48 protein-coding genes are annotated in these 57,671 nt (G+C 72.5%); 18 read left to right on the plus strand and 30 right to left on the minus strand.

Annotation, left to right across the window (positions count from 1 at the left end; translation table 11 throughout):
• The first annotated feature begins 129 nt into the window (after positions 1–129).
• On the plus strand, positions 130–375 hold the full coding sequence (locus ABD297_RS03780) for an integrase core domain-containing protein (RefSeq protein ID WP_344253121.1): 246 nt from the start codon (positions 130–132) through the stop codon (positions 373–375).
• Between the two features lie 20 nt (positions 376–395).
• On the opposite strand, the gene ABD297_RS03785 is transcribed toward ABD297_RS03780, so the two are convergent.
• The 3 genes from ABD297_RS03785 to ABD297_RS03795 all read right to left on the minus strand — a co-directional run bounded on the left by ABD297_RS03785 (position 396) and on the right by ABD297_RS03795 (position 3,533).
• Entirely contained in the window at positions 396–716 is a 321-nt protein-coding gene (locus ABD297_RS03785; RefSeq protein WP_344253123.1) for a hypothetical protein, read from the minus strand.
• A 222-nt stretch (positions 717–938) separates the two neighbouring features.
• Positions 939–2,333 (minus strand): glutamate mutase L, encoded by a 1,395-nt coding sequence (locus ABD297_RS03790; RefSeq protein WP_344253126.1) that lies wholly within the window; start codon positions 2,331–2,333, stop codon positions 939–941.
• Between the two features lie 21 nt (positions 2,334–2,354).
• Positions 2,355–3,533, minus strand: coding sequence for a cystathionine gamma-synthase (locus ABD297_RS03795; protein WP_344253128.1), 1,179 nt, complete (start codon positions 3,531–3,533; stop codon positions 2,355–2,357).
• Between the two features lie 79 nt (positions 3,534–3,612).
• Here ABD297_RS03795 and ABD297_RS03800 point away from each other — a divergent pair, with 79 nt between their 5' ends.
• A complete protein-coding gene (locus ABD297_RS03800; RefSeq protein WP_344253130.1) occupies positions 3,613–4,326 on the plus strand; it encodes an SGNH/GDSL hydrolase family protein in 714 nt (237 codons plus the stop codon).
• Positions 4,327–4,366: 40 nt separating this feature from the next.
• On the opposite strand, the gene ABD297_RS03805 is transcribed toward ABD297_RS03800, so the two are convergent.
• The 9 genes from ABD297_RS03805 to ABD297_RS03845 form a co-directional block, all read right to left on the minus strand.
• The gene (locus tag ABD297_RS03805; protein ID WP_344253132.1) at positions 4,367–5,158 is read right to left on the minus strand and encodes an amino acid ABC transporter ATP-binding protein; all 792 of its coding nucleotides are present in this window, start codon (positions 5,156–5,158) and stop codon (positions 4,367–4,369) included.
• The gene (locus tag ABD297_RS03810) at positions 5,155–5,823 is read right to left on the minus strand and encodes an amino acid ABC transporter permease (protein ID WP_344253134.1); all 669 of its coding nucleotides are present in this window, start codon (positions 5,821–5,823) and stop codon (positions 5,155–5,157) included. The genes ABD297_RS03805 and ABD297_RS03810 overlap by 4 nt, the downstream gene beginning before the upstream one ends.
• Positions 5,820–6,635 carry an amino acid ABC transporter substrate-binding protein gene (locus ABD297_RS03815; RefSeq protein ID WP_344253135.1) on the minus strand — a complete coding sequence of 272 codons (816 nt, stop codon included), beginning with the start codon at positions 6,633–6,635 and terminating at the stop codon, positions 5,820–5,822. Before ABD297_RS03815 ends, ABD297_RS03810 begins: the two co-directional genes overlap by 4 nt.
• Positions 6,636–6,834: 199 nt before the next feature.
• Positions 6,835–7,332: a DUF4825 domain-containing protein gene (locus ABD297_RS03820; protein WP_344253137.1), complete on the minus strand. Its 498-nt coding sequence runs from the start codon at positions 7,330–7,332 to the stop codon at positions 6,835–6,837.
• Between the two features lie 120 nt (positions 7,333–7,452).
• Positions 7,453–8,073, minus strand: a complete 621-nt coding sequence (locus ABD297_RS03825) for a response regulator (protein WP_344253139.1) — start codon at positions 8,071–8,073, stop codon at positions 7,453–7,455.
• Positions 8,070–9,623 carry a sensor histidine kinase gene (locus ABD297_RS03830; RefSeq protein WP_344253141.1) on the minus strand — a complete coding sequence of 518 codons (1,554 nt, stop codon included), beginning with the start codon at positions 9,621–9,623 and terminating at the stop codon, positions 8,070–8,072. The genes ABD297_RS03825 and ABD297_RS03830 overlap by 4 nt, the downstream gene beginning before the upstream one ends.
• A gap of 68 nt (positions 9,624–9,691) precedes the next feature.
• The gene (locus ABD297_RS03835) at positions 9,692–10,177 is read right to left on the minus strand and encodes a hypothetical protein (protein WP_344253143.1); all 486 of its coding nucleotides are present in this window, start codon (positions 10,175–10,177) and stop codon (positions 9,692–9,694) included.
• Between the two features lie 166 nt (positions 10,178–10,343).
• Positions 10,344–11,345 (minus strand): GNAT family N-acetyltransferase, encoded by a 1,002-nt coding sequence (locus tag ABD297_RS03840; RefSeq protein WP_344253145.1) that lies wholly within the window; start codon positions 11,343–11,345, stop codon positions 10,344–10,346.
• Between the two features lie 2 nt (positions 11,346–11,347).
• Positions 11,348–12,370: a GNAT family N-acetyltransferase gene (locus ABD297_RS03845; RefSeq protein ID WP_344253147.1), complete on the minus strand. Its 1,023-nt coding sequence runs from the start codon at positions 12,368–12,370 to the stop codon at positions 11,348–11,350.
• 152 nt (positions 12,371–12,522) lie between these two features.
• Between ABD297_RS03845 and msrA the strand changes: the two genes are divergently transcribed.
• Positions 12,523–13,227, plus strand: coding sequence for a peptide-methionine (S)-S-oxide reductase MsrA (msrA, locus tag ABD297_RS03850; RefSeq protein WP_344253149.1), 705 nt, complete (start codon positions 12,523–12,525; stop codon positions 13,225–13,227).
• A gap of 172 nt (positions 13,228–13,399) precedes the next feature.
• Positions 13,400–13,804: a hypothetical protein gene (locus tag ABD297_RS03855; RefSeq protein ID WP_344253151.1), complete on the plus strand. Its 405-nt coding sequence runs from the start codon at positions 13,400–13,402 to the stop codon at positions 13,802–13,804.
• An 89-nt stretch (positions 13,805–13,893) separates the two neighbouring features.
• On the opposite strand, the gene ABD297_RS03860 is transcribed toward ABD297_RS03855, so the two are convergent.
• Positions 13,894–24,453 (minus strand): calcium-binding protein, encoded by a 10,560-nt coding sequence (locus tag ABD297_RS03860; RefSeq protein WP_344253153.1) that lies wholly within the window; start codon positions 24,451–24,453, stop codon positions 13,894–13,896.
• 245 nt (positions 24,454–24,698) lie between these two features.
• On the opposite strand from ABD297_RS03860, the gene ABD297_RS03865 reads away from it, so the two are divergent.
• Positions 24,699–25,163: an SRPBCC family protein gene (locus ABD297_RS03865; RefSeq protein ID WP_344253155.1), complete on the plus strand. Its 465-nt coding sequence runs from the start codon at positions 24,699–24,701 to the stop codon at positions 25,161–25,163.
• Complete coding sequence (locus ABD297_RS03870; protein WP_344253157.1) at positions 25,160–25,618, plus strand: GNAT family N-acetyltransferase; 459 nt, start codon at positions 25,160–25,162, stop codon at positions 25,616–25,618. The genes ABD297_RS03865 and ABD297_RS03870 overlap by 4 nt, the downstream gene beginning before the upstream one ends.
• Before the next feature lie 48 nt (positions 25,619–25,666).
• Here ABD297_RS03870 and ABD297_RS03875 read toward each other — a convergent pair whose 3' ends face one another.
• The 3 genes from ABD297_RS03875 to ABD297_RS03885 form a co-directional block, all read right to left on the minus strand.
• Positions 25,667–27,631: a M13 family metallopeptidase gene (locus ABD297_RS03875; RefSeq protein ID WP_344253159.1), complete on the minus strand. Its 1,965-nt coding sequence runs from the start codon at positions 27,629–27,631 to the stop codon at positions 25,667–25,669.
• A 102-nt stretch (positions 27,632–27,733) separates the two neighbouring features.
• Positions 27,734–28,306: a hypothetical protein gene (locus tag ABD297_RS03880; RefSeq protein ID WP_344253162.1), complete on the minus strand. Its 573-nt coding sequence runs from the start codon at positions 28,304–28,306 to the stop codon at positions 27,734–27,736.
• The gene (locus ABD297_RS03885; RefSeq protein ID WP_344253164.1) at positions 28,303–29,688 is read right to left on the minus strand and encodes a PspC domain-containing protein; all 1,386 of its coding nucleotides are present in this window, start codon (positions 29,686–29,688) and stop codon (positions 28,303–28,305) included. The genes ABD297_RS03880 and ABD297_RS03885 overlap by 4 nt, the downstream gene beginning before the upstream one ends.
• 125 nt (positions 29,689–29,813) lie before the next feature.
• Between ABD297_RS03885 and ABD297_RS03890 the strand changes: the two genes are divergently transcribed.
• Both ABD297_RS03890 and ABD297_RS03895 read left to right on the plus strand, forming a co-directional pair.
• Entirely contained in the window at positions 29,814–31,253 is a 1,440-nt protein-coding gene (locus ABD297_RS03890; protein WP_344253166.1) for an ATP-binding protein, read from the plus strand.
• Positions 31,250–31,954, plus strand: coding sequence for a LuxR C-terminal-related transcriptional regulator (locus ABD297_RS03895; RefSeq protein WP_344253168.1), 705 nt, complete (start codon positions 31,250–31,252; stop codon positions 31,952–31,954). The genes ABD297_RS03890 and ABD297_RS03895 overlap by 4 nt, the downstream gene beginning before the upstream one ends.
• 120 nt (positions 31,955–32,074) lie before the next feature.
• Here ABD297_RS03895 and ABD297_RS03900 read toward each other — a convergent pair whose 3' ends face one another.
• Complete coding sequence (locus ABD297_RS03900) at positions 32,075–32,905, minus strand: alpha/beta fold hydrolase (protein ID WP_344253170.1); 831 nt, start codon at positions 32,903–32,905, stop codon at positions 32,075–32,077.
• 220 nt (positions 32,906–33,125) lie between these two features.
• On the opposite strand from ABD297_RS03900, the gene ABD297_RS03905 reads away from it, so the two are divergent.
• The 5 genes from ABD297_RS03905 to nirD are packed head-to-tail and all read left to right on the plus strand — an operon-like array spanning position 33,126 to position 41,369.
• Positions 33,126–34,610, plus strand: coding sequence for a nitrate/nitrite transporter (locus ABD297_RS03905; RefSeq protein ID WP_344253172.1), 1,485 nt, complete (start codon positions 33,126–33,128; stop codon positions 34,608–34,610).
• The gene (locus ABD297_RS03910; RefSeq protein ID WP_344253173.1) at positions 34,607–36,766 is read left to right on the plus strand and encodes a molybdopterin oxidoreductase family protein; all 2,160 of its coding nucleotides are present in this window, start codon (positions 34,607–34,609) and stop codon (positions 36,764–36,766) included. Before ABD297_RS03905 ends, ABD297_RS03910 begins: the two co-directional genes overlap by 4 nt.
• The gene (locus ABD297_RS03915) at positions 36,763–38,343 is read left to right on the plus strand and encodes an FAD-dependent oxidoreductase (protein WP_344253175.1); all 1,581 of its coding nucleotides are present in this window, start codon (positions 36,763–36,765) and stop codon (positions 38,341–38,343) included. The genes ABD297_RS03910 and ABD297_RS03915 overlap by 4 nt, the downstream gene beginning before the upstream one ends.
• A complete protein-coding gene (nirB, locus tag ABD297_RS03920) occupies positions 38,343–40,901 on the plus strand; it encodes a nitrite reductase large subunit NirB (RefSeq protein ID WP_344253177.1) in 2,559 nt (852 codons plus the stop codon). Before ABD297_RS03915 ends, nirB begins: the two co-directional genes overlap by 1 nt.
• Before the next feature lie 18 nt (positions 40,902–40,919).
• Positions 40,920–41,369 carry a nitrite reductase small subunit NirD gene (nirD, locus tag ABD297_RS03925; RefSeq protein WP_344253179.1) on the plus strand — a complete coding sequence of 150 codons (450 nt, stop codon included), beginning with the start codon at positions 40,920–40,922 and terminating at the stop codon, positions 41,367–41,369.
• 254 nt (positions 41,370–41,623) lie between these two features.
• Here nirD and ABD297_RS03930 read toward each other — a convergent pair whose 3' ends face one another.
• Positions 41,624–42,502: an SDR family oxidoreductase gene (locus ABD297_RS03930; RefSeq protein ID WP_344253181.1), complete on the minus strand. Its 879-nt coding sequence runs from the start codon at positions 42,500–42,502 to the stop codon at positions 41,624–41,626.
• Between the two features lie 96 nt (positions 42,503–42,598).
• Between ABD297_RS03930 and ABD297_RS03935 the strand changes: the two genes are divergently transcribed.
• Positions 42,599–42,985, plus strand: coding sequence for a winged helix-turn-helix transcriptional regulator (locus ABD297_RS03935; RefSeq protein WP_344253182.1), 387 nt, complete (start codon positions 42,599–42,601; stop codon positions 42,983–42,985).
• Here the strand turns inward: ABD297_RS03935 and ABD297_RS03940 are convergent.
• Entirely contained in the window at positions 42,975–44,180 is a 1,206-nt protein-coding gene (locus ABD297_RS03940) for a uroporphyrinogen-III synthase (protein WP_344253184.1), read from the minus strand. The two genes, ABD297_RS03935 and ABD297_RS03940, sit on opposite strands and share 11 nt — an antisense overlap.
• On the minus strand, positions 44,177–45,241 hold the full coding sequence (gene cobA, locus ABD297_RS03945) for a uroporphyrinogen-III C-methyltransferase (protein WP_425581129.1): 1,065 nt from the start codon (positions 45,239–45,241) through the stop codon (positions 44,177–44,179). The genes ABD297_RS03940 and cobA overlap by 4 nt, the downstream gene beginning before the upstream one ends.
• A 201-nt stretch (positions 45,242–45,442) precedes the next feature.
• On the opposite strand from cobA, the gene ABD297_RS03950 reads away from it, so the two are divergent.
• Positions 45,443–46,132, plus strand: a complete 690-nt coding sequence (locus ABD297_RS03950; RefSeq protein WP_344253188.1) for a sirohydrochlorin chelatase — start codon at positions 45,443–45,445, stop codon at positions 46,130–46,132.
• A gap of 45 nt (positions 46,133–46,177) precedes the next feature.
• On the opposite strand, the gene ABD297_RS03955 is transcribed toward ABD297_RS03950, so the two are convergent.
• Entirely contained in the window at positions 46,178–46,843 is a 666-nt protein-coding gene (locus tag ABD297_RS03955) for a WXG100 family type VII secretion target (protein WP_344253190.1), read from the minus strand.
• A 125-nt stretch (positions 46,844–46,968) separates the two neighbouring features.
• Here ABD297_RS03955 and ABD297_RS03960 point away from each other — a divergent pair, with 125 nt between their 5' ends.
• Positions 46,969–47,619, plus strand: coding sequence for an IMPACT family protein (locus tag ABD297_RS03960; RefSeq protein ID WP_344253192.1), 651 nt, complete (start codon positions 46,969–46,971; stop codon positions 47,617–47,619).
• 32 nt (positions 47,620–47,651) lie between these two features.
• Positions 47,652–48,224 (plus strand): HhH-GPD-type base excision DNA repair protein, encoded by a 573-nt coding sequence (locus ABD297_RS03965; protein WP_344253194.1) that lies wholly within the window; start codon positions 47,652–47,654, stop codon positions 48,222–48,224.
• 103 nt (positions 48,225–48,327) lie between these two features.
• Here the strand turns inward: ABD297_RS03965 and ABD297_RS03970 are convergent, their stop codons facing one another.
• From ABD297_RS03970 to ABD297_RS03995, 6 genes are all read right to left on the minus strand, one after another.
• Positions 48,328–49,704: an MBL fold metallo-hydrolase gene (locus ABD297_RS03970; protein WP_344253196.1), complete on the minus strand. Its 1,377-nt coding sequence runs from the start codon at positions 49,702–49,704 to the stop codon at positions 48,328–48,330.
• An 89-nt stretch (positions 49,705–49,793) separates the two neighbouring features.
• Positions 49,794–50,405 (minus strand): rhodanese-like domain-containing protein, encoded by a 612-nt coding sequence (locus ABD297_RS03975; RefSeq protein ID WP_344253198.1) that lies wholly within the window; start codon positions 50,403–50,405, stop codon positions 49,794–49,796.
• A 58-nt stretch (positions 50,406–50,463) separates the two neighbouring features.
• Positions 50,464–51,273 carry a sulfite exporter TauE/SafE family protein gene (locus ABD297_RS03980; RefSeq protein WP_344253200.1) on the minus strand — a complete coding sequence of 270 codons (810 nt, stop codon included), beginning with the start codon at positions 51,271–51,273 and terminating at the stop codon, positions 50,464–50,466.
• A 148-nt stretch (positions 51,274–51,421) separates the two neighbouring features.
• The gene (locus ABD297_RS03985) at positions 51,422–51,589 is read right to left on the minus strand and encodes a hypothetical protein (RefSeq protein ID WP_344253202.1); all 168 of its coding nucleotides are present in this window, start codon (positions 51,587–51,589) and stop codon (positions 51,422–51,424) included.
• A gap of 109 nt (positions 51,590–51,698) precedes the next feature.
• Entirely contained in the window at positions 51,699–53,096 is a 1,398-nt protein-coding gene (locus ABD297_RS03990; protein WP_344253204.1) for a rhodanese-like domain-containing protein, read from the minus strand.
• A gap of 78 nt (positions 53,097–53,174) precedes the next feature.
• Positions 53,175–53,498 (minus strand): rhodanese-like domain-containing protein, encoded by a 324-nt coding sequence (locus tag ABD297_RS03995; RefSeq protein ID WP_344253206.1) that lies wholly within the window; start codon positions 53,496–53,498, stop codon positions 53,175–53,177.
• A gap of 221 nt (positions 53,499–53,719) precedes the next feature.
• Here ABD297_RS03995 and ABD297_RS04000 point away from each other — a divergent pair, with 221 nt between their 5' ends.
• Complete coding sequence (locus tag ABD297_RS04000) at positions 53,720–54,034, plus strand: metal-sensitive transcriptional regulator (RefSeq protein WP_344253208.1); 315 nt, start codon at positions 53,720–53,722, stop codon at positions 54,032–54,034.
• Between the two features lie 45 nt (positions 54,035–54,079).
• On the opposite strand, the gene ABD297_RS04005 is transcribed toward ABD297_RS04000, so the two are convergent.
• From ABD297_RS04005 to ABD297_RS04015, 3 genes are all read right to left on the minus strand, one after another.
• Positions 54,080–54,748, minus strand: a complete 669-nt coding sequence (locus ABD297_RS04005) for an ArsR/SmtB family transcription factor (protein ID WP_344253210.1) — start codon at positions 54,746–54,748, stop codon at positions 54,080–54,082.
• The gene (locus ABD297_RS04010; protein WP_344253212.1) at positions 54,741–56,075 is read right to left on the minus strand and encodes an MFS transporter; all 1,335 of its coding nucleotides are present in this window, start codon (positions 56,073–56,075) and stop codon (positions 54,741–54,743) included. Before ABD297_RS04010 ends, ABD297_RS04005 begins: the two co-directional genes overlap by 8 nt.
• A 113-nt stretch (positions 56,076–56,188) precedes the next feature.
• On the minus strand, positions 56,189–57,559 hold the full coding sequence (locus ABD297_RS04015; RefSeq protein WP_344253214.1) for a cystathionine beta-synthase: 1,371 nt from the start codon (positions 57,557–57,559) through the stop codon (positions 56,189–56,191).
• Between the last annotated feature and the right edge of the window lie 112 nt (positions 57,560–57,671).

Consider the following 57,671-nt stretch of genomic DNA (forward strand, 5'->3'; position numbering starts at 1 on the left):
CCGGCTGCACTCCTGGTGCGGCGACGTTCCCCCGGCCGAGTACGAGGAGCAGTACTACCGTCAGAACACCGACACGGACACCGCCGAGTCGGCACAACCCAGCCTCCACTAAACCCGGAGCGGTTCAAGGTGAGGCTGTCCGTCGGTCGGACCGGGATTTGTTACGACAACGCCCAGCAGGAGAGCTTCTGGTCCACGCTCAAGACCGAGTTCTACACCCGTCACGTGTTCGCCACCCACGCCGAGGCCATCCGTGAGGTGTCCTGCTGGATCGAGACCGTGTACAACCGTCGCCGACGCCACTCCGCGCTCGGCCAGATCAGCCCGGTAGCGTTCGAACACCGGATCACCACGGCGGCCGCAGAAGCCGCTTAACCGATGTCCACGAAACGGGGTCAACCCCACCGCCGGATGCGGTTGGCTTCCGTGCGCGTGACGATGTGGATATGCGGATCCTCCTCCAAGGCGAACGGGAGCGGGATCCCGAGGAGTCGCGCAGCGGTTGCATGGGCAAAGGCGAAGTCGCCGGACGACGCAGCCGCGAACGCGGTCGCCCGCTCCAGCAACGTTGTCGGCACGTCTTTGGTGCGCACGCCAGGCGTGGGCGTCCAGAGGTCGCCCGCCCGCAGGCGAGACGGCGTCACTCCTCGTGCGAGCGCCTCCGTCGTGCGGAAGGGACGCAAGAGCAGGTCGGGTGGTAGCACCTGGGATTGCATGCACCCGACGGTCTGCGCACGAGGGAGTTTCGGCTAGGCCCTCCCGCGGCACTGTGGGGCACGGGCCGAGCGAGCCAGGGGGTGTGGACGACGTGGAGTCACTTGCGATTCTTGGCCTGTCGACAGTCAGGCACCCGCGAACTTTGGCCCTTCGACGGGTGAGGACCCGCGAACTCTGGCCCTTCGACGGGTGAGGACCCGCGAACTTTGGCCTTTCGACGGTTAGAGGGTGATGGCGCGGGCGAGGGTTCGGGCTAGTTCGTTGCCGTTGCCGTTGTTGCGGTCGTCGTCTTGGGCGCTCGGCTCGCTGGAGTTGGGCTCAGTGGCGAGGAGGCCTGCGACGAAGAGGAGGTATGCCGTGTCGACCGTCGCGCGGGCAGACCGCGGCACCTTCCAGCCACCGGCGTGGTCGGCGAGGACCGCGCCGAGCACGTGGTCGCGACCGGCAGCGCCGGCGTGGCGTAGCACTCCCCCGGAGCCGACGAGGGACACGACATTGGCGAGCGGGCGGGCCGACTCGGTCGGCTGGGCCGGGCGGGCGTGCCGGCGGACCGCGACGAGCGCTGCCAGCCGGGCCATCTCGAGGTCGAGGGCGCCCTCGACGTCGTCGACGGGGAGCGAGCCCGGCCGCTCGTGGACGCGAGCGGCATACGCCTTCAGCGCGCCTGGGTCTGGCACCGAGGCGAGCAGGTGCTCGGACTCCGCGGCCTCGAGGACGTGCTCGGCGTTCCAGCGCATGCCCAGGTCGCCCTCGACGGTGCGGGCGTGCCAGAGCGGGGCCACGACGTCCTTGCGCAGGCCGGAGTCCTCGCCCTCCGGGGACAGGCACGAGTAGACGTCGGTCGTGGCCCCGCCGACGTCGACGACGAGCACGTCGCCGTCGGTGACGGAGGCCAGCACCTCGACACCGCGCAGCACGACGTCGGGTGTCGCCGCCTCGACCATCGCCGCGAACGCCGGGTCGCGCGAGAGTCCCTTGCCGCCGATGACGTGGCGCAGGAAGGCGTGCCGGATCGCGGCCCGCGCGGACTCGGGCGCGATGACGCCGATCTGCGGGAGGACGTTGTCGGCGAGCAGGGTCGGTCGCCCCGACTCCGCCAGCACCGCGGCCGCTTCGGCGCGTGCCTCGATGTTGCCGGCCACGACGACGGGGACGGCGTGCGCCCCGTGGCCGCCGATGGCGGCCTTCGCGAGGCGAGCAGCGTTGTGCAGCAGCACGTTGCTGTTGCCGCCGTCGGTGCCGCCGACGAGCAGGATGATGTCCGGGCGGGCAGCCCGCACGCCGGCGCCGCCCGCCGTCGTCAGCTCGCCGGCCGCGACGCGCACGACCTTGGCCCCGGCCGACAGCCCGACACGGTGCCCGGCCTGGGCCGTGACGGTGCGTTCGTAGCCGACGACCGCGAGACGCAGCCCACCGCCCGCGCTCGAGCAGGCCCGGACGACGGCGTCTTCCGGGACCGCGAGCGTCGCGCGCAGCGCCCGGTAGCCGTCGAGGATGTCGCCGTGCCCCTGCGTGCCGGTCGTCGGCGTCGACGCCGTGCCTAGCACGGCGCCGTCTTCGGCGATCAGGGCGCCCTTGGTGTAGGTCGACCCGAAGTCGACGGCGAGGATCGTCATGGGCAGCCGGAGCCAGGGACCTCAGCCGTGGATGTCGAGCGCCTCGCGCAGGTCGGCGATGAGGTCGTCGACGTCCTCGATGCCGACCGACAGCCGGATGAGGTCCGACGGCACCTCGAGCTCGGTGCCTGCGACGCTGGCATGCGTCATGCGGCCCGGGTGCTCGATGAGCGACTCGACGCCGCCGAGGGACTCGCCGAGGGTCCAGAGGCTGACGGCGGCGCACGTCTTCACCGCGGCGTCCTCGCCGCGGCGCAGGCGGAAGCTGACCATGCCGCCGAAGCGCTTCATCTGCCGGGCGGCGACGTCGTGGTTGTGGTGCCCGGGCAGGCCCGGATAGAGCACCTGCGAGACGCCGTCGTGGCCCTCGAGGAACTCGACGACCTTTTCGGCGTTGTCGCAGTGGCGCTCCATGCGGATGGCGAGCGTCTTGAGCCCACGCAGTGTCAGCCACGAGTCGAACGGCCCGGCGACACCGCCGATGCTGTTCTGGTGGAAGGCGATCCGCTCCTCCGCGTCCTCGTAGCCGGGCACCGTGATGGTCTTCGCCGTGACGACGGCGCCACCGACGACGTCGCTGTGCCCACCGGAGTACTTCGTCGTCGAGTGCGTGACGATGTCGGCGCCGAGCGCGAGGGGGCTCTGCAGGTAGGCGGTGGCGAAGGTGTTGTCGACGACGAGCACCGCACCGGCCTCGTGGGCGACACCGGCGATGGCCTCGATGTCGGCGACACCGAGCAGCGGGTTGGTCGGCGTCTCGACCCAGACCATCTTGGTCTGCCCGGGACGGATGGCGGCGCGGACGGCCTCGACGTCGCCCATGTTCGCGATGGAGTGCTCGATGCCCTGCGGCTTGGCCACCTTGTTGAAGTAGCGGTACGTGCCGCCGTAGGCGTCGTTGGGCACGACGACGTGGTCGCCGGGGACGAGCAGCGCACGGGCAACGGTGTCCTGGCCGGCGAGCCCCGAGGCGAAGGCGAAGCCGCGGCTGCCACCCTCGAGCGCCGCGATGCACTCCTCGAGCGCGTTGCGGGTCGGGTTGGCCGACCGGCTGTACTCGTAGCCGTTGCGGAACCCGCCGATGCCGTCCTGCTTGTAGGTCGACACCTGGTAGATCGGGGGCACCACCGCACCGGTGAGCTCGTCGGCCTCCTGGCCGGCGTGGATGGCGCGTGTGGAGAATCCGTGCTCGTCAGACATGGGTCCGAGCCTATGCCCTGCGACGCCGCGGCCCCCACGCCCCGGCGCCCCGCCGAGGGTCGTCTGAGATGCTGTCGTCGTGGCCCCGGAGTTCGTCTACAGCAACCGCAGCGTGCGCCCCCGCGGGCCCGTGCTCTCGGCGCTGTCGGCCACCTTCCCGGGCATCCGCGCGGTCCAGGAGCAGGTGCTTCCGTATGCCGTGTGGTGGGAGTCCCACAACCGCGTGGCCGCGAGTGGGGACGGCCCCCTGTGGGTGGCGCTCGGTGACTCGATGACGCAGGGCATCGGCGCGAGCGCCCCGGACCGCGGCTGGGTCGGACAGCTGAGCGGGCGTCTCGCCGCGCGGGGCTGGGAGCACCGCCTGGTCAACCTCGGGGTCAACGGCGCCCGTGTCGAGGACGTGCTCGACCGCCAGATGGCAGCCCTCGAGCTCCTCACGGACGGCGGCGTCCCCGCAGCGCTCGTCACGGTGGTCATCGGCTCCAACGACGTCGTGGTGCGCCGGCACCGGCGCGGCCTCGTCACGCGCTTCGGCGAGCTGCTCGACCGGCTGCCCGACGGCGCCCTCGTCTCCAACCTGCCCAACCCGCACCGCGAGGCGCGTGCCGTCGACGCGATGCTGCGCGAGCGGGCCGACGCGGGACGCCTCGTCCTCGTCGACATGAGACGGGACGGGCCGCGCTCGTGGCGCGGGCGGCTCGCCTCGGACAAGTTCCACCCGAACGACCGCGGCTACGCCGACATGGCGACCGTCGTGGAGCGCGCCGTGGACCGGGCCGACCTGCTCACCTGAGGCCGGCGGACGGCATACGCCCTCGGTGCGTCGGCGCAGTTCAGTCGAGGGGGTCGAGGATCCGGTGGAGGAACTGCTTGGCGCGCTCGGTGCGCGGGCGGGTCAGCACCTCGTCAGGGGTGCCTCGCTCGACGATGACGCCACCGTCCATGAAGAGCACCTGGTCGGCGACCTGCTGGGCGAAGCGGATCTCGTGGGTGACCACGACCATCGTCCAACCCTGTGCCGCAAGGTCTTTCATGACGAGGAGCACCTCGCCGACGAGCTCGGGGTCGAGAGCGGAGGTCGGCTCGTCGAAGAGCATCAGCTTGGGGCGGACCGCGAGCGCACGGGCGATGCCGACGCGCTGCTGCTGCCCGCCAGAGAGCTGGAACGGGAAGGCGTCGGCCTTCTCCTCGAGCCCGACGAGGCGCAGCAGCTCGCGCGCCTCACCCTCGACCGCCGCACGGTCACGTCGCTGGGCGAGCACCGGTCCGGCGGTGACGTTCCCGAGGACGGTGAGGTGCGGGAAGAGGTGGTGGGCCTGGAAGACCATGCCGCTCTGGGCACGCAGGGTCGCGACCTGGCGCTTCGTCACGGGGCGCTGGGCGAAGTCGACCTCCACGTCCCCGATCCGGACGATGCCGGAGTCGGCCACGTCGAGGGCGTTGAGGGAGCGCAGGACCGTGGTCTTGCCCGAGCCGGAGGGCCCGATGAGCACGGTGACGCTGCCGGGCGCGACGTCGAAGTCGATCGAGCGCAGCACCTCGTGGTCGCCGAAGGACTTCGCGAGGCCGGACACCGACACGAGCGGGTCGGACTGCGCGGCAGGGGTTCTCGTGGGTTCGGTCATGCTGCGACGTACCTGTTCTGTCGTTCCTCGAGCCGGGACTGCCCGAAGGACAGCGCCAGGCACACGACCCAGTAGTAGACGGCGGCGACCCCGTAGAGCGCGAAGAACTGGAAGGTCGGCGCGGCGGCCTCCTGCGCGACGCGCAGCAGCTCGGTGACCTGGATGGTCGAGGCCAGCGAGGTGTCCTTGACGAGGGAGATGAGGGTGTTGGACAGCGGCGGGATCGCCGTGCGTGCGGCCTGGGGCAGGACGACCCGCCGCAGGGTCGTGACGTAGCCCATGCCGACCGTCGAGGCCGCCTCCCACTGCCCCTTGGGGACCGACAGGATCGCCGAGCGGATGACCTCTGCGGCGTAGCCACCGACGTTGAGCGTGAAGGCGAGGACGGCCGCCGGGAAGGGGTCGAAGCGCACCCCCATCGAGGGCAGCCCGTAGAAGATGATGAAGAGCTGCAGCAGCAGGGGCGTGCCGCGGATGACCGAGATGTAGAGCCGCGCCAGCCCGGAGACCGCGCGCACCGACGACAGCCGCATGAGGGCGACGCCGAGCGCGAGCACGAGCCCCAGCACGAAGCTGATCAGGGTCAGCGGGATCGTCGACGTCACCGTGGCGCGCAGCAGCGGCCCCAGCGAGTCGAGGATCAGCGAGACGGTCTGGTCGTTCACGACGTGGCGGAGGCGGCCGGCTGCTTCGTGACGTCGCTCGAGAAGTACTTCTCCGAGATCTTGGCCAGGGTGCCGTCGGCCTCGAGGTCGGCCAGGGCCTTGTCGATGGCGGCGACGAGGTCGGAGCCCTTGCGCGTGGCGACGACCTGCTCGGACACGTCACCGGTCTTGGCGGCGATCTTGACGGACTGGTCGCCGGTGGACTTGAGGTACTCGAGCACGGCGAGGCTGTCGTTGACGGTGGCGTCGACGCGCGACTGCTTGAGCAGCGTGATGGCCTGCGTGAAGCCCTCGACCGACTCGACCTGGGCCCCGGCGTCCTTGGCGACCTTGGTCCAGTTGCTCGTCAGGCTCTGGGCCGACTTCTTGCCCTTGAGACCGGCGAGCGAGGTGATCGACGAGTCGTCGGCGCGCGTCGCGACGACACCCTCGGACCACGTGTAGGTCGAGCTGAGGCCGTAGAGGCCGGCGCGCTCGGGGTTCTTCGTCACCTGGTTGACGACGACGTCGAAGCGGTTCGCGGCGAGGCCGGCGAAGATGGAGTCCCACGGCGTCTCGACGTACTCGACCTTGACGCCGAGCTTTCCGGCGACGGCCTTGGCGACCTCGACGTCGTAGCCGGTCAGGGCGTTCGTCTTGGGGTCGTGGAACGAGAAGGGCGAGTAGGTGCCCTCGGTGCCGACCTTGAGCACGCCGGCGTCCTTGACCGCCTGCAGGTCCGACCCGCCGCTCGAGCCGGTGGTGCTGCACGCGGCGAGGACGGCGGTCAGAAGGGTGGCGAACAGGACGGTGAGGACGGACCTCGAACGCATGGTGGGGCTTCCTGGTGGATCGGACGGGGTGCGGGGACGGACGTCAACCTATAAGCCCGTCTTGGGATGGGCATAATCGGGACGACGCCCATCGCGTGCCAACCACCGCCCTGGCGCCGGCATTCCCGCCCCCGTGTGTCGCACGCCGAGGAAGACGACCGAGCCGGCCGAGCCGGCCGAGCCGGCCGAGCCGGCCCAGTCAGTCCTCGAGCGAGCGCAGGTAGCGGTCGAGGGCGGCACGGTCGGTGCCGAGCGTCTTGACGTCGTGGCCGAGGGCCTCGCTCGCCTCCTGTGCCGTCAGCGAGTAGGTCTGGCCGGCGGCGGTGACGTGCACCGCGTCGAGGTTGGTCACCGTGCCGAGCAGCAGCGTCGCCGGCGCCCGGAAGTCGGTCGTCCCGAACGGCTTGGCGGGGTCGGTGAGGGCGACCGTCACGGCATACGGCTTGCTCGTCGTCCACAGCGAGAGGGTGAAGCTGCCCGCGGGCCCGAACCCCGCGTCGCCCACGAGCGCGATGACCTTGGAGTTGTCGCCGACGTATGCCGTCCGGTGGGCCCACAGCGCCTGCGCGCGGGCGTCGACCCCGATCGTCGCCGACGGGTCCGTTCCCCCTCCTTCGGGCGGGGAGGTGGTGCAGCCGGTCAGCGCGACGGCGCCGAGCAGGAGAGCACCGAGGGTGCGGCGGACGGTGCTGGCCATGTGGACCACGGGCGGGCTCCCTTCGGGCGGCGCCGGGCCGGCGCGCTGCAGAGCACGGACGCGAGGTGCCGTCCCCCGGTTCCGCCGGACGGCCGCGTCGGCCGCGACGGCCGCGCCGGGTCAGCCGATCCCGTGGTCGCGGGCCCAGAGCGCGGCCGAGGTGCGGTCACCGACCCCGATCTGGCGGAAGACGTTGCCGAGGTGCACCTTGACGGTGCGCTCGCTGATGCCGAGGGCGCGGGCGATCTGCTTGTTCGCCTGCCCACGCGCGACGTGCGCGAGCACCTCACGCTCGCGGTCGCTCAGCGCGGGACCGGACGGACGCCGGTCGGCCGACGGCAGCAGGGCGCGTGCCACGCGGGGGTCGAGCGGGGCGTGCCCCGCAGCAGCCGCTCGCACGGCGTCGAGGACGTCACCGGGCTCGCTGTCCTTGAGCAGGTAGCCGATGGCCCCGGCGTCGACGGCGTCGCGCACCCGGTCGGCCTCCGCGAAGGACGTGAGGACGACCACCGGCGGCGTGGCACCGGCGGCCCGGAGCCGTCGGATCGCCTCGATGCCGTCCACGCCCGGCATGGACAGGTCCATGAGGACGACGTCGGGAGCGACCTCACCGACGACCGCCACGGCCTCGGCCCCGTCACCCGCCTCCCCGACGACGCGGAGGTCGCCGCTCGCGTCGATGATGGTGCGCAGACCGGCGCGCACGAGCCGGTGGTCGTCCACGACGACGACGGTCGTCATCGGTCCTCCTCGACCGGTAGTGCCAGCTGCCACTGCGTGCCGCGGCCCGGTGCCGACCGGACCCTCAGGACGGCCCCGACGTCGGTCGCGAGGTCGGCGAGCACGCGGACGCCGAAGTGTCCCTCCACCCGGGGCAGCCGGGCCGGGTCGAAGCCCACGCCGTCGTCCGTGACGCTCAGCACGACGGGGCGACGGGGGTCTCCCCGGTCCGCGCTGCCGGTGGCCCAAGGGGCGTCGGAGCAGGCGGTGTCGAGCCCGTCACCCGTGGCACCCGTGGCACCCGCGGCGCCCGCGTCACGCGCGTCGCGCGCTTCGACCGCGTCGGCGGCCGCGAGCCGGATGACGACGTGCCGGGCGTCCGCGTGGCGCACGACGTTGCGCAGGCACTCGCGGGCCACCCGGTGGGCCACCTGCTGGGCCGCCTCGCCGAGGCGCGCGGCCTGCGTCTCGTCGACGTCGACCACGACGTCGATGCCGCGTCCGGCGAGGGGGCGAGCGAGGTCGGCGACGGCCGCCGCGAGCCCGGCGTCGGCGAGCCGCTCGGGGTAGATGTCGACGAGGAGCGAGCGCAGGCTCGCGACGCTGGCACGCACGGTCGAGGCAGCCTCCGTGATGGTCGCCGCGAGACGAGGGCGCCCGTCCGACCGGGCCGACTCGGCAGCGCCGCTGACGGCGAACGAGCTCGCGACGAGGTCCTGGACCGGCCCGTCGTGCAGGTCCGCCGCGATCCGCCGCCGCTCGCGCGCCGACGCCTCGACCGACGCCCGCAGCACCGACTCGCGCTGCGCCTGGGCGGCGCCGAGCCGGTCGAGCAGCCGCCAGATGATCGGGGCCATGAGGACGAGCAGGAGCAGCAGGCTGCTCGCGAGCACCCCGGCGAGGCCGCGCCAGAGGTCGAACGCCCGTGCGCTCACCGGCTCGTAGTCGCCGTAGACCTCGAAGAGCAGCTCGGCACCCGACGGCGTCCAGACAGGGCGGTAGACCTCGAGCAGCTTGCCGCCGTAGCGCTCGAACTCGTTCTCCGAGCTGGCCAGGTCAGAGACCTCGGCGCGGGTCCGGGGCTGCGCGAGCGTCGCCCGCTGCTCGTCGCCCAGGGTGAACTGCTGCCCGACGAGCCGGGTCTCGTCGGCGTAGACGACGCGGCCGTCCGGCGCCCACAGCTTGACCCGGACGATGCCGTTGGGCAGCACCCGCTCGCGCACCACCCGGTCGAGCGCGTCGTAGGCCGCGGCGTCACCGGTGAGCAGGGCATCCTGCAGGACGGGCTGGACCACTGCGAGCGCGAGCAGGTTCGTCGTGTGGGCCGCGTCGTTGACGGCCTCGCGCTCGGCGAGCCGGCTCGCCGCGAACGACGCGCCCACGACGACGGCGACGAACACCGCGAGTGCCGCGATCCCGAGCTGCACCACCGTGCGGCGGCGGCTCGGCAGCGGTCGCACGGGTGCCGGCGTGACGCCGTCGGCGAGCGTCCACCACGGGGGGAGGTCGGGGAGGTCGTGGTGGTCACGCCCGCCGACGGCGCGCGGCGCCTCCGGTGGCTGGGGGTCCACCGGGTGCGCCGCCGTCACAGGCACCGGGACCGTGTCCGTGGTGCCTGTGCGGTCGGGGCGCCGGCTGCTCAGTGGTCGTCCCCACCCGAGTCGTCGGAGCCGTGGCCACCCGACGAGTGCGAGCCGGAGTCGTCGGAGCCGGAGTGCCGTGATGCCGAGTCGTCGCCCCCCGAGCGCGACGACCCCGACGACCCCGACGCTGAAGAGCCCGAGCCCGAGCCCGAGCCCGAGCTCGAGGAGCCCGAGCGCGACACCCCCGAGGACGTCGATCCCGTCGAGACCATCCGGCCGCCGTGGTCGTCGCCAGCCTCGGTGCGCGAGGCGCGCGGACGGTCACCACCGTGGTCGTCGCCGACCTCGGTGGTGCGGGAGGGCAGGGGCGTGGCCACCGGCGTGCCCGTGTGGGGGTCGTCGTCGCCGGCCTCGGGGACGACCTGGGCGGACGCGGGCACGCGGGCAGGGACGCTCTGGGCGAAGGAGCTGTTGCCGACGAGGCCGAGGGTGGCCGGCACGAGCGCGGCGACCGCGGCGGCGGCGATGGTGAGGCGTCTCATGTGAGTGGACCTTTCACGGTGCGGTGGGCGGGTCAGCGGGTGCTGTGGGTCCACCGTGCGGCCTCGGGGCGGGCAGGCACCATCGGGCTTTGGTCCTAGTACCTGTCCCCCATGACGTCCCGGCGCCGCCGGCGGTTCACCGCGACGCCACCCGTGACGAGACCGCTCAGAGCTCCTTGGCCCACTCCCGCGTCCACCCGGTGACGACGAAACCCAGCCGCTCGTTGATGGCGACCATGTGGGTGTTCGTGTCGGCATTCCACGTGCGGACCGTCGTCACGTCGGGTCGTTCGCGCTGCAGGGCGCGCAGGTTGGCGAGCTTGACCGCGAGACCGAGCGCGTGACCACGGTGCTCGTGCAGGACGAGCGTGTCGGCCTGGATGGCGAGGTCGGGCTGGCCGGGCCGGACCGTCAGGTCGGTGAAGGCGACGAGCCGCCCCGACGGCACGTGCCGGGCGACGGACTCGACCGACCAGATCGGGCTCGGGGTGTTCCACTGCTGCCTGACCCGCTCGGCGTCCCAGTCCTCCTCGTCGAGGTCGATGTCGCCCGACGGCGCGTCGGTGCTCATCCGTCGGGCGAGCAGGGCTCGGTCCTCCAGCCACTCCTCCGGGAGCCCGTCCACCGCCGTCTCGATGACGTATGCCGTGTCGTCGGTTCCCGGGTCGAGCGCGGTCAGCGCCGCGTCGTCGACAGGCAGCGCGAGGTCCTGGCGGAGGTCGAGGAGAGTCTGCCGGTAGCCGGTCGCCGACGCGAATCCCGTTGCGGCGTCACCCTGCTCGACCGGAGCGCCGCTGTGCTCGTGGATGCGGGTGCACCCGTCGTCACGCAGCGACTGCTCGCAGTGGGCGAGCAGCAGCGAGCCGATCCCCTGCCGCTGGTGGTCGGGGTGGACCGAGAGCCACACCCCGGCCGTGTCGACGTTCTCGCGGGTGCGGCGGATGGTCTGCGCCGCGGCGACGGGCACCTCGACGCCGTCGACCCCGGGCCGCAGGACGACGAAGGTGCGCCGCACCTCGTGACGGCGTGGCCCGACGTCGAGGATCTCCTCGATGGACGTGCGCTGGGTGCCCTCGCCCCACACGGCGCGGTTCGCCGCATGGTGCACCTCGAGCCACGCCTCACTGGCCGAGTCGCCGACGGCGAGCTCGATCTCCTTGACCTGCATGCTCATTCGCCTGCCACCGTGACCTTCTGCCACTCCCGGCTGTAGCCGTCGACGGTGTAGCCGAGCTGCCGGTTGACCGCGAGCATGTGCTCGTTGGAGGCGGCGTTCCACGTGCGCACGGCGCGGACGCCCGGCAGCTCGTCCATGACGCGCAGGGCGTTGGCCGCCTTGAGGCGCAGCCCGAGCCCGTGACCGCGGTGCTCGCTGAGCACGAGGGTGTCCTGCTGGTAGCCGAGGTCCGGCTCACCGGCCGAGACCCCGACCGTCGTGAAGCCGACGAGCCGTCCACTGGGCAGGTGCCGGGCCGCCGTCTCGACGGCGCGCCGGCCGGAGGCGCGGGCCCGTGCGAGGCCGGCCCGCAGGCGCTCGACGTCCCAGTCCTCCTCCTCGAGGTCGAGGTCGTCGGAGGGCGCGTCGGTGCTCATCCGCTGCTGCAGGAGCGAGCGGTCCTCGAGCCACGCCTCCGGCATGTCGTCCACCCACGACTCGAGGCGGTAGTCCTCGGCACCCGGTGCGGCGACGAGCGCCTCGAGGGCGGCACGGTCGGCCGGCAGCGGCTGCTCGCTGCGCAGCACGGTCTGACCCACGACGTAGCCGCGCGCCGCGGCGAACGCCTCGGAGGCGTCGGACCTGCCCTCGGCCCACTCGGTCTCGACGAGCAGGGTGCTCCGCACGTGCTCGGCCGCGATGCGCTCGGCCTCGGCGACGAGCGCGGACCCCACCCCGCGCCCGCGCACGGACGGCTCGACCGACAGCCAGAGCAGGGCGCTGCGCAGGTTGTCGCGCAGCGGCAGGTGAACCTCGAGCGCCCCGACCACCTCGCCGCCCGACCACGCCGCCCGGGCGACCCGCTTCTTGTCGGCCCCGCGGACGAAGCCCTGCACCTCCTCGAGGGTCCAGGCACTCCCCCGGTCGCCGAAGATGTCGCGCTGGACGGCCGCGTGCACCCTGATCCAGCCGCGGGCCGCCGGCTCCTGGCTCGGGTCCAGCAGGTCGAGGGGCCTGATCTCGAGGTCGTCGCTCACGGGCCAGAGTCTGTCGGCCGGGCCACCGCGGTGGCGAGCGATTTGTCCGGGACCGTCGGCACACGGCATACGCGAGCGGTCAGGCATACGGGAGCGGGCGCGGACGTTACAGGGACGTAAGACGCTCCCGGCAGCAAGGATGTGACACTGGCATGGTGTTCGGATTCGGTAGGAAGTCCCAGATGCCCAGCCGCGAGGAGGCCCTCTCGGGTCGCGCGGAACGACCCTTCGCCGTGAACCCCACCCACGTCGTGCTCGGCACGCCGATCGAGGGCCCGTGGCCCGACGGCTCCGAGGTGCTCTACGTCGCGATGGGGTGCTTCTGGGGGGTCGAGCGGATCTTCTGGAAGCAGGACGGCGTCGTCTCGACCGCGGCCGGCTACATGGGCGGCTACACGCCCAACCCGACCTACGAGGAGACGTGCACCGGCCTCACCGGGCACGCCGAGACGGTCCGCGTCGTCTACGACCCCACCCGCACGAGCCCGGAGCTGCTGCTCAAGGCGTTCTGGGAGAACCACGACCCGACGACGGCGAACCGACAGGGCAACGACATCGGCACCGCCTACCGGTCGGCCATCTACTGGACGACCGAGGGGCAGCGGCTCGCAGCCGAGGCCACGAAGGAGGCGTTCCAGAAGGTGCTCGGCGGCTTCGGCTACGGGCAGATCTCGACCGAGATCCGCTCCGCCGACGACGCCGGCCCCTTCTACCTCGCCGAGGACTACCACCAGGGCTACCTGCACAAGAACCCCGGCGGCTACTGCAACCACGGGCCCAACGGCATGACGTGCCCCGTCGGGATCGTGCGCCAGGACCAGCTGCCCGCGCAGCAGGACATCGCGCCTCCCGCCTGAGCCCCGTTTCACGACACGGACGCGTCCACCCCGACCGGGGTGGACGCGTCCCGTCCGTCCGGGCGAGGGAACCCGCTGCGGGGGCGTCACGTCGACGGTCAGGCCGCACGATCCACCACAACGACCACGACCACGGGCCCCGACCCCAACCCACGAACCAGGAGCCCCCCGCATGAGCAACGAGCTGCGACGGCTGAAGCAGGACGAAGCCGTGACCGCCGCGCACGACGAGGCGGTGGCCCGCGGCGAGAAGCGGGTGCTGCGCAAGACCACGACCGGCGAGCTGCACAGCTACCCCGCTGACGAGATCGGCTTCACCCCGGGCAGCGGTCAGGCCCAGGTGCGCACGTGGTGGGGCATGGCGGTCCTCGCTGTCGTGATGGCCCTGCTCACGGTGGGGTCCGTGGTGGGGATGTTCCTCCTCCCCATCTCCCGGGGGGAGGGTCCCCAGTGGGTCGGGCTGGTCCTCGTCGTGATGGGCGGGCTCTTCAGCTGGTATGCCGTGGGGCTGGCCCGCGACGAGTACCGCGCCAAGCAGGTGCGCCAGGAGCGCGGCTCCCCCGAGCCCGGCTCCTGAGCGACCCGAGACCCCTGGACCACGCGACACGGACGCCCCACCCGATCCCGGGTGGGGCGTCCGTGCGTCCGCGGCGTGTCAGGGCGGTGTCAGGGCGTGCAGGCCGTCTCGTCGAAGTGACCGGGCGTGCCCGGGTAGGCCTGCCCCGCGCCGTGCTCGTTCTCGCCGGGGTAGACCATGGCGAGCTCCCGGAAGGCCGAGGTGCCTGGGGTCGTCACGTCGGTGCCGGGACGACCGGCGCTCGAGGACCACGCCAGCTGCTGCAGCCAGCTCTGCATGGCCGGTGAGTGCCCACGCACGTCGTTGAACCCGCCGTACGCCGCGTTGCAGTGCGTGAACAGGTTGTAGGCGCCGTTCCAGTCGATGAGCCGGTCGCCGGCGTTGGGGCCGTTGGCCGTCACGTCGCCCTGGAGCACGTCGCGGTCCCAGCCGCCGTAGAGCCAGTCCGTGCCCTGGTGGTGGTTGTCGTTGGTCGGGTCGCTGTCGGCCAGCCCCGTCATCTCGAACCACAGGCACGGGTCGACCGTGACGACGCTCTTCCTGCTCCCCGTCGTCAGCGGCCAGTCACCGAGCGTGCACCCGCTGCCGGGCGTGTAGGTGCCCCGGGGCCGGACGTCGAGCAGGTCGGAGCCGAGCACGTCCTGCTTGGCAGGGTCGGACTCGCCCGCACCGCCGAAGACGTGGTCGACGAACCGGTCGTCGGTCCCGCGCGAGCTCGGCGTGAAGACCCCGTTGACGAGGCAGTCCGGGGTGGCGGCGTCGAGGACGGCGTCGCAGCCCTGTCCGCCCCACAGGACGTCCTCACCGTCGCCGCCGAAGACGTCGTCGCCGCCGCTGTCGCCGTTGACGACGTCGTCGCCGTAGCCGGCGTGGATGGCGTCGTCGCCCGAGCCGCCACGGATCAGGTCACGGCCGCCCTCGTCCATGCCGTTGTGCGGCATGGCGGCTGCGGTCGAGGTCCCGACCCACTGGTCACCGTCGACGTCGTGGAGCAGGTCGACCCGCCGGTCGTAGGCACCGCGCGGGAAGGCCGTGAACGTCTCCTTGGGCGGGCTGTTGAGAGTCACCGCGGCCTGGCCCGGGCTGTCGCCTGCGCTGAGGTACTGGTTCACGATGCCGCCCCGGTCGCCCACGATGGCGTCGCGACCGCTGTCGCCGGAGATCCGGTCGTCGCCGAGCTCGCCGTAGAGGTCGTCGTCGCCGTAGCCGCCGGAGATCGTGTCGTTGCCGTCCTGCCCCCAGATGCCGTCGTTGCCGTCGTCGCCCCAGATGACGTCGGCACCGAAGGCCCCGACGGGCTCGCACGTCGCCTGCGCCGTGGTGCAGAAGCGGGTGCTCGGGCCCGGGAGGGCGGGGTCGTGCGTGCGTGACGCCGTGGCGTCGGACGGCACGGCCCCGTCGGGATAGCGGTCGGTGTAGACCTTCTCGGACTGCGACCCGGCGCTGCCCTGCACGGTGCGCAGGAGCGAGCCGTTGTCACCGAGCACGACGTCGTCGCCGCCGTTGCCCTCGATGACGTCGGCGCCGTCGCGGAAGCCGGGCACGGCCGAGCCTCCGATGACGTCGTCCTGCCCGGGCGCCGAGCTCGTGCCGCGCAGCAGCGCGGTCGGGCTGGCCGAACCGGGCCAGGCCGCGGTCAGCGTCGAGACGGTCGTGCCGTGGGCCGATGCCTCGCCGAGCGGCAGGTCGCCGAAGAGCTGGTCGGCCCCGCCGTTGCCCTCGACGTGGTCGGCCCCGGCGTCACCGGTCACGGCGTCGTTGCCGTCCTGGCCGAGGAGCACGTCGACACCGTCACCGCCGGAGAGCCGGTCGAACCCGTAGAGCGTCGCCGACGGCGTCGTCAGGGGGTCGGTCCCGAGGTCCCACGGCGAGATGACGCGCGGCGTCGCGGCCGTCCCCGGAGTGCTGCCGAGCCGGACCGTGACCGGGCTCGGCGCCTGGCCGGCCACGGGGCGCAGCACCTGGCCGTTGTCCCCGAGCACGACGTCGTCGCCGGGGCCACCGAAGACGGCGTCGTCGCCGTCGGGCTGGCCGGTCGTCGTCGTGCCGGAGACGCCCGAGCCGGCCGAGGGTGTCGAGCTGCCGCCGACGAGGTCGTCGTCGCCGAGGTCGCCCTCGACCCAGTCGACGCCGGGGCCGCCCTCGACGTAGTCGTCGCCGGCGTCGCCCTCGAGCCGGTCGCTACCGCTCTGGCCGAGCACGACGTCCTGCCCGTCGCCGCCGAAGACGAGGTCGGCACCCGAGTTTGCTGCTGCCGGAAGGGCGCCCAGGTCGAGCAGCGTGATCCGGTGGTTCACGGCGAAGCCGCGCATCCGGGTGATCGGTGTCGCGTCGGCAGCGCTGACCCCTGCCGTCAGGACCGCGTTGTCGCCCGCGACGAGGTCCGCGCCGTCGTCGCCGTAGAGCACGTCGCCCGAGTCGGGTCGACCCACCCCCGGGCTCGCCTGCTCGAAGGAGCCACCGACGATCTCGTCCTCGCCGCGGTCACCGTGGATGGTGTCCGAACCGTTGTTGCCCTCGAGGTGGTCGGCGTCGTCACCGCCGTTGACGCGGTCGTCGCCGAGGCCGCCGTATGCCGTGTCGTTGCCGGACCCCCCGAAGATCTGGTCGCCGCGGCCCGCGTCGGGCGACGTGCCCGCGAGGTCGAACGGGACGGCCGGGGCGTCGGAGGTCGACGTCGGGTCGTCGACGGTGCCGTTGTCGCCGATGAGGATGTCGTCCCCGGTGTCACCGGAGAGCACGTCGCCGGCGTCGGCCGGGTCCTTGTCGGCGCGTCCGGCGGCACGGGTGCCGCCGTAGACGATGTCGTTCCCGTCGCCGCCGCTGGCCCAGTCGGCCCCGTCGTTGCCCTCGATGACGTCCGCCGCGTCCTGGCCGTAGAGGCTGTCGGCGCCGGCGTTGCCGAAGACCAGGTCGGGACCCGAGCCGCCGTAGCCACGGTCGGAGCCCGTGCCGCCCCACACCGAGTCGGCACCGTCGCCACCGAAGAGGACGTCATCGCCCTGCTGTCCGCAGACGCGGTCGTTGCCGCCACCGGCGTCGACCCGGTCGGCTCCACCGCCGGCGGAGATCGTGTCGACCCCCGCACCCCCGGTGATGAGGTCGGGACCGTCGTCGGCGCTCGGGTCGCTGCCGCCCGACGTGCCCTCGGGCACCGGGTCGGAGGCGACGGGCGAGCCCGCACGGCAGGTCTCGTCGGCGGCGGACGACACCGTCGTGGCGTCACGGAGCGTGTCACCGAAGATGGTGGAGGGCCCGTCACCGCCGACGACGTGGTCGCTGCCGAGGCCGCCGACGAGGGTCTTGGGCGAGGACCCCGTGCCGTCCGGCAGTGCGAGGTGCTCGACGGCGCGGGTGCGTCCGAAGGTGACGCCGTCGACCGTCTGGGTGGACGCGAGGCCGCCGACCTTGCTCGGCTCGGCCACGACGTAGTCGTCACCCGGGCCGCCGAAGAGCGCGTCGGAGCCGTAGCCGCCGACGAGGGCGTCCTCGCCGCCGCCGCCCAGGATCCGGGCGTGCTCGGAGCTCGCCGAGTGGCTCGTCACGACGTCCTGCTCGCGACTGCCGTAGACGATGTCGTCGCCCGATCCCGTCTCGATGATGTTGGGGATCTCCGGCTGTCCGGACGGGGTCGTGAGCGTGTCGGCAGGCCCGGCTGCGTCGACGCCGAAGGTCTGCTCGGTCGAGGCGTAGATCGTGTCCGGTCCGCTGCCGCCGGTGAGGGAGTCGCTGCCCTGCCCACCGATGAGGGTGTTGCCCTTCGAGCGGATCGTCGTTCCCGCCGCGGTGCCGGGACGGTCGGCAGCCACGCCCACCTTGTCGTCGCCGGGACCGGCGTTGACCCGGTTGCGGCCGAGGCCGACGCTGATCACGTCGCTCCCGCCGGTGGCCGGGTCCGTCGCCGTCGGGTCGACGTCGAGCTTGCTCCAGTCGACGACGTCGCCGAGGCCGACGGACGTCAGGCCCGAGCTGGCGTGGTCGACGTCGTTGAGCGTCGCCGTGACCGACCTCGTTGCCACCGGACCTCCGTCGCTCGAGAGGCTGCCGTCACCGGAGACGAGGTCGTCGCCCTGACCGGTCGTGATGGTGTCGTCCCCGGCGCCTCCGGCCACGCGCGCCACCTTGCCCGGGGCGTCCGCGGTGACGATGCGGTCGTCACCCGCGCCTCCGTCGACCCACGAGTTGCCGGTGCCCGTCTGGATCTGGTCCTTGCCGGGCGTGCCGAACACGACGGCGTCCCTGTCGAACGCGGTCAGGTCGGCCGCGCTCGTCGTCGAGGAGGGGTTGGAGTCCTTCTTCCCGTCGCCGACGAGGCTGACGATGATCGGCGTCGAGGATCCCCTGCCGTCGACGACGACTCGCTGGAGGTTCGGGTCGAGGTACTCCCGGCGCTCTCCGAGCATCTGGACGGCGAAGCCGTCGAAGTCGGGGTTGGTGCCGGCGTCGTCGCCGGGCTTCTGGGCGAAGCGCAGCGCCGTGACCTTGACGACGTCCGACTCGGTGGCGGCGGTGTTGCCCCAGGGCGCGCCGCGGGCGGCGTCGGTGCCGAAGTGTCCGGCGAAGACGACGAGGGTGTCGCCGGTCGTCCCGCCGAGACGTGGCGGTGGTGGGGTGCAGTTCGGTTTCGCCGTGAAGTCGAGCAGCGTGATGTCCGCGAGGTTGATCGAGAAGGACACGCTGAACGGTGAGAAGCCGAGCGTGACGTAGAGCCGGAGGAACAGGCTGAGCCGACCCGTCGTCGTGAAGAGGCACAACGGGTTGTTGACGGCGGTCTGGAGGAACTCGCTGACGCGGAACTTCCCGTCGTTGTTGGGGTCGTTCCAGTGGAACCCGATGGTCAGGTGCAGCCCGCCCTCGATGCCGACCGTGATGATGACGGCCGTGACGGCCGCTCCCGCAGCGATCTCGCCGTCGAGCTGGACGACCGGCACGGGACGGCCGGCGGAGTCCGTCGTCTTGAAGTAGAGGCCGTCGAGGAGCTTGACGGCGTCGACGGGCGCCCCCTTCTGGGCGGCCTCCACGGCATACCGGATCCCGGCGGTGTCGAGCCCGGCCATGAAGCGCAGGGTCACCGACGCGGAGCCCGACAGCGTCACCATGACCGGCGGCGGCGCATAGACGGGACCGAACGACTGACGCCACGTGAAGCCGAGCGTCAGCGGGCCGCTGTCGAACTCGACGAGCGAGACGTCGCTGCCCATGAGCAGGCTGAAGACCGACGACGGGTTGTCGAGGATCGGGAAGGTGAACCCGGACTTGTTGGCCGAGCCCTCGTCACCGGCGGAGCCGAAGACCTTGCCCTTGCCGCCCTTGGAGTTGAGGGCGTTCTTGACGTCGCTCTCGCTCGCGGGCGCGGACGTGTCGATGAGGGAGGTGCCGGCTCCCGGCTCGAGGCTGCTCGTCGGTGAGACGTCCGTGTCGAGCGCCCTGGGCCCGCTCACGGTGAAGCTGCCGATGGGGATGAGGCAGCTCGGGTCGACGGTTCCGTGACCGCACTCGGGAAGGTGGTTGAGGAGCGTCGTCAGCGCGGCGATCTTGTCGACGAACTCGAGCTTGGGACCTCCCGCCACGGTGTTGAACGTCTTGGCGAGCGTCATGAGGCTGACGTCGCCGCCGCCCGCCATCCGGCTGAGGTCGGACAGCACGGGGATCGGTGCGTACAGCGTGTCGAGCACCGGCTGGAGGGGACCCGTCACCGACTTGACCTTCGTCAGCACCGGACCGAGGAGGTTGGACAGGAAGCCACCCGCGTCGATGGCGACGTCCTTGAACTCGATCGTCGGGGCGCCGAGGTGCTTGAGGTCCTTGTCGGCGAACTCCCAGCCGAGGACGAAGTTCGTCTGGACGCCGGGCAGCACCGAGTCGGCGGACGCCTTGACGAGCCAGTCGGCCTTGACCTTCGCGGTGAGCGAGATCCCGAAGAGCGAGGAGACGTCGCCGTCGCCGATGTCGGCGATGGTCAGCACCGACGCGTCCGACTCCGTCGCGTCCCGCGACTTGAGGTCGACGAGGAAGGCCCCGGCGAACAGGGGCGCGGTGTTCCTCTTCGTCACGTCGATGTCGAGGAAGGCGAGCTTGGCCTTCATCGAGCTCGGCATGTCGAAGCGCGCGCCGAGCCCGAACTCGGGCGCGGCTGCGCCGTTCTGCCAGGCGTCGTGGGTGTAGATGACGAAGCCCTTGTCGGTGTTGACCCCGGCCTTGAGGTGCAGCTGCATGCCGAGGCCGTAGGTGATCGCATCGTCCGTGCCGGCCTTGAGTGCGAGACCCGGGATGCCGATGTCGAGCGGGAGCTTCTTGCCGTCCCCGAGGCAGCCCGAACCGGCCACACAGCCGTCGTCCGGCGTGATCGTGCCGGCCTTGACGGTGAACGCCAGGCTGATCCCGTTGATGCTCGTCGTCGGGCAGTCGGTGCGATCGGGCTTGGTGCTCACCGGGGTGTAGGCGGACGCCGTGGCGCTGCCGTCGTCGGTGAAGGACTGGGCGCTCCCGGAGGCCGCGTCGACGACCTTGACGAGCTCGAACGCGCCGCCGTCCTTGCTGCGCAGCACCTTGTACTTCGTCGCCCCGGCGGATGCCGTCCACGCGACCTTGATGGAGTTGCCGCCACCGAGAGTGGTCCAGGAGGTGGTCGCCTCGGGGCTCGCGGCCGAGGGGACCGTGTCGCCCGTCGTGCCGGAGCCGCTGCCCTGGCTCGCCACGATCTCGTAGCGCCACTTCGTGGCACCCGTCGTGGCCGGAGTGGCGACCAGGGTCGGGGCAGCGGTCGGTTCCAGCTTGAGCTTACACTCGTAGTCGACCTCGAGCGTCGTCTGCTGGAGGCCCGCGGCGCTGATCGCCTCGGCGAGCTTGGCGTTGACGTAGGTGCGCGCCTCGGACGGGCTGGCCGGGATGTTGCCGAGCTTCGCCTTGATCTCGGACCGCAGGCGCCCGATGGAGTCCGCGCCCTGCTGGAGGTCCTTGCCGACGAACGGCAGCTTGCCGTCGAAGGTCGCGAGGCGCATGGCCTGCTCGATCTTCTCGAGGTAGCCGTCGAGGCCGGGGCCGATCTGGGTGAAGTCGGCGAAGGCGCTGGCGAACGCCGCCGACAGGTCGGGCACGTCGAAGCGCTTCTTCGTGGCGTCGGGGGCGGGCAGGTTGCCCGAGAGGGTGGTGAGGTCGGCCGGGTCCGTGGAGTCGGGCAGACGCAGCGCGATCGACCCCAGCGAGGCCGGAGCGCTGCCCGGCACCATGGCGTAGAGCGGGACGGTGCCGCACACCATGAGCTTGGTCGTCAGCCCCTCGCCGCAGTCGACGGGGGTGTTGGAGGCGTTGAAGCCCACATCGAGACCCGACAGGAAGGTCGAGAAGCTGACCGGCGTGTCCGGGCCGGCGCTCGCGTCGGCGAGGTCGAGGCTGAGGTCGGCCTTGAGGGCCACCTGCTTGGCGGCGTCGCCGCCCGGATCCCCCGCCGAGACGGTCAGCGGACCGATGGTGCCGGCCACCCGCCCGCTGAACGTCGCGGACGCCGCGACGCTGAGCTTCGAGTCCTGCAGCACCTTGAGCGAGGCCGCATCCGCCGGGCCGGTGCCCGGGGCGAGCGGCACGACGAGGCCGACGTCGACGCCGCCCTTGACGTGCACCGACCCCTGACCGGTCGCGGCGGCCGAGACGAGCGACTGGTCGCCACCGAGGTCGAGCCGCAGGGGCGCGTTGGTCCGGTAGTCCCGCTTCCAGTCGAGGGCGAGCACGACGCTCGGCGTGCCTGCGTCGTCGAGGTAGCGGAAGTGCAGTGCCCCGGTGCCGAGACGCTGGTCGAGGAACGCGACGAGGTCCTGCATGTTCTGCGGTGGGTGGACCGACAAGATGTCGATGGCGTCGTCGAGCGGCGACCTGAAGGTGTATGCCGTGTCGTCCGTGGGCTTGGTCGCCCAGCTGTCGGTCAGCGTTACGGTGTCACCGGACACCGACGCGACGACGGCCACCTGGGTCCCGACGACGACCGTGCGCCCGACGAACGAGCTGTCGAACGTGCGCCCCACGTGCTGCAGGGTGTTCACGCCGTAGTGGACGTCGCTGCCGACGCCGGAGGAGTCACGCTGCATGAGCTGGCGCAGCGACGTCCCGGTGCCGGGGATCTCGCGGCTGTAGACGCCGTTCGTGCCGCCGGGCTGGGCGTCTGCGAGCTGGGCGGCCAGGGTCTGCAGGGTCTTGAGCACGATGGCGAAGAGCTCGGCCTGCGAACCCGGCTTGATGTCGAGGGCGAAGATGCTGCCGAGCTTGCTGAGGTCGAGGTGCGGCCCGTTCGCCCCGGAGAGCTGGGTGACGTCGTTCCACGTCGCCGAGACACCGACGTCGGTGCCGGCGGGCAGGAAGCCGTCCGCGTCGGGGATCGAGGCCTTGAGGTCCGCGGTCGCCCGGACGTTGAGGTCGACGTCGAGCAGGTCGCCCGCCTGGCTCGGCCCGGTCGGGCTCGAGGTCACGAGCTTGTCGAAGAGCTCGCGCAGCCGGATGTCGTGCTGCGCGTCGCCGGCCTGCTTGAGACCGATGGACAGCATGTGGCCCGAGCCGGGTGCGGAGCAGTCCGCCGGGGCAGCGCCGTTGCACACGGCGAGGTGGCCCTTGAGGCGCACCTGGAAGAAGCCGGCGTTCGCGGTGAAGTCCACCGCGGTGTCGATCGGGAAGTCGGCGGTGAGCAGCGGGCTCCCGGTCCGCACGAGGACCCGGTCGGCCCCCAGCGGGAGCGAGGTCACGTTCGTCTTGAAGGCCCCCGTGGTCTGGAGGAACGGGCACGCCTGGGTGTTGCCCTCGAAGCCGATGCACGCGTCCCCGGTGCGGGCGTCCTGGAGGTCGAGCACCAGGGTCAGGTCGGCGGCGAAGGACGGCTTGACGGTGGCGAACGTCTGGGCGGAGTTGGCCCGGAGGATGCCCCGTCGCGGCCCTCCTGCCACCGGCTGGTCGGTGAGCCGGTCACCGAAGGTGACGGCACCGAGCTGCGCCTCCGGGCCGACGATGACGAACGGCGTGCTGGCAGAGGGCTGCCCGCCGATCCACGGGCCGGACAGCGTCAGCGAGCTCTTCGTGTTGGACGCGATCTCGCCGGCGGACGTGCCGGCCATGACGCGCATGCCGGCCCACTGGTTCGCCTGCCAGGGCTGGGTGCCGTCGTCGAGCGCCAGGCCGGTGGCGGCATACGTCGCCGACGGACGCGACGTGCGCGCGCTGCCGGCGTCCATCGCGACTCCCGCCGCCGGCGCCGTCCGGACCATCCTCATGCGGAAGACGAGCTTGCTCGTCGTCGGGTCCCAGGCCAGGTCGTCGAGGCCGACGCCGGCCGTCTTGAGCTTGGCGATGAGGTCCTGCAGCGAGTCGAAGGTCGGGTTGCCGACGGTCGTCGCGTCGAAGCCCGCCGGCGACGGCTGGTCGGGGTCGGGCTGCTGGACGACGTTGGCCTTGAGGAAGTCGACGAGCACCTGGTTGGCCTTCACGGCGTCGGACACGGTCCCGCGCAGGAACGGCAGGTCCAGGTTGCCCGTCGTCGGCAGCGGTCCGGCGCCGTCCGGGTCGAACTTCGCCTGCTGGATGCCCGACAGCGCGACGGCCACCTGGGCGAGCCCGTCGGCGAGGTCGCGCAGGCTCATGTTCTGGAACTTGCCGACGAGCCCGGCGAGGGTCGGAGCGGTCACGGTGGGCGTGCCGGTGGAGATGTTCGGCCAGGCGACCGACACGTCGGCGGCGACGTTGCTCGGGAAGCTCACGCCGGCAAGGCCGCTCGTGTCCGCGGCGACCGACAGCGTCCCCTTGACCGACCCCGGTGTCCCGGGGTCGGACGGTGAGCCGGTCGGGTCGAGGTTCGCCGAGACCAGGCCCGCCAGCGAACCGTCGGCGGCGAGCTCGCCGTCGCCGGCTCCGGCAGCGTCGAACGCCAGCACCCCGTCGTTGTTCGGGTCGTCGATGCGCGCGTAGGCATGTGACGTGACGGTGAAGTCCGTGCTGCTCAGGGTCACCCCGAGGATGCCGACGGCCGCCTTGGCGGAGCCGGAGAGCGTGGCACTCACGTCGACGTCGAGGCGCGGCGCGTGGGCGGAGTCGCTCGCCAGGTAGACGCGGTTGGTCGTCGGGCCGGTCCAGACCACCCAGAGGGAGAGGGTCGCCTCGACGGCGGCGGTGACGCCCTTGGGCGAGCTCAGCTCGACCTTGGGGCTCACGGAGCTGACGGCGAGCGCCTGCTGCGTGGCGGTCCGGGTGACGACGAGGTTGACGTGCACGCGCTTGCCGTCGCCGACGTCGTCGACCGACACGTCGAGCGTCCCGGTGCGGCCACCCGGCAGGGAGACCGCCTCGCCGGAGGTCGCGAGGTCGGCCCAGGTCGTCGTGCCCGCCAAGGCCGTGGCCACCCCCTTGTCGACGAGGTCGTCGACGCCGGCGAGACCACCGGGGCTGGCCGAGACGTACGGGATCGCCTTGCCCAGGGCGCCGACGGCGGCGAGCCCGGCGGTCCACGTGGCGAGGTTCCGCGTGCCGCCGCTTCCGCCGAGGAGCGCGACGACGCGGTCGACACCCGGGTCCGGGGCGGCGGCATACGCCGGCGACTGCCCCGCGAGCGCTCCCACGACGACGAGGAGCGAGGTGACACCGGCTCCGAGGGCACGACGAATCGACTTGCGCAGCATGACTCTCCCCAAGCGGGGGCGCGTCGTGTGCCCGTTCCCTGCGCGAGCCGTGTCCGCCACGCCATCCCTCGGCTCAAGGTATTAAGGAACCCGTCACATGTCCCGGTAATCGTCGTAAATGACTGGGATTCGGTGATATCGGGACGAGTGTGACGCGTGTGACGAAACGGGCGGTTGCGAGAGCAGCGGCGGGGCACGGCCGCGTCCGACCGCGTCGACGACTGCCGCGGTGGCAGGATGCGGCCATGGCCGACAAGAGCTTCCACCTCAGCCGCGAGACGACGATCGCCGCTCCCCCGGAGCGGGTGCACGCCCTCGTCAACGACTTCCACGAGTGGCAGGCGTGGTCGCCGTGGGAGGGCATCGACCCGGCGATGGAACGCACCTACACCGGCGCGCCCACCGGCGTCGGAGCCGTCTACGCCTGGCGCGGCAACAGCAAGGCCGGCGAGGGCCGCATGGAGATCCTCGAGTCCGAGCCGCAGCACGTCGCGGTCGACCTCCTGTTCGCCGCGCCGATGAAGGCCCACAACCGCGTCGACTTCACCCTGACTCCAGCCGGCGACGGCACGCACGTCGAGTGGGCCATGACCGGCCCCCAGAACGTCGTCATGCGCCTCATGAGCAAGGTCTGGTCGATGGAGAAGATCGTCGGCCCCGACTTCGAGAAGGGGCTCGCCCAGCTCAAGGTCGCCGCCGAGAGCGCATGAGCCCGTTGGTGATCCGGCCCGCGACCCGTGATGACGTCGCGGCGGTCGTGGCCCTGCTGGCCGACGATCCGTTGGGCGCGGCGCGCGAGGACCCCGGCGACACGAAGACGTACGACACGGCATACGACCGCATCGTGGCCGACCCCGGGCAGCACCTCGTCGTCGCCGAGAGGGACGGAGTCGTCGTCGGGACGCTCCAGCTGAGCGACATCCCCGGGCTGTCGCGGCGCGGCGCCACCCGCTCGATCATCGAGGGCGTCCGCGTCGCGCGGGACGAGCGCGGCTCGGGCCTCGGGACCGAGCTCCTCACCTGGGCGGTCGAGGAGTCACGCCGGCTGGGCGCCACCCTCGTGCAGCTGACGAGCGACGCGAGCCGCACCGACGCCCGCCGCTTCTACGAGCGGCTCGGGTTCGTGGCCTCCCACGTGGGCTTCAAGCTCCCGCTGGACGACTGACCCCCGGGCGCGAGCCCACGGGGTCGGTCGTCACGGCGTCTGCGGACGTCAGAAGATCCGGACGCGCTGGTCCTCCTCGAGCCACATCGCGTCGTCGGGCTTGACCCCGAACGCCTCGTGGAACTCCGTCACGTTGCGCACGGCGTTGCCGCGCACGTCCTGCGGGGAGTGCGGGTCGATGGCGAGCAGGCGGATGGCCTCGGCCTCGCGCGCCTTGCCGCGCCACACCTGCGCCCAGCCGATGAAGAAGCGCTGCGGTCCGGTGAAGCCGTCGAGCTCCGGCATGCCGCCGTCCTCCGTCGCGATGCGGTAGGCCGCGTAGCCGATCTGCAGGCCGCCGAGGTCGCCGATGTTCTCGCCGACGGTCAGGCCGCCGTTGACCTTGTGGTCCTCGGAGAGCCCGGCCGGCGTGTAGGTGCTGAACTGCTCGATGAGCCGCTGGGACAGGGCGTCGAACCGCTCGCGATCGGCCTCGGTCCACCAGTCCCGCAGGGCGCCGGTGCCGTCGTAGCGCGAGCCCTGGTCGTCGAAGCCGTGGCCGAGCTCGTGGCCGATCACCGCGCCGATGCCGCCGTAGTTGACGGCGTCGTCGGCCTCGAGGTCGAAGAACGGCGGCTGCAGGATCGCGGCCGGGAAGACGATCTCGTTCATCGACGGCATGTAGTAGGCGTTGACCGTCTGGGGCAGCATGAACCACTCGCTGCGGTCGATCGGGCGCCCGACCTTGGCCAGGTTGCGGTCGACCTCGAACGCCGTGCTGCGCCTGACGTTGCCGACGAGGTCAGCCGGGTCGATCTGGATCGCGGAGTAGTCGCGCCACACGTCGGGGTAGCCGATCTTCGGCGTGAACGCGTCGAGCTTGTCGACGGCCTGCGCGCGCGTCTCGGGGCCCATCCACTCGAGCGAGGAGAAGGACCTGCGGAAGGCCTCGACGAGGTTGGCGACGAGCTCCTGCATGCGGGCCTTGGCCGCGGGCGGGAACCACCGTTCGGCATAGAGACGGCCGACGGCCTCACCGATGCACGCCTCGACGACGGAGACACCGCGCTTCCAGCGCTCCTTGTTCTCGGGCTGGCCCGAGAGCGTGCGGCCGTAGAAGTCGAAGTCCTCGTCGACGAAGGACTGCGGCAGCACCGAGGCGAACTCCGACAGGACGTGCCACGTCAGCCACGAGCGCCAGTCGGCGATGTCGGTCGACTCGAGCGCTGCGCCCAGGCCGGAGACGAAGCTGGGCTGGCGGACCACGACCTTGTCGAACGAACCCGCCGGCGCCTGGAGACCGGAAAGCCAAGCCTCCCAAGGGAGCTGGGGTGACAGCTCCTTGACCTCCGCGAAGGTGTGGGCGTTGTAGGTCTTGATGGCGTCGCGGTTGCTGACGGTGTCCCAGTGTGAGGCGGCGAGCAGGGTCTCGAGCGCCATGATGCTCGTCGCCTTCGACTCGGCGTCGGGGATGCCGGCGAGGCCGAGGAGTCGTCCGACGTGGGCGACATAGGCCGTCCGGATGTCGGAGTACTTCTCCTCGCGGTAGTAGGACTCGTCGGGAAGCCCCAGGCCTCCCTGCTCGAGGTAGACGACGTAGTCCTCCGGCGAGCGCTCGTCGGGCGAGACGAACTGCTGGACGACCCCGGCAACACCGTCACGCGCGAGCCGGCCGAGCGCGACGCCGAGCGACTCGACGTCGTCGACGGCAGCGACCTCGGACAGCACGGCCTGCAGCGGCGCGAGCCCGAGCTCCTCGATGCGGTCCGTGTCGGTGAAGCTCGCGTAGAGGTCACCCACCTGCCGCTTCGGGGTGCCCGGGGCGCCGTCGTCGGCGCCGGCCGCCTCCTCGATGAGGTCACGGACCCGCGCCGTCGACTCCTCGCGCAGGATGTCGAAGGTGCCGAAGCGGGCCCGGTCACCCGGGATCTCCGTCGTGTCGAGCCACGTCCCGTTGACGAACCTGAAGAGGTCGTCCTGGGGCCGGGTCGACCGGTCGAGGGCCTCGAGGCTGATGCCGGACTTTCTGAGCACGTGATCTCCCCTTTGCGTGTGCCGGACCTGACCGGCGAGCGTGCTGCCGAGCCTAGTCACGCGCGTCGACGGTGGGCGCGGCAACCGTCCGGGGAGACCTGTTCAGCGACGCAGCCGTCCCGCGACGACTCCCGCGATCCCGACGAGGAGCAGCATGCCGCCGAACGCGCCGATCATCGTCGGACCGATCATCCGGACGCTGAGGTGGGCGTCCGTCAGGTTGGCCACGAGGACGTAGGCCGCCATGAGGACCGAGAGCAGCCCGAGCATGATGGTCGCCGGACGCGGGCCCTTGTTGACCGTGACGAGCGCCGGGCGGGGCGCCGGCTGCGGAGCGGGCTGGGCCTGCTGGACCGGTGGCACGGGCTGGGCCTCCGGCGGCGCGACGTGCGGCAGGCGTGCCCCCGCGGCGATCGCGTCGTCCGGGACCGGGGTGGCCGGCTCGACCCGGAAGGGCGTCGACGCCGGCAGCGTCTGCGTCGACGGCGGCGGGATTGCCGTCGTCTCCGGGACCGTGCCGGTCGTCGGGAGCGTGATCGGGTCCGTCATCGGGTCGGCGGTGGGGTCACGGAACTCGGGGGTCGGGTCGGGGGTGTCGCTGCTGCTGCTCATGTCGCTCGTCTCCGCTGCGTGGTCGATCGGTTCGTTCGTCGGTTCGTCGTCGTGGGTGCTCATGACGCGCTCCCGGTCGTGATCCGGATGGCGCCCAGGCCCACCTCTGCGTCGACGACGATCTCCACGGGCTTGTCCTGGGGGCCGAGCGGGACGACCTCGTCCCAGTTGACGCCGCCGGCGTCCAGGCCCGACGCCCCGCTCTTGTCCTGCGTGGGCTCGAGGTTGACCGTGCCGTCCGTCGTACCCGTTGCGTGCAGGCCGCCGACCTTGGCTCGCGCATTGACCGTCACGTGAACGCCCTTGGGGACCACCACGTTGATCTGTCCGATGCCCACGGTCGCCGACACGGGACTGGCTCCCCCGACTGGACCGAGATCCGCCTTCGTTAGGTCGAGCGTCATCTCGCCCATGCCCAGCTGGAAGCTCGGCTGAGGCGTCAACGAGGTGAGCACGTGGGTCTGGTCGCCGACCTGCCACGGCTGGGAGAGCCCAGCCGGCGCGGCCGCCGAGGACGCAGCGGCGATCATGCCGACCACGGCGAAGAAGGCGAGGCCACCGGACCGGCGGCCGGCGATGCCGGCGACGAGGATGCCGAGCCCGAGCACGCCCAGGCCTGAGGCGACTCCGACCGCGATGTGGTTGCCGGGCCACCCGGCCGCGAGGGCCACGGACGAGATGACGACGGCGGTGACGATGGCCAGTCCGAGGACGAGCAGGCCGCCGGCGAACCCGATGGTCGGGGTGCGCTCGCGCACCGGTGTCGGGGCGGGCGGGTGGGGTGCGGCGAGCGTCGCGCCGGCGTTGGCCGCGGCGTTGCCCGTCGAGCCGTACGCGGCCGAGGGAGGCGGCGAGGACGCGGGGCCTGACGCCGGTGTCGTGAGCGGCGCACCGGTCACGGGGTCGGTCGTCGTCGCCGCGGCGGTCGGCGCCGCGGTCGACGTGCTGCTCGGGCCACCGGCGCGGCTCCTCCACGGCGCGGTCGCCATGAGCTCGCGCCCGGTGTCGGTGCGCTTGAGGAACCACCAGGCGCCGACGACGAGCAGGACGAACCCGAAGAAGCGGAAGCCGCGGCTGTCGCCACCCCACCACGGTCCGCCGCCGAGGACGGCCATCACCGTGATGACGAGCAGGAAGATCGAGCTGCCCTCGCCGTGCTTGAGCGCGCGCTCGAGGTGGATCTCGCCGCGCTCGTCGGGCATCAGCAGCCACAGCACGAGGTAGAGCGCGAGCCCCATCCCGAAGAAGATCGAGAAGAGGATGAAGCCCGCCCGCACGACGAGCGGGTCGACGCCGAGCCAGCGGGCCACGCCGGCGGCGACGCCGGCGAACCAGCGGCCGTTCGACTGGCGCACGACCCCCGGGCGCCGCAGCGCGGTGTAGAGACCGTCGAGCCCGTTGCGCTGCTCCTGCCCCTGGCCCGGGGCGTCATTGGTTTTCGTCATGGCACCAGAGTGGCGCCCGGCCCGTGGTCCATCCATGAGGGTCGACCCTGAGCGCACCCTGACGCGACCCCCAAAGCAGGCCCGGATGGTCGCCCCGACGTCCCCGGGTGGGTCAGGATGGGACGGTGCAGACGGCATACGAGAACGGAACGGGCCCGGCGCGTCCCCCGGGACCCGCGGGGACCTCGTGGCGCACGACGCCACGGCCGCCGCTCGTGCGCCAGCGCCAGGGCAAGGTCATCGCCGGTGTCGCCGCCGGGCTCGCCGCGCACCTCGGCGTCCCCGTCGTGGCGGTCCGGGTCGCGCTCGTGCTGACGAGCATCCCCTTCGGGGCAGGGCTCGCGGTCTACGTCTTCCTGTGGGCGACGATGCGGGAGGTCGGCGACCTCGACCCCACCCTCACCGCAGCGCCCGTCACCGCCCTGCCCGTCACCGGCCTGCCCGCCACCGTCCCGGCCGGCACGGCCGCCGCCCCGCCCCCCTCCTCCACGGGCGCGAGCGGCCCCCGGCACCAGATCGACCTGGCCGCGCTGCGCACCTGGCTGCGCAGCGGCAACCAGGCCGTGCTCATCACCCTGCTCGGGGTCGCGGCCCTCGCGGTCGCCGGCGCCCTGTGGCTCGGCAGCGCCGGCCTCGACGTGCACGCCGAGGTGATCCTGCCGGTCGTCGCGATCGTCATCGGCGCCATCTTCTTCTGGTCCCAGCTCGACGACACCGACACCCTCGGCGCGCGCCGCCCGGTCCGCTGGATCTGGCTCGTCGTCGGCCTCGGCCTGACCATCCTCGGCCTCGTCGGGCTGCTCGTGCGCGGCACCAACCTCACCGAGCTGTGGCAGGTCGCCGGCGCCGTGCTCGCCGCCCTCGTCGGCGTCGCGGTCCTCTCCGCGCCGTGGATCCTGCGCCTCTGGAGCAACCTGCGCCTCGAGCAGGCGGCCCGCATCCGCGCGACCGAGCGCGCCGACATCGCGGCCCACCTGCACGACTCGGTGCTGCAGACGCTCGCCCTCATCCAGCGCCAGTCCGGTGACGCGGCCGCGGTGGCCCGGCTGGCGCGGGCGCAGGAGCGCCAGCTGCGCAGCTACCTCTACGACGAGGACGCCCGCGCCGGCACCCTCGGCGCTGCCCTCACCGCAGCGATGGGCGAGGTCGAGGACCTCCACGGCGTGCCAGTGCAGCTCGTCGTCACCGGCGACCGGCCGATGGACGAGCACCTCGACGCCCTCGTCAAGGCCGTGCGCGAGGCGACCTGGAACGCCGTGCGCCACGCGAGCCCGCCCGTCAGCACCTACGTCGAGGTCGGCCCCGACGCGGTCGAGGCGTTCGTGCGCGACCACGGCAGCGGCTTCGACCTCGACACCGTCCCCGACGACCGGGCCGGCGTGCGCGAGTCGATCATCGGGCGCATGGAGCGCCACGGCGGCACGGCCCGCATCCGCCGGCGCGCCGACGGCACCGAGGTCGAGCTGCGGCTGCCCGTCAGCCAGCCGCAGCCGGAGCAGCCCTCCCCCGCAACCTCACCCGACCCCGTCGTCCCGAGCACCCAGACCCAGGAGCAGGCTTCATGACCGACCCGCGGACCAACCGCATCGTCATCGTCGACGACCACCACATGTTCCGCACCGGCGTGCGCGCCGAGCTGAGCTCCCTCGCAGCGACGCCGAGGCCCGGCGCCTTCACGCTCGAGATCGCCGGCGAGGCCGGAGCGGTCGAGTCGGCCGTGCAGGTCATCAAGGACGAGCAGCCCGACGTCGTGCTCCTCGACGTGCACCTGCCCGGCGGCGACGGCCACGGCGGGGCCGACGTCATCCGCGCGTGCGCGGCCGTGCAGTCACGCGCCGGGGTGCCGGTGCGCTTCCTGGCGCTCTCGGTGTCCGACGCCGCCGAGGACGTCATCGCCGTCATCCGCGCCGGGGCCCGCGGCTACGTCACCAAGACGATCAACGCCGAGGAGCTGCTCACCGCCATCGGGCGCGTGGCCGACGGCGACGCCGTCTTCAGCCCGCGCCTGGCCGGCTTCGTCCTCGACGCGTTCGGTGCGGCGGCGGGCGAGGTCGCGGAGATCGACGAGGAGCTCGACCGGCTCTCGGCCCGCGAGCGTGAGGTGATGCGCCTCATCGCGCGCGGCTACCAGTACAAGGAGGTGGCGAAGGAGCTCTTCATCTCCGTCAAGACCGTCGAGACCCACGTCAGCTCGGTGCTGCGCAAGCTGCAGCTCAGCTCGCGCCACGAGCTCACCGCCTGGGCGATGGGCCGCCGCCTCCTCTGACGGGATCACCGCCCCAGTGCTTTTGCCACCGAACGCGGCGTTCGGTCGCGAAAGCGTTGGTAGAGCAGTGAGTTCGCGATCGAACGCTGCGTTCGGTGGGTGAACCGAGGGCGTATGCCGTCAGGCCGGGTCCGCGACGAAACGGCGCAGGGCGGTGACGATGATCTCGGGGGCATCGGTGTGCACCCAGTGCCCGGCCCCCTTGATCGTGAAGAGGCGCGTGCGCGGGAAGTGCCGGCGCATGCGGTCGCCGTCCTCCCGCTTGACGTAGCCGGAGTCGCCGCCGGCGACCCACAGCACCGGACCCTCGTAGGGCGCGAGCTCGTCGACACCGGTGGGCCAGTCGGCGATGTGGGAGTCCACCCCGAGGGCGGCGTCGCGCGCGACGAGGTCGAGGTTCACCTGCCAGCGCCAGCCCTGGCCGTCGCGGCGCAGGTTCTGCAGCAGGAACGCCTTGACGCCGGGGTCGGGCTCGGCGAACCGGGCCTCGGCGTCGCCGCGGCTCGTCAGCTCCCCGAGGGGCAGCGCCTGCATCTCACGGATGTAGCCCTCGAAGCGCTCGAGCGAGCCGTAGCCCTTGGGGGCGATGTCGACGACGACGAGGCGCTCGACGAGCTCCGGGTGGCGCAGCGCCAGCACCATGGCGACCTTGCCGCCGAGCGAGTGCCCGACGACGGCCCACCGGTCGCCCTCGCCGGCGGCACGCAACGTCGCCGCCACGGCATCGGCGTAGGCGTCGAGCGAGAACTCCTGCGACCACGGCGACCGGCCGTGGTCGGGCAGGTCGACGAGCAGGCACCGGGCATCGGCGCCCTCGGGCCCGCTGACCGCCTTGGCGATCTGGTTCCAGTTGCGGCCCTGGCCGAAGAGGCCGTGCAGGAAGGCGATGCGCGGTCCGGCCGTGCCCACGGACAGGGTGCTGAGCGATGCCTGGTCGGGAGCCGACGTCATGACGGGGAGCCTACGCGGCAGACCACCTCACGCCTTCCCCGGTGGGCCGTGAGGGTGCACCGAAGAGCCCGCGTGCGAGACCTCACGACCGTGCCGTCACCCCGTGAGGCAGACGTAACGGAGGTGTCACACCGGGTCGGACGCCCTGCAACACCGGCTTCCTAGCGTGGGCGCCACGCTCTCGCAGCGGCCCCCGACCCGCCTCCCGAGGAGGAACCCCGTGAGCACGACCACCGGACACAGCACCGGCACCAGCACGAACGGCAGCGTCGCCGCACCGCCCAGCACGCCGACCCTCGTCCCGGAGAGCCCGAGCCGCTTCCGCCGCCTCACGGCACCGCGGTCGCGTGTCATCCGGGACTGGGACCCGGAGGACACCGCGGCGTGGGAGGGGGGCAACAGCCGCGTCGCCCGCCGCAACCTCGTCTGGTCGGTCGCGACCGAGCACATCGGCTTCTCGATCTGGTCGATCTGGTCGGTCATGGTGCTCTTCATGCCGCAGGCCGTCTACGGCTTCACCGCCGCCGACAAGTTCTTCCTCGTCGCGGTGCCGACCCTTGTCGGTGCGGTGCTGCGGGTGCCCTACACGATGGCGACGGCCTTCTTCGGCGGCCGCAACTGGGCCATCGTCAGCGGCTTCGCACTCCTCGTCCCGACGGTGCTGACCTGGTGGCTCATGGTCAACCCGGGACACTCGCTGACGACGTTCCTGCTCGTCGCCGGGCTCGCCGGTCTGGGCGGCGGCAACTTCGCCTCCTCGATGACCAACATCAACGCCTTCTACCCGCAGCGGATGAAGGGCTGGGCACTTGGTCTCAACGCCGGTGGCGGAAACATCGGCGTCCCCGTGGTCCAGCTCGTCGGCCTGCTCGTCATCGCGACCCTCGGCAACCGCCGGCCCGAGGTCGTGTGCGCCGTCTACCTCGTGCTGCTGGCCGTCGCGAGCATCGGGGCTGCCGTCTTCATGGACAACCTCGACCACCAGACGGCCAACCCCAGGGCCATGCTCGAGGTGCTGCGGCACGCCGACGCCTGGGTCATCTCGCTGCTCTACATCGGCACGTTCGGCTCGTTCATCGGCTTCGGCTTCGCCTTCGGCCAGGTGCTCAACCAGACCTTCCTCGCCGGCCTGACGGGCGGCGGGGTGCCGACGCCGGCGCAAACGGCCGCCGCGAGCCTGCACGCCGCGCAGATCGCCTTCGCCGGGCCGCTCCTCGGCTCGCTCAGCCGGGTGTGGGGCGGGCGCCTGGCCGACCGCCGCGGCGGCGCCTCGGTGACGCTGTGGACCTTCGTCGGCATGGCCGTCGCGGGCGTGCTCGTGACCCTCGCGGCCCGCTCCGACGACCTGACCCGGGGCGCCGCGACGGGGCTCCAGCTGACCGGCCTCATCGGCGGCTTCGTGCTCCTCTTCGTCCTCTCCGGTGTCGGCAACGGCTCGGTCTACAAGATGATCCCCGCGCTCTTCGAGGCGAAGTCGGCGACGGTCCCCGGCCCGGCGCTCGAGCGCGCGGCCTGGTCCCGCTCGATGTCCGGCGCCCTCATCGGCATCGCCGGCGCCATCGGAGCCCTGGGTGGCGTGCTCATCAACCTCGGGCTGCGCGCGTCCTACCAGGGGGCCGCCCACTCGGCGACGGCCGCGTTCGTCGTCTTCACCCTCTTCTACGTCGGCGCGGCCATCCTGACGAAGGTGCGCTACCGCCGATGACCACCGCGACCAGCCCTTCCAGCGGGACCGCGATCAGGGGGCGGTCCGGTGAGGCCACCGACCACGCGCCGGCCGGCGTCGCGACGCACTGCGCCTACTGCGGGCTCCAGTGCGCGATGACGCTGACGGGGACGTCGGCCGCCGCCCTCACGGTGAGCCCGCGCCGCTTCCCGACGAACCGGGGAGGCCTGTGCCAGAAGGGCTGGACGAGCGCCGAGCTGCTCCGCGCGCCCTCGCGCCTCACCAGCCCGCTCGTCCGCCGCGGAGGCGCGCTCGAGCCGGCGTCCTGGGACGAGGCCCTCGACGTCGTGGCCGATGCCATCGTTCGGACGCAGACGGCATACGGCAAGGACGCGGTCGCGGTCTTCGGCGGCGGAGGCCTGACCAACGAGAAGGCTTACCAGCTGGGCAAGTTCGCTCGGGTCGCGCTGCGGACGAGCCAGATCGACTACAACGGCCGGTGGTGCATGAGCTCGGCCGCCGCAGCCGGGATCAGGTGCTTCGGGCTGGACCGCGGGCTCCCCTTCCCGGTCACCGACATCGGCTCGGCGCACGCGGTGCTGCTCCTCGGCGCCAACCCGGCCGAGACGATGCCGCCCTTCCTCACCCACCTCGTGCGTGCCGCCGACGCCGGCGGCCTCATGGTGGCCGACCCTCGCCTCACCCCGACCGCGGCCAAGGCGATCGACGGCGGCGGTCTGCACCTGCAGCTGCGCCCGGGCACCGACGCCGCCCTGGCCCTCGGCATGCTGCACCTCGCCGTCACCGAGGGGTATGCCGACCGCCGCTACGTCGACGAGCGCACCTCCGGCTTCGAGGACCTCTGGCCGATCGCGGCGCAGTGGCTGCCGGAGCGGGTCGAGCGGGTCACCGGGGTCGCCGTGACGACGATGCGGTCCGCGGTGGCGGCGCTGGCGCGGGCCCGCGACACCGAGCGCGGCGCCTACATCCTCTCCGCTCGCGGCAGCGAGCAGCACGCCAGCGGCACCGACACCGTCACCGCGTTCATCGCCCTCGCCCTCGTGCTCGGGCTGCCCGGCAACCCGGGCACCGGCTTCGGCACCATCACCGGCCAGGGCAACGGCCAGGGGGGCCGCGAGCACGGCCAGAAGGCCGACCAGCTGCCCGGCTACCGCAAGATCGACGACCCCGCCGCGCGCGCCCACGTGGCCGCCGTGTGGGGCGTCGACCCGGCCGACCTGCCAGGGCCCGGGCGCAGCGCCTTCGAGCTGCTCGCGGCTCTCGGGACGGACGGTGGTCCGCGGGTGCTGCTCGTGCACGGGTCGAACCCCGTCGTGTCTGCCCCCGACGCCCGCCTCGTCAGCGAGCGGCTCGCAGCGCTGGACCTGCTCGTCGTCTCGGACTTCGTCCTGTCCGAGACCGCGGCGATCGCCGACGTCGTGCTCCCCGTCCTCCAGTGGGCCGAGGAGGAGGGCACGCTGACCAACCTCGAGGGGCGGGTGCTGCGGCGACGGCGCGCCCTTGCCGCGCCAGAAGGCTGTCGCAGCGAGCTCGAGGTCTGGAGCGAGCTCGCATCCCGGATCGGTTGCAGCACAGACTTCCCCACCGACCCGCGCGTCGTCTTCGACGAGCTGCGTCGCGCGTCCGCCGGCGGACCGGCCGACTACTCGGCCGTGACCTGGGAGCGGCTCGACGCCGGCGAGAGCCTGCACTGGCCCTGCTCGACCGAGCGCCCCCAGGGGACGCCGCGACTCTTCCTCGACCGCTTCGCCACGCCGGACGGGCTCGCGCGCTTCGTCGCCGTCGACCACGTCGGTCCTGCGGAGGCCGACGACACGGCATACCCGCTCGTCGCGACGACCGGTCGACTGCTCCAGCACTACCAGTCCGGCGCGCAGACGCGCCTCGTCGACGAGCTGTCGACGGCGGCGGGCGAGATGTTCGTGCAGGTGCACCCCGACACCGCTGGCGCCGTCGGGCTCGCCGACGGCGACCTCGCCGACGTCGTCAGCCGCCGGGGACGCACCCGCGCTGCCGTCCGCGTCGACGAGGACATGCGCCCGGACGTCGTCTTCCTGCCCTTCCACTGGGGTGGCGACGCGCGCGCGAACTCGTTGACGCACGCCGCCCTCGACCCCACGAGCCGCATGCCCGAGTTCAAGGCGTGCGCCGTCCGACTGGAGACCGTCGCATGACCCCCACCCGCAGGCACGTCCTCGTCGTCGGCAACGGCATGGCCGGGGCCCGGCTCGCCGAGGAGATCCGCCACCGCGACCCCGACGCAACGCGCTTCGCCGTCACGGTCGTCGGCGAGGAGCCCCACGCCGCCTACAACCGCGTGCTGCTCTCGACCGTCGTCGCCGGCGGCATCACCGCCCATGACACGCGCCTCAAGCCCGACGGCTGGTGGGCGGCCCGCCGCATCGACGTCGTCCCCGCCGCCCGGGTCAGCTCCGTCGACGTGACCGCCCGCACCGCGGTCCTCACGTCCGACGCGGGCGAGAGCGTGCTGGCCTGGGACGAGCTCGTCCTCGCCACCGGCAGCACGAGCTTCGTCCCGCCCACCCACGGGCTGTATGCCGGTACGCCCGGTCCCGTGGCCGCGCTGGCCGACGGTGTGGTCGCCTTCCGTACGGTGGACGACTGTGCCCGTCTCATCGAGGGTGCCGAGTCCGCTTCCACCGCAGTCGTGCTCGGCGGCGGTCTGCTCGGCCTCGAGGCCGCGCGGGGCCTGTTGGCCCGTGGTGTCGAGGTCACGGTCGTCCACCCGCAGGACTTCCCCATGGACCGGCAGCTCGACGCCGACGGCGGCGCGGTCCTCACGCGCGTCGTCCGCGGCGTGGGTGCCCGTCTCGTCCTCGGCCGCCTCGTCACCGCCCGCCACGCCGCGACCATGGACGCACCGGCCCACGTCGTCCTCGACGACGGCACCAGCCTCCGCGCCGACCTCGTCGTCGTCGCCGCCGGCGTCCGACCCCGCACCGACCTGGCCGTCTCCATGGGACTCGACGTCGCCCGGGGCGTCGTCGTCGACGACCGCCTGGGCGCCTCGCTCCCCCACGTGCACGCCATCGGCGAGTGCGCCGAGCACCGCGGCGAGGTCGCCGGGCTCGTGCAGCCGGGGTGGGACCAGGCACGCGTCCTCGCCGACGTGCTCACCGGCGCCGACCCCGACGCCGTCTACGAGGGCACGAGCGTCCTGACCCGGCTCAAGGCGCACGACATCGACCTCGCGAGCATGGGCACCGTCGACGTCGACGTGCACGACCCGGGACACGAGGTGCTCGCCTTCACCGACCCGAGCCGCGGCCGCTACGCCAAGCTCGTGCTCCGTCAGGACCGTCTCGTCGGAGCGATCCTGCTCGGGGTCGGCGACGCCGCCGGGGCCCTGACCCAGCTCTACGACACCGGAGCCACCGTGCCCCGGGATCGCCTGTCGCTCATGCTCGGCCGGGCCATCACCCGGTCGGGAGCGACCGAGAGCGTCAACCTCGCGGAGATGCCCGGCACCGCCGTCATCTGCCGGTGCAACACCGTGACGAAGTCCGCGGTCGTCGGGGCCTTCCGAGCCGGCGCCGACACCGTGCCGGCGGTCGCCGAGGCGACGCGGGCCACGACCGGCTGCGGCTCGTGCAAGGGAGCCGTCGAGGGGCTCTGCTCGTGGCTGCGGTCCTCCGAGCCGACGACCTCGCACGCCGCACCCGCCGACCAGCCCGTCCCCGTCCCCGCACCGGTGCCGGCACCCGCCGCCCTGACCGAAGGAGCCGCCTGATGTCCACCACCACCGAGAACATCGCCGCCACCGGCACGCGCACCGTGGTCGTCGTCGGCCACGGCATGGTCGGCCACCGTTTCGTCGAGGCCCTTCGCTCGCGCGACGCGGAGAGCACGTGGAAGGTCGTCGTCCTCTCGGAGGAGGCGGACGCGGCATACGACCGCGTGGGACTGTCGTCCTACGTCGGTGCATGGGACCGGAGCGCCCTTGCGCTGTCGGGCAGCACGTATGCCGGAGACGAGCGGGTGGACCTGCGGCTCGGCACCCGGGCCGAGCACGTCGACCGCGCCGCGCGGACCGTGAGGACGAGCGCCGGCGACCTCGTCGCCTACGACTCGCTGGTCCTGGCCACCGGCTCCCACCCCTTCGTCCCGCCCGTGCCCGGGCACGACTCCGCGGGCTGCTTCGTCTACCGCACGCTCGACGACCTCGACGGCATCCGCGCGGCAGCCGAGGCGGCGATCGCGCGAGCCCACGCCGAGGGCCGCGAGGCCAACGGTCTCGTCGTCGGTGGCGGCCTGCTCGGCCTCGAGGCGGCGAACGCCCTGCGCCTGCTGGGCCTGACCCCGCACGTCGTCGAGTTCGCGCCGCGGCTCATGCCGCTGCAGGTCGACGAAGGTGGCGGCGCCGTGCTCGAGCGCCTCATCGGCGGCCTCGGGGTCAACGTGCACACCGGCGCCGGCACGAGCTCGATCGCTGCCCAGGACGACGGCCGCCTCGCCGTCGAGCTCTCCGACGGCACCGCACTGCTCACCGACCTCGTCGTCTTCTCCGCCGGGGTGCGTCCCTCGGACGCCGTTGCGCGCGAGGCCGGGCTCGACGTCGGCGAGCGTGGCGGGGTCCTGACCGACACGGCCTGCCGCACGAGCGACGAGAACGTCTGGGCCGTGGGCGAGGTCGCGGCTGTCGAGGGCCGCTGCTACGGCCTGGTCGCACCCGGCTACACGATGGCCGAGGTCGTCGCCGACCGGCTGCTCGGCGGCGAGGCCACCTTCCCCGGCGCCGACCTGTCCACGAAGCTCAAGCTGCTCGGCGTCGACGTCGCGTCCTTCGGCGATGCGATGGCGACGACGCCCGGGGCGCTCGAGATCGTCCACACCGACGCGACGAAGGGCACCTACGCCAAGGTCGTGCTCAGCGACGACGCCCGCACGCTCCTCGGCGGCATCCTCGTCGGCGACGCGTCGGCCTACACGACGCTCAAGGCGTACGTCGGCCGCGAGGTGCCCGGCGACCCGGGCGCGCTCGTCTCCCCCGCCGGAGCGGAGCTCGGGGCCGACGCCCTGCCGGACGACGCCGTCATCTGCTCGTGCAACAACGTGACGAAGGGCTCGATCTGCGGGGCGATCGCCGAGGGTGCCTGCGACCTGGCCGCGATCAAGGGCTGCACGAACGCCGGAACCACCTGTGGCGGTTGCCTCCCCACGGTGAAGAAGCTCCTCGTCGACTCCGGTGTCGAGCTGTCCAAGGCCCTGTGCGAGCACTTCGAGCAGAGCCGTGCGGAGCTCTTCGAGATCGTCTCTGCGACGGGCATCCGCACCTTCTCGGGCCTCGTCGCGCGGTACGGCACGGGCACCGGCTGCGAGGTCTGCAAGCCGACGGTCGCCTCGATCCTCGCCTCGACGAGCAGCGACCACGTGCTCGACGGCGAGCAGGCCGCGCTGCAGGACAGCAACGACCACTTCCTCGCCAACATCCAGAAGAACGGCACCTACTCCATCGTCCCGCGCATGCCCGGTGGCGAGGTCACGGCCGAGCAGCTCATCACGATCGGCCAGGTCGCCCAGGACTTCGGGCTCTACGTCAAGGTCACCGGCGGTCAGCGGATCGATCTCTTCGGCGCCCGGGTCGAGCAGCTGCCGGCGATCTGGCAGCGCCTCGTCGACGTGGGCATGGAGTCGGGGCAGGCCTACGGCAAGTCGCTGCGCACCGTGAAGTCGTGCGTCGGCTCGACGTGGTGCCGCTACGGGGTGCAGGACTCCGTCGGCATGGCCGTCGACCTGGAGCACCGCTACCGCGGCCTGCGCTCGCCCCACAAGATCAAGTTCGGCGTCTCCGGGTGTGCCCGCGAGTGCGCCGAGGCACGGGGCAAGGACGTCGGGGTCATCGCCACCGACAAGGGCTGGAACCTCTACGTCTGCGGCAACGGCGGCCAGACCCCCGCCCACGCGAGGCTGCTCGCGAGCGACCTCGACGACGAGACGCTCGTGCGCTACATCGACCGGTTCCTGATGTTCTACGTCCGCACCGCCGACCGTCTCCAGCGCACCGCGCCGTGGCTCGACGCCCTCGAGGGCGGCCTCGAGCACCTCAAGGCCGTCGTGTGCGAGGACTCCCTCGGCATCGCCGACGACCTGGAGGCCGCCATGGGCCGTCACGTCGAGGGCTACCGCGACGAGTGGAAGGCCGTGCTCGACGACCCCGAGAAGCGCGCCCGCTTCGTGTCGTTCGTCAACGCCCCCGAGGAGGCCGACCCCACCGTCGCCTTCGACGAGTCGGGCCCACGCAAGGTCCCGGTCCTGCTCGGCCTGCCCACCATCCGCGAGAACGCCTGAGAGACCAGGGGAACCATCATGACCACCACCATCGCCGCGACCAGCGCCACCATCATGGACAGCCCCGCAGCGGGGACCCCGGTCACCGGGTCACGCACGGTCGTCCGGCCGGGCATCCTGCCCCAGCCGGGATCGAGGGAGTGGGTGTCCGCCTGCCCCGTGGACCGACTGGTGCCGGGTCGTGGCGTCGCCGTGCTGCTGCCGCGGGGAGCCCAGGCGGCACTCTTCCTGCTGCCCAACGGGATGATCTACGCCGTCGACAACCTCGACCCGTATGCCGGCGCGGCCGTCATCTCGCGCGGCCTCACGGGTGACCGCGGCGGGGACCCGACCGTGGCCTCGCCGCTGCTGAAGCAGGTCTTCTCGCTGCGGACCGGGGTGGCGCTCGACGACCCGGACGTGGCGCTGCCGACGTATGCCGTCCGCGTCCAGCACGGCACCGTCAGGATCGGCCTCCCCCTTTCCTGACCGTCGAAAGGCCAAACTTCGCGGGTCCCCAACCGTCGAAAGGCCAAACTTCGCGGGACCCCCACCGTCGAAAGGCCAAACTTCGCGGATCCCTCACCGTCGAAAGGCCACGTCTGGCCCCTGCAACACCGTCGAAAGGCCACGTGTGGCCCGGTCCTGGTGGCCTCTCGACGGGTGGGAGGGGGCCGTTCGTGGCCTCTCGACGGGTGGGAGGGGGCCGTTCGTGGCCTCTCGACGGTTGGAAGGGGGCTGGGTCAGGCGGCGGAACGGACGAGGGCGTCGCGGAGCGCCGTCTCGAGGTCGGTCGTGGGGTGGCCGACGAGACGGGACAGGTCGCCGCTGTCGGTGAACAGCGCGCCCTCGGAGATGCCGCGGTCGCTGTCGGCCAGCACGCCGGCATACCCCTCGGGCAGGCTCGCGGCGACGAGCGCCGCCGTGAGGTCCGCGACCGACAGGTCGCGGTAGACGACCTCACGACCGCTGACCCGGCCGACGCTCTCGGCGAGCTCACCGAGCGTGAACGCGTGGTCGCCACCGAGCTCGTAGACGGCGCCCTCGTGGCCGTGACCGCCCTCGCCCGCGAGGACGACGGCGGCGGCCTCGGCGTAGTCGGCGCGCGTCGCGGCGCTCACGCGTCCCTCGCCCGCGGCACCGAGCACGGCGCCGTGCTCGAGGTAGGTCGGCAGCTGGGCGGTGTAGTTCTCGAGGTACCAGGAGTTGCGCAGGAGGGCGTGCGGCAGGCCCGAGGCGACGAGCAGCTCCTCGGTCGTGCGGTGCTCGGCAGCGAGGAGCAGGTCGGTGGTGTCGGCGCGGGTGATGCTCGTGTAGGCCACGAAGCCGACGCCCGCGCGCTTGGCGGCGTCGATGACGTTGGCGTGCTGGGCGATCCGCTGACCGACCTCGCTGCCCGAGACGAGCAGGAGACGGTCGACGCCGGCGAAGGCCGCGTCCAAGGACGAGGGGTCGGTGTAGTCGGCGTGCCGCACCTGGACTCCGCGGTCGGCGAGGTCGGAGATCGACTCGGGCGTGCGGGCGACGGCGACGACGTCGGCAGCAGGCGTGCCGCGCTCGAGGAGGGCCTGGACGACGAGACGGCCGAGCTGGCCGCTGGCACCGGTGACGAGAAGGGTCATGACGTTCCTTTCGGGGGGAGCTGACACCCTCCAGAACGACGCCACCCACGGCATACTTCCCAAAAGTTAGTACCCACTTTTAAGTAAGGTACTGACATGACGGTTAGTCCCACCCTGCGTCGGCACTTCCCCGACGGGATCTTCTCCTCCGACTGCCCCAGCCGCGTCGTGCTCGACCACGTGACGAGCAAGTGGGGCACGCTCGTCATCCTCGCCCTCGCCGAGGGCGACCCCCTTCGGTGGAGCGAGCTGCGGCGGCGGGCGGAGGGCGTCAGCGAGAAGATGCTCGCCCAGACGCTGAGGATGCTCGAGGCCGACGGACTGGTGCACCGCGACGCCAGGCCCGTCGTCCCGCCCCACGTCGAGTACTCCCTCACCTCCCGCGGCGCAGAGCTGGCCGAGCGCATGGTGCCGCTCATGGACTGGATCGCCGACCACGCACCCGCGATCGTCGGCGACGCCGAGGCGGCCGCTACACGTTGAGGCGGTAGCCGCGGCGCACGACCGTCTGCACGAGGTGCCGGTCGGGCAGCGCCGAGCGGAGCCTGCTGACGGCCATGTCGAGGGCGTGCTCGTTCTCGGCGTCCGGCAGCTCGTCGAGCAGCCGCTCGCGGGAGAGCACCGCACCCGGCTCCGACATGAGCGCGGCCAGCATGGCGCGCGGACCGCGCGACAGGGTCACCGTCTCGCCGCCGAAGGTCACGACGCGGCCGTGCACGACGAGCGGCCCGAGCGCCGTCTCCACGTGCTCGACGCCGTTGACCGTCAGGTGCTCGACGACGCTCCGGATGAGCGCCCCCATCCGGAAGCGCTCGGGCACGATGGGCGTGATGCCGAGGTCGAGCAGGGGCGCAGCCGTGACCGGCCCCACCGCGGCCGCCGTGACGCCTCGGCGCAGCGCGTCGACCAGCACACCGTCCATGCCGAGCTGCGCTGCAGCAGAGACGAGTCCGTCGACCGCGGGCGCCGACGTGAAGGTCACGACATCGACCTCGCGGGCTGCGACCGCGGCGACCAGGCGGCCCAACCGGCTCTCGTCGGTCGGACGCACCCACCGGTAGGGGGCGACGGTCAACACCGTCGCCCCGGCCGAGCGCAGCCGTTCGAGCTGTTCCACGTCCTCGTGCCCGTGCAGCTGGACGGCCACCCGCCTGCCCGCCACTCCCGACTCGAGTGCCAGCCCGACCGTCGAGGCGGTGCGCTCGTCGTCGGCGATGCCGGCGTCGTCGTGCCCTGCGGCGCGCACGGCCCCGCGTGCCTTGGGGCCTCGAACGATGATGCGAGCGGTGTCGAGGGTCCGCGCCAGCTCCTCCCCGAGCCCGGCCGCGTCGGCCGCCTCGACCCAGCGTCGGAAGCCGTAGGCCGTCGTCACGATGACGACGTCGGGACGGCCGGCGATGATCGCCCGCGTGTCGCCGAGGAGGATCTCGTCCTCCTCGACCGGGGCGATGCGGACCGCAGGCGCATGGATCACCTCGGCACCCCGGCGCACGAAGGCGTCGATGAGGTCGCCGGACCGACGGTCGGACGTGACGCCGATCCGGAAGCCGGTCAGCACAGGCCCCGCCGCCTCGCCCCGCGTCGCGTCAGGATCGGGACCGCCGAGCTCCGCCGACCAGGCCGTGGGCGGGTGGGCGCGCCGGACGGACGTCCCCGGCACCTCGGTGGGCTCGCTCACGCGACGACGTCCAGGGCGTCCAGGGCATCCAGGGCGATCCGGTCGAGCAGGTCGGCCGACCCGTCCCGCACGGCGCCGGTGCGACGGGCCCACACGGCCGACTGCCGGACGACCTCCCCGAGCACGATGACCGACGGCGACGACGCGCCGGCGCGGGCCGCGAGGTCGGAAAGCGTGCCCAGCGTCCCGACGATGCTGCGCTGGTCGGGACTGAAGCCGCGTTCGACGATAGCGGCCGGTGTGCTGCCCGCCAGCCCCGCGCCCATGAGCGCGGTCGTGAGGGGCACGAGGTTGTGCATGCCCATGAGGATGACGACGGTGCCTCCGAGCCCGGCGAGCGCCTGCGCCTGCTGGGGATCCAGCGGCACGTGCCCCGAGACGACCGTGAAGACGTGGCTGACGCCGCGGTGGGTCACCGGGATGCCGGCGCTGCCGGGCACTCCGACGGCCGAGGAGACGCCTGGCACCACCGTCACCGGCAGCCCCGCCTCGACGGCGGCCGCGACCTCCTCACCCCCACGACCGAAGACGTAGGGGTCGCCGCCCTTGAGGCGCACCACGGTGAGGCCGGCGAGGGCGCGCCCGACCATGAGACGTTCGATCTCGTCCTGCGGCACGGCGTGGTGACCGGGTCGCTTGCCGACGTCGATGACATCGGCGCCCGGGGCGAGGGTGGCGATGTCACCCACCTCCGCGAGCCGGTCGGTCAGCACGACGTCGGCCTCTGCGAGGGCGCGGATCCCGGCGAGCGTCATGAGCTCGAGACCCCCGGGACCCGCGCCGACGAGGACGACCCGTCCCCGGGACGCGTCCGGGAGCGGCTCGGTCACGACGGGACAGCGCTCCGCGAGCGCCGAGCGGGCCACGGCCCACGTGGCCGCCGGCCCGACGAGCACACCCAGCCGGGCGCTCTCGCAGAGCTCGGGCGTCACGCCATCGGCCGAGGCGGCGACCGTGACGACGGCACCCGCCCGCTCGTAGCGGCGGACGACCGCGCTCGTCGGTCCCGGAGGACCCACGACCAGCACGGACAGGCCCCTGAGGTCGGTCTCGATCAGCACGGCGACCTCCCGTCGCAGCTCGCGTTCCACGTCGGACGCCAGCCTAGGAAGGGCGTGTTTCGTCCGCGTTTCCGTCCCGCGAGGGGCGGGTAACGGCCCGCTCACGAGGGCGTATGCCGTGAGGTGCGTTCCCGGGGAGGGCGAGGCCCGCGCTCCGGGCACGTCTCCCCCACTCGCTGCGGACCTGACAGAGTGAGGCCCATGACCAGCGCACCACCAGTGCTCGTGGCGGTGGCCCACGGCACGTCGTCGGCAGCCGGCAGGTCGGCGATCGGGGGGCTCGTGGCCGCGGTGGCGGCGCGGCGGCCCGACCTCACGGTCCGGGCGGCGTTCGTCGACGTGCAGCCTCCGGAGCCGGCGACGGTGCTCTCCTCGCTCGAGGACGCGGTCCCGGCGCGGCTCGTGCCGCTGCTGCTCTCGGCGGGATACCACGTCTACGTCGACCTCGCGGAGGCTGCGGAGGCGGTTCCGGGCACGACCGTCGCGCCGGCCCTGGGTCCGGACGACCGGCTGGCGGCGCTGCTCGTGCGGCGGCTCACCGAGGCAGGGCTGCGCGACGACGACGTCGTCGTCCTCGGCGCGGCCGGCTCGTCGCAGGCGTCGGCCCTGGGTGACTGCGAGCAGGTGGCGGCGTCTCTGGGCCGGCTCATCGGGCGCCCGGTCGTCGCGGGCTACCTCTCGGCTGCCGAGCCCAAGCTCGCCGATGCCGTTGCAGCGCAACGGCTCCCGGGGCGGCGAGTCGTCGTGGCGACCTATCTGCTCGCTCCCGGCTTCTTCGCCGAGCTCGCGCGCCGGTCCGGGGCGGACGTCGTCACCGAGCCCCTGCTCCTGCCCCACCAGGCGGCCCCCGAGGAGCTCGTCGAGGTCGTGGTCGACCGCTTCGTCAGCTGACGAGGCCGCACCGGACGAGCCGGCGCGGGACGTCCGCGGGACGTGTCAGCGGATCGGCAGGCCGAGGTGGTGCGCTGCGGCGGCCGTGACCGCAGCGGACACGACCGGACCGTGACCTGGGTCGACCGTCAGGCCCGGCGCCGCACCGGCGCTACCGATCCAGTGTCCCCACCCCATCGCCTGCAGCGGCTGGGGCACGCCGGGCGTCACGACGGGACGCCCGCCGTCAGGGCCCCACCCGGCCAGGGCGTCGCTCGCGACGACGGCGTGGGCGCGCGGACCCCCGCCGTGCACTCGGGAAGCAGGACCGTCCGGGACGGACGCCGTGGCTGGGGTGCCGACCGCGACACTCCCCTGGGGCGACCGGACCGCCTCCACCGACGAGCCGCTCGAGCCGCTCGAGCCGCTCGAGCCGCTCGAGCCAGACGAACCCGACGTCATCGATGCCCCCGACGACCGGTGCTGGAGGTCGGCGTTGTCGTGGAGGCGACGGGACAGCCGGTCGAGCTCGACGCTGATCCGGTGCAGGTCGTGCTCGACCCTCCGCCAGCGTTCGACGAGGTGCTGCAGGTCCGGCCCCTGCCAGGCCCCCTGCATCGTGGACACCGCTCGCTGCCCGCGTGCGCGGACGACGTCGACCTCCCGGCCGAACGACGCCATGCGGCCCGCCGAGTCGCGCAGCGCGTCGACGTCAGCACCCTTCGAGAACACAGATCTCCCCTTCACCCCTGCAAACCGGGCCAATCCTCACCTGACGGGCACGGTCGGTGCAATGGGGAGCGCTCCCCGGCCTCCCGGCATACTCGGAAGGTCCCGTCCGCCCACCCACGGAAGGTATGCCGCTGAGCCCGCCACGCCGCTACCTGACCCTCGCCTCCCCCGCCGCCGCCGAGATCGAGGCTAAGCGGTCGCGGTTCGTGTGCGACCTGTCACCGGCGGCGTCGGAGGACGAGGCTCGCGCGTTCGTCGAGCAGGTGCGCTCGGGCAGTCGCGACGCCCGGCACCACTGCACCGCGTTCGTGCTCGGTCCGGACGGGGCGACCCAGCGCAGCAACGACGACGGAGAACCGTCCGGCACGGCAGGCGCCCCCATGCTGGACGTCCTGCGCGGGCGCGGGCTGACCGACGTCGTGGCCGTCGTGACGCGATGGTTCGGCGGCACCCTGCTGGGCACCGGCGGCCTCATCCGCGCCTACGGCGACGCGGTCGCTGCGGCCGTCGACGAGGCGACGATCCTGACCATGGAGCTGCGCGAAGGGCTCACGGTCTCGGTCGCGGCCGCGGACGGCCCGCGGGTCGAGAACGCCCTGCGCGGGCACGACGGCTGCGTCGTCACCGACACCGAGTGGTCGGCGACCGGCCTGCTGCTCCGCGTCAGCGTCGTGCCGGGGCACCAGGACGCCGTCGCCGGGGTCGTCGCCGCACTCACCTCCGGGGCGGCCACCGTCGCACCGGGAGCACCGACCTGGACGGAGTGCGCAGTCTGATCGAGCGAGCACCTGCGTGAGAGCATGCGGGCATGGGCTTCCACATCGCCAACGAGCCGGCCGCCGACCAGGTCCTCGATGAGCACCCGTTCGCCGTCGTGGTCGGCATGATGCTCGACCAGCAGTACGGCATGGAGCACGCCTTCCGGGGCGGCTACAAGGTGCTGAGCCGGTTCGGCACGCTCGACCCCGCCGCCATCGCGGCGGCCGACCCGGACGAGTTCAAGGCGATGGCCAGCACGCCGCCGGCCATCCACCGCTTCCCGGGCTCGATGGCCGCGCGCCTGCAGGAGCTCGCCGCCCTCGTCGAGGACCGCTACGACGGCGACGTCACCCGCCTCTGGACCGAGGCGGACACCGGCAAGGAGCTGCTGCGACGGGTGCAGGAGCTGCCGGGCTTCGGCAAGCAGAAGGCGCAGATCTTCGTGGCGCTCCTTGCCAAGCAGCTCGGTGTGCGCCCCGACGGATGGGAGTCCGCAGCAGGCGACTACGCCCTGGAGGGCTTCCGCTCGGTCGCCGACGTCGTCGACGCCGACTCGCTGCTCAAGGTACGAGAGTTCAAGCAGGCCAAGAAGGCCGAGGCGAAGGCCAAGCAGACAGACTGAGCACCAGCTCTTCTCGCAGGTATGCCGTTGGGCTCGCTTCTCGTGGAAGCGAGCCCAACGGCATACGGTCCGAAGCCCTCGGTCGGGCTGCGCGTCGGCGTGACTAGGCGACGGCGTGGGCGCGGTCCCACGCGCCGTAGCCACCGAGGATGTCGGACACGTCGGCGTAGCCCTTCGACCGCAGCAGGCTCGCACCGACCGAGCTGCGCCAGCCGCCCGCGCAGTAGACGAGGACCGGCCGGGTCGGGTCGAGCTCGACGCTGCGTCGTGCCAGCTCGGCGAGCGGGATGTGCACTGCGCCGGGAAGGCCACCGGACTCGAGCTCACCGGCGTTGCGGATGTCGACCACCTGCACGTCCTGGCTGACGGCGGCCCGGTCGGCCTCGGCGACCGAGAGGCGGCTCGCCTGGTCGACGTCGCCCCGGTGCGTCAGGAGGTAGGCCTCCGGATCCGCGACGTAGCCGACGACGTGGTCGTAGCCGATGCGAGCGAAGCGCGTGGCCACCTCCTGCTCCTGGCCCTCCGGCGCGATGACGACGATCTCGTCCTCGGGCGCGAAGACCATCCCGACGGTCTCGGCCATCCGACCGTCGGCGGGCACGTTGACCGAGCCGCGCAGGTGCCCGGCGGCGAACTCCTGCACGTCGCGGGCGTCGTGGACCCGCGCCCCACGGGCGATGGCGGCCTCGACCGCGGCCTCGTCGAGCGCCGGGACGGCGGCGTCGACGGCACGCAGCTCACGGGACTGCTTGTTGAGTGTGGCGTTGTAGACGAAGTACGCGGGCGCCGCGGACTGACCGGCGGTCACCACCTCGAGGAACTCCGCCTCGCTCATGGGCTGGCAGGCGTAGTTGAGGGCGCGCTGCTCGCCGATCGTGGACTGGCGCTCGGTCGAGAGGTTCTTGCCGCAGGCCGAGCCGGCTCCGTGGGCGGGGAAGACGCGGACGGCATCCGGAAGGCCCATGAGCTTGCGCTGCACCGAGTCGTAGAGCATCTTGCCGAGCTCGTCGGCCGTGACGCCGACCGAGGCGAGCAGGTCGGGGCGACCCACGTCGCCGATGAAGAGGGCGTCACCCGTGAGCACGCCGTGGGCGACGTCGTCGTCGGCGTGCTCGAAGACGAGGACCGAGATCGACTCGGGGGTGTGCCCGGGCGTCGACATGATCTCGAGCGTCACGTCACCGAGCGAGATGCGCTCGCCGTCGGCGAGGTGGCGCACGGGGAAGTCCGTGGCCGCGGCCTCGCCGTAGCCGATCCACGCGCCGGTCTCACGCGCCAGCTCGAGGTGCCCCGAGACGAAGTCGGCGTGGAAGTGGGTGTTGACGATGCCGACGATCTCGAGCCCGCGGGCCCGTGCGTCGTCGAGGTACTCGGCGACGTCGCGTCGGGGGTCGACGACGACGGCCTTGCCGCTCGTCTCGTCTGCGACCAGGTACGAGGCCTGCGAGAGGCAGTCGAGGTAGTACTGGGTGAAGATCACTGGGGCTCCTGACGGGGATGGGACACGAGTCTGTACAGTTGAACGGATACCCCTAGGGGTATATTCCGAGAGGTCTGGACGGAGGCGCCTCAGGCGGCCGCCTCGTTCAGCTCGCGGATCACCGCGCCGAGGGTGGGTGCCGTCCGGCGGTTGTGGGGCAGCATCGACAGCGCCTTGCCCATGGCGCAGCTGTCGGTCAGGGCCGCTCCGGCGAGGCCGGCGCCGATCGCGGCCGACACCCACTTCAGGGCCGGTGCCTTGGTGCTGGCCAGGACGCCGGACAGGACGATGCCGCCGGCGACGAGCCGGACCTGGCGCTCGAGCTCCCACGTCTGGGCGCCGCGCTTGAGGGGTGCCCCGGCGGCCTCCCAGGCCACGACCCCTCCCGCGAGGACGTGCACGTTGGCCAGTCCCGTCTCGGCGAGCAGGCTCTCGGCCTGGCCGGCCCGGGCACCGGACCGACAGATCAGCACAATCTCCTGGTCCAGGTGGGCGCGCAGCTCGTCACGGTGCTCTCGCAGGAGCGGCAGCGGCACGTTGTACGAGCCGGGGATGTGGGCGGTCGTGAACTCTGCCGGCGTGCGCACGTCGAGCAGTCGCGGACGGTCCGGTGCGGCCAGCCACTCCTGCAGAGCGGCCGGGTCGAGGGACGCGGGTCGGGCGACCGCAGGGTGGGTGGTGGCGTCAGTGGTGGTGCTCATGGTTCCTTTCATCACCCGTCCGGGCGACCGGACGGGGCTGGTGGCTGACGAGGGGGTGTCAGCCGACGAGGGACAGGCTGCGCGCAGCCGTGTAGAGGGCGACGCCGACGAGGAGGACGGCGAACGCGACGGTGAGGTGCCGAGGGTTGGCCCTGGAGGCGATCCGACCGCCGACGAGGCTCCCCACGATCGCGGCGACGGTGAAGGTGGCGATGAGCCGCCAGTCCAGGGTGCTGCTGCCGTGGGTCACGCGAGCGACGAGGGCGGTCGCGCTGTTGACCGCGATGACGAGCAGCGACGTGCCCACGGCGGTGGGCATGGGGAAGCCCAGGGCCAGCACGAGGGCCGGCACGAGGGCGAAGCCGCCGCCGACGCCGAAGAAGCCGGTGAGCAGGCCGACGAGCGTGGCGGTGACGACCACCTTCGCGACCCGTGGACAGGCGCAGGCGAAGGGCCGCAGCGTGATCATCGGCTCCTCGGTCGGGTCCAGCACCTCTGCCGGCAGGCGGGAGCCGAGCACGCGCCGCAGCATGAGGGCGGCCACGAGGAGCATGAGCGCGGCGAAGGAGAGCAGCAGGGTCGAGGGAGCGACGGACCGGGACAGGGCGGTCCCCGCGAAGGAGCCGGCCGTCCCGAGCGCCCCGAAGAGCAGGCCCTGGGCGAAGCGCACGCGGCCGGCGCGGGCATGCGGCACGAGCGCGATGAGGGAGGTGATCCCGACGATGATGAGCGAACTCGTCGTGGCGTCGCGCGGGTCCTGACCGAGGACGTAGACGAGAGCCGGGACGGTGAGGATCGAACCCCCGCCGCCGAGAGCTCCGAGGCTCAGGCCGATGAGGACGCCGAGCGGGATGGCCAGCAGCAGCACGAGACGGACTCCTTGGGTGCGTGGGGCGGGTGCGTCGGGGCGGCCGCGGCGCCGGGAGCGGGTGCGTGGGCGCGCACCCGCTCCGGCGCCGACCGGCCGCTTTCAGACGGGTCGGTCGAGCGGATCAACCGGATGGGCGGATCGGGTCTCAGCGACCGAAGAGGCGACCCAGGAAGCCGCCCCCTCCGGTGGAGGTGGGGGCGTGGCCGGGGCAGCGCTGGCCGGTGGGCACGTTGCGCATGACCTGGTCGACGTGCTGGCCGCAGCCGGCCCAGGTGGTCTTGCCGCAGGTCTTGCAGGTGGCGGGTCGGCACATGGTGGTCGTTCTCCTTGTCTGCCGTCGCGGTTCGGCGGCATCGGTGGTGGTGTGACGTGGTGATGAAGGGGTGGGAGCTTGGGGACAGGAAGGGACGGACGGGCTGGGGTCAGGCGGCGGCCGTGAGGGGCAGGCCGGTGGCCGCCGCGTGCTCGTCGTAGCTGTCGTCGACGGCGACGACGCGATGGCCGTGGGCCGCGAGGACCGACGCCGCGATGGAGGCCCGGTAGCCGCCGGCGCAGTGCACCCAGACCTGGCCCGGTGGCGTCTGCCCGAGGCGCGTGAGCAGCTCGTGGAGCGGGATGCTGACCGCACCTTCGATGTGCGAGGCGGCGTGCTCGGACGCGCGACGGACGTCGAGGACGGCGACGTCCCGGTGGTGTCGCACCTGGGCGAGGTCGGCGAACGTGGCGCGCTCGAACGAGCCCAGTGGCTGGTCGGTCCAGTCGGCCGGCTCGCCGGTGGCGGCGCCCTCGAGGTGGTCGATGCCGATCCGCACGAGCTCTCGCTGGGCCTCGGCGACCTGCTCCGGCGAGTCGCCGAGCAGGGTGAGCGGCGTGCCCCACGGGATGAGCCAGCCGAGGTACGTGGCGAACTGGCCGTCGATGCCGAAGTTCAGAGTCCCGGTGACATGCCCTGCCGCGTATGCCGTCCGGCTGCGCAGGTCGACCACCCACTCACCGCGGGTGATCCGGTCTGCGAGCACGTCCTTGTCGGCGCGCTCGGGCGCCTCGAGGTCCGGCACGTCGGGGCCGCCGGCGTTCGCGGCGCCCATGTGGGCGTAGTAGGCGGGGTAGTCGTCCAGCCCGGCGAGCGTGTCGGCGACCCAGCGCTCCTCGTCCTGGGTCAGGGCGGGGTTGGCCCGCTTCTCCTGCCCGATGGTCGAGGCGGTCGTGTCACCGGTGGAGCCGGCCGAGCAGAAGCTGCCGAAGCCGTGGGTCGGCAGCACTGGGGTGTCCTCGGGCAGCTCGTCGGCGAGCCGGTGGGCCGACTCGTACTGGTGGTGCACGAGGTCGTGCGTGTGCTCGCGACCGAGGAGGTCGGGCCTCCCGGTCGCGCCGAAGAGGAGCGAGCCGCCGGTGAAGACGCCGATCGGTCGGAGCGCGCCCGACCCCTCTCCGCCGTCGCCGGGGGTCGCCGCGTCGAGGGCGTAGGACAGGTGCGTGAAGGTGTGGCCCGGCGTGGCGATGACCCGTACCCGCAGCGAGTCGGAGACGTCGATGACGTCGCCGTCCCGCACCGGCACGCGGTCGAAGGAGACCTCGTCGTCGGCGTTGACGTGGTAGTCCGCCCCGGTGGCGAGCGCCAGCGCGTGGCCGCCGGTGACGTAGTCGTTGTGGATGTGGGTCTCGAAGACGTGCGTGATGGAGACGTTCGCGTCGTCCGCGAGCCGGAGCACGCGGTCGATGTCGCGCTGGGGGTCGACGACGATCGCCACCCGCCCGTCATGGGCGAGGTAGCTGCGGTCGCCGAGCGTGGGCGTGTCGATCGGGATGATGGTGGCCATCGATGGTCCTCTCGTCGTGGCGGGCGCAGGTCGGGTCGGGCGGGGTGTGACGGCGGGTGCTGCCTCGCGGGCAGCGCCTCAGCCGGCGGGCTTCAGGCCGCTGACGACCGGTCGGCCTGATCCGGCCCACGCGGACGTGCCACCGTCGACGGAACGCGCGTCGAAGCCGGATCGGGCGAGGTAGTCGCTCATGGCGCGGCTGCGGTTGCCGCTGGCGCAGATGACGTAGACGGGTCGCCGCTGGTCGAGCTCGCCGACACGGGACGGCAGCTGACCCATCGGCATCAGCACAGCCCCGGGGACGTGGCCCCCGACGTACTCGCCCGGCTCCCGGACGTCGACGACGACGGCGCCGTCCGCAGCAGCGGCGGCGAGCTCTTCGATACTGGCAATGGTGGTCATGGACACTCCTCCGGGACTAGGGATCGATACCCATGGGGGTATCTGTCAGACAGAACCCTAGCCTCCCTGCCGCCGTTCCGTCGAACTGGACGGCGCGTCGCCGCCATGCCCCCTAGGGTATTGATCCGGAGATGAGGGCACCTCGGTCGGGGCCATGCGCAACTTATACCCCAAGGGGTATAGACTTCGCGCTGAACCTCTGCCCCCTCAAGGAGATCCGCATGACGACCGCCACCAGCACCCCGACGACGCCGACCCCAGAGCCCGCGGCCGGCTCCCCCGCCAGCGACGACCTGACCCCGGTCGTCAACCGGCTCAAGCGCGCCCAGGGACAGATCGGCGGCGTCATCCGGCTCATCGAGGAGGGCCGCGACTGCCGCGACATCGTCACCCAGCTCGCCGCCGTCAACAAGGCTCTCGACCGGGCCGGCTTCGCCATCGTCTCGAGGAGCCTGCGTGAGTGCGTCAGCTCCCCCGGCGGCCTGCAGCCGGAGGACCAGGCCGCGCTGGAGAAGCTCTTCCTCACCCTCGCCTGAGGTTCACCGGGGCCGCGTCGGGACGGAGCAGTGGTCCGCGCGCTCTCAGCCCTGGCTGGATGCCGGGGTGAGGCGGCCGGCCAGACGCCACTCGAGCGCCCCGTCGGCCGCCCGGCGAGCGCTCACTCCGTGCGCCGACAGCATCCGGACGGCGTCGTGCGCCAGGACGCAGTAGCGACCCCGGCAGTACGCGACGACCTCTCGCCCGACCGGCAGCTCGCCGAGCCGCTGCGCGAGCTCGTCGAGCGGCAGGTTGAGGGACCCGTGCAGGTGCCCCGCGGCATACTCCACCTGCGGGCGGACGTCGATGACGACGACCTCTCCCGTGGCGAGGCACCTCAGCAGCTCGTCGGTCTCCACCGCCTCGGTGTCGTCCGGACCCAGGTACGCGCGTCGGGCGGCTTCGGTGTGCGGTCGGCGGGTCTGGGCGACCTGCTGGAGCACTCCCCACAATCCGGCCACGTCGTCACCGGCCAGGGCATAGACGTGCCGCTTGCCGTCGCGCCGGGACACGAGGAGACCCGCCTCGCGAAGGACCTGCAGGTGGGCCGAGCAGGTGCTCATCCCGAGCCCCGCAGCCCCCGCCAGGACTTCGACGCTGCGCGGGCCCTGGGCCAGGAGGTCGAGCAGCTCGAGGCGCTTGGCGTGGCCGAGCACCTTTCCCACCGCGGCGAACTCACCGAACAGGTCGTCCTTCGCCGCGCGGTCACCCACCGGTCGCACCGTCCCCCGCCAGAGGCGCGTGCCGGTAGTGGTGGGTCTCGTACATCCGGGCGGCCACGACGACCCCGGAGGCGGCCGTCAGGGCTGCGACGACCCAGACGGCCGCGCGCACCCCGAGCGCATCGGCGACGACGCCCGCCAGGAGCGCGCCGACCGCGAAGCCGCCGTCGCGCCAGAGCCGGTAGATCCCGACCGACCGCGCCCGCCAGGCCGGGTGGGCGACGTCCCCGATCGAGGCCAGGAGGGTCGGGTAGACCATCGCCGTGCCCGCTCCGAGGAGGGCCGCCGCGACGACCCACCACGCGAAGGCGTCGGCCAGCGCGATGCCGGCCAGGGCGAGCGCCTGGAGCCACATGCCGGCAGCGATGAGCCACTTGCGCCCCCACCGATCGGACAGGGCGCCGGTCACCAGTTGCCCGACCCCCCACACCGCCGGGTAGACGGCGGCGAGGACACCGATCCGGCCGACCGAGACGCCGGCGCCGGCGAAGAGGACGGGGAACAGCCCCCAGGCGAGGCCGTCGTTGAGGTTGTTGACCAGCCCTGCCTGGCTCGCCGAGGACAGCGCCGGCTCACGGAAGCTGGTCTGGACGAACACCTCGCGGTCGGTGAGCTCGTCGTGCAGGTGGTCGTGTCGTCCGTCGGCGCGAGCCACGTGCCCCGACGCCTCGAGACGCGCGTGCTCGCGGGTCTCCCTCACCGCGAGCACCGAGAGGCCGAGCCCGAGCGCCGCGAAGGCGAGCCCGAGCAGGAACGGCGCCGGGCGCAGCCCGAAGGACTGCGCGAGGTAGCCGGTGACGAGCGCCGTCACCGCCACCGCGCCGTAGCCCGCGGCCTCGTTGAGACCCATGGCGAAGCCTCGCCGCGCGGGGCCGACGAGGTCGATCTTCATGACCACCGTGACCGACCACGTCAGCCCCTGGCTGACCCCGAGCAGGAGGTTGGCGACGAGCACCCACGTCCACGACGGGGCCCAGATCAGCAGGAGCGGGACGGGCACCGCCACCAGCCACCCTGCCACCAGCACGGGCTTGCGGCCGTAGCGGTCCGCCCACGTCCCGGCGAGGTAGTTCGTGGCGGCCTTGGCGAGACCGAAGACGAGGATGAAGGACAGCCCGGCGGTGTAGGCGCGGAGCCCGAACTCCTGCTCGCCCAGCAGCGGCAGCACCGTGCGTTCCTGCCCCAGCATGCCGCCGACGAGCGCGTTGACCGCGACGAGCAGGGTGAACTGGGCGATGTTCTGGCGGAGGCCGAGGCGCACCGGCCGATCGCCGACGGGCGCCGGGTCGACCGTGCGGTCAGAGGCTGGGCGAGACATGGCTCCATCATTCCATGGATCTGTGGAATGAGAGGTATCGCGTATGCCGCTGGGCCCCTTCCTCGTGGAGGGGGCCCAGCGGCATACGTGTGTCAGGCGTCGCCCGGCGGAGGTCAGTCGGCGAGGAAGCCGAGCAGGTCGGCCCGGGTCAGAACGCCGATCGGCTTGCCGTCCTCGACGACGAGGATCGCGTCGGACTCCTCCAGCTCCTTGCGGGCCGCTGACACCGGCGAGCCGGCACCGACGAGCGGCAGGCCCGGCTCGATGTGCTTCTCGACCGAGTCCGCGAGGTGCGCATGGCCGGTGAAGAGGGCGGCGAGCAGGGCTCGCTCACTGACCGACCCGGCCACCTCGCCGGACATGACGGGCGGCTCGGCCTTGACGACGGGCATCTGCGAGACGCCGTACTCGCGCAGGATCTGCACGGCGTCCCGGATGGTCTCGTTGGGGTGGGTGTGCACGAGAGCGGGCATGTCGCCCGACTTGCTGCGCAGCACCGAGCCGACGGTCTCCTCGGTGTGGTCGTTGAGGAAGCCGTAGGAGTGCATCCACTCGTCGTTGAAGATCTTGCTCATGTAGCCGCGACCGGAGTCGGGCAGCAGGACGACCATGACGGCATCCTCGGGCAGGTCCTTGGCGGCGCGCAGAGCCGCCACGACGGCCATGCCGCACGAGCCGCCGACGAGCAGGCCCTCCTCGCGGGCGAGTCGACGCGTCATCTCGAACGAGTCGGCATCGCTGACCGCGATGACCTCATCGACGACCGACGGGTCGTAGGCGCCTGGCCAGAAGTCCTCGCCGACACCCTCGACGAGGTACGGGCGACCCGTCCCGCCGGAGTAGACGGAGCCCTCGGGGTCGGCGGCGATGATGCGCACGGCGCCGTCGCTGACCTCCTTGAGGTACTTGCCCGTGCCGCTGATCGTGCCACCCGTGCCGGCGCCCGCGACGAAGTGCGTGACCCGGCCGTCGGTGTCGCGCCAGATCTCCGGACCGGTGCTCAGGTAGTGGCTGTTGGGGCCCTCGGGGTTGTAGTACTGGTTCGGCTTCCACGCGCCGTCGATCTCGCGCACGAGGCGGTCGGAGACGGAGTAGTAGGAGTCGGGGTGCTCGGGCTCGACCGCGGTCGGGCAGACGACGACCTCGGCGCCGTACGCCTTGAGCACGTCGCGCTTGTCCTGGCTCACCTTGTCGGGGCAGACGAACACGCAGTGGTAGCCGCGGCGCTGCGCGACGAGCGCGAGGCCGACGCCGGTGTTGCCGCTCGTCGGCTCGACGATGGTGCCGCCGGGCCCCAGCAGGCCGTCGCGCTCGGCGGCCTCGACCATGCGCAGGGCGATGCGGTCCTTCACCGAGCCACCGGGGTTGAAGTACTCGACCTTCGCCAGCACCGTGCACCTCACCCCCGCGTCCGCGACGACGGAGCCGAGCTTGACCAGGGGCGTGTTGCCGACGAGGTCGGCGACGTTCTCTGCGTACTTCACCCGCCCATCCTAGGAGGGCCGTCCCACCGGTCGAGACACCCAGCCTCCTCAGCGCTCGAGCGGGCCTCCCAGCCTTCCCCGGAGCTGCCCTCGAGCTTCCCCCAAGCTGCCC

Source organism: Terrabacter carboxydivorans, from assembly GCF_039532035.1.
GTDB classification, from domain to species: Bacteria; Actinomycetota; Actinomycetes; order Actinomycetales; family Dermatophilaceae; genus Terrabacter; species Terrabacter carboxydivorans.

Coding starts and splice junctions, on each gene's coding strand:
- ABD297_RS03855 (WP_344253151.1), top strand. CDS start 13,400: ATGAGCAACGAGCTGCGACGGCTGAAGCAGGACGAAGCCGTGACCGCC.
- ABD297_RS03935 (WP_344253182.1), top strand. CDS start 42,599: ATGACGGTTAGTCCCACCCTGCGTCGGCACTTCCCCGACGGGATCTTC.
- ABD297_RS03820 (WP_344253137.1), bottom strand. CDS start 7,332: ATGGCCAGCACCGTCCGCCGCACCCTCGGTGCTCTCCTGCTCGGCGCC.
- ABD297_RS03790 (WP_344253126.1), bottom strand. CDS start 2,333: ATGACGATCCTCGCCGTCGACTTCGGGTCGACCTACACCAAGGGCGCC.
- ABD297_RS04000 (WP_344253208.1), top strand. CDS start 53,720: ATGACGACCGCCACCAGCACCCCGACGACGCCGACCCCAGAGCCCGCG.
- nirD (WP_344253179.1), top strand. CDS start 40,920: ATGACCACCACCATCGCCGCGACCAGCGCCACCATCATGGACAGCCCC.
- ABD297_RS03910 (WP_344253173.1), top strand. CDS start 34,607: ATGACCACCGCGACCAGCCCTTCCAGCGGGACCGCGATCAGGGGGCGG.
- ABD297_RS03805 (WP_344253132.1), bottom strand. CDS start 5,158: ATGACCGAACCCACGAGAACCCCTGCCGCGCAGTCCGACCCGCTCGTG.
- ABD297_RS03985 (WP_344253202.1), bottom strand. CDS start 51,589: ATGTGCCGACCCGCCACCTGCAAGACCTGCGGCAAGACCACCTGGGCC.
- ABD297_RS03880 (WP_344253162.1), bottom strand. CDS start 28,306: ATGAGCACCCACGACGACGAACCGACGAACGAACCGATCGACCACGCA.
- ABD297_RS03785 (WP_344253123.1), bottom strand. CDS start 716: ATGCAATCCCAGGTGCTACCACCCGACCTGCTCTTGCGTCCCTTCCGC.
- ABD297_RS03965 (WP_344253194.1), top strand. CDS start 47,652: ATGGGCTTCCACATCGCCAACGAGCCGGCCGCCGACCAGGTCCTCGAT.
- ABD297_RS03975 (WP_344253198.1), bottom strand. CDS start 50,405: ATGAGCACCACCACTGACGCCACCACCCACCCTGCGGTCGCCCGACCC.
- ABD297_RS03950 (WP_344253188.1), top strand. CDS start 45,443: ATGACCAGCGCACCACCAGTGCTCGTGGCGGTGGCCCACGGCACGTCG.
- ABD297_RS03995 (WP_344253206.1), bottom strand. CDS start 53,498: ATGACCACCATTGCCAGTATCGAAGAGCTCGCCGCCGCTGCTGCGGAC.
- ABD297_RS03960 (WP_344253192.1), top strand. CDS start 46,969: ATGCCGCTGAGCCCGCCACGCCGCTACCTGACCCTCGCCTCCCCCGCC.
- ABD297_RS03795 (WP_344253128.1), bottom strand. CDS start 3,533: ATGTCTGACGAGCACGGATTCTCCACACGCGCCATCCACGCCGGCCAG.
- ABD297_RS03895 (WP_344253168.1), top strand. CDS start 31,250: ATGACCGACCCGCGGACCAACCGCATCGTCATCGTCGACGACCACCAC.
- ABD297_RS03865 (WP_344253155.1), top strand. CDS start 24,699: ATGGCCGACAAGAGCTTCCACCTCAGCCGCGAGACGACGATCGCCGCT.
- ABD297_RS03870 (WP_344253157.1), top strand. CDS start 25,160: ATGAGCCCGTTGGTGATCCGGCCCGCGACCCGTGATGACGTCGCGGCG.
- ABD297_RS03915 (WP_344253175.1), top strand. CDS start 36,763: ATGACCCCCACCCGCAGGCACGTCCTCGTCGTCGGCAACGGCATGGCC.
- ABD297_RS03885 (WP_344253164.1), bottom strand. CDS start 29,688: ATGACGAAAACCAATGACGCCCCGGGCCAGGGGCAGGAGCAGCGCAAC.
- ABD297_RS03815 (WP_344253135.1), bottom strand. CDS start 6,635: ATGCGTTCGAGGTCCGTCCTCACCGTCCTGTTCGCCACCCTTCTGACC.
- nirB (WP_344253177.1), top strand. CDS start 38,343: ATGTCCACCACCACCGAGAACATCGCCGCCACCGGCACGCGCACCGTG.
- ABD297_RS03840 (WP_344253145.1), bottom strand. CDS start 11,345: ATGCAGGTCAAGGAGATCGAGCTCGCCGTCGGCGACTCGGCCAGTGAG.
- msrA (WP_344253149.1), top strand. CDS start 12,523: ATGGTGTTCGGATTCGGTAGGAAGTCCCAGATGCCCAGCCGCGAGGAG.
- ABD297_RS03825 (WP_344253139.1), bottom strand. CDS start 8,073: ATGACGACCGTCGTCGTCGTGGACGACCACCGGCTCGTGCGCGCCGGT.
- ABD297_RS03860 (WP_344253153.1), bottom strand. CDS start 24,453: ATGCTGCGCAAGTCGATTCGTCGTGCCCTCGGAGCCGGTGTCACCTCG.
- ABD297_RS03990 (WP_344253204.1), bottom strand. CDS start 53,096: ATGGCCACCATCATCCCGATCGACACGCCCACGCTCGGCGACCGCAGC.
- ABD297_RS04010 (WP_344253212.1), bottom strand. CDS start 56,075: ATGTCTCGCCCAGCCTCTGACCGCACGGTCGACCCGGCGCCCGTCGGC.
- ABD297_RS03835 (WP_344253143.1), bottom strand. CDS start 10,177: ATGAGACGCCTCACCATCGCCGCCGCCGCGGTCGCCGCGCTCGTGCCG.
- ABD297_RS03930 (WP_344253181.1), bottom strand. CDS start 42,502: ATGACCCTTCTCGTCACCGGTGCCAGCGGCCAGCTCGGCCGTCTCGTC.
- ABD297_RS03900 (WP_344253170.1), bottom strand. CDS start 32,905: ATGACGTCGGCTCCCGACCAGGCATCGCTCAGCACCCTGTCCGTGGGC.